The following is a 57,671-nucleotide window of genomic DNA, read 5'->3' on the forward strand; positions in this document are numbered from 1 at the left end:
AACCCAAGGTCATCAGCAGAGAAACCACATTTGACCGCGACCTGCATGCCGTTCATGACAGGGCGGTTTTGACAGATATTTTTACCGATCTCTGCACTCGCCTGGCGCGGGACTTAACAGTCAAGGGCTATCGCTGTAAAACCGTAGGTATCAAGATTCGCTACACCGATTTTCGTATCTCTACACGTGACATCACCATTCCTGTGGCGACAGCTGATCCCGCCATCATACGCAGGACGGCTGGTGAATGTCTGCGCAGAGTAGCCCTGGAAAACCGGTTTCGCTTGTTAGGTGTCAGGGCCAGTGCCCTGGTGAGAGAGGCGGATGTCAGCAATGAACGTCAGGTCAGCCAGGGTAGTTTGTTTGATGAAATCTAGCGGGCTGTCAGGGCTGGGCATTTTGCATTTGCTGGAAATACAGGTTTTCAATTTTCCTGAGATTGAGTTTCTCCAGGTAGGGATTGATGAGTTGCTGATATTTTAATCCACGCTCATTGCGCTGAAAGCAGATGTGCAGCGAAAAGTTGATGACTTCCCTGGGATGAAAAATTATGCTTTCCTGACTGCTCTTCAGACTGGGTTCTGTAATTAACAACTGTCGCAAGACATCCTTGCTGATGATGACCAGGTCGACACGCCCCGCCATCAGTTTGCGTAAATTGCTGATGTCTGAAGGTGCCACGTCAAGTTTCAATTGTTCTTTTTTAACCTGGGCATCAAATTCCTCGCCATTGGCATAATCTTGCACCACACCTATGGTCAGGCCCTTCAAGTCGGTATAATTTTTCCAGTCGAAATGCCGCTCTTTCAAGGCCGCCAGGCCTATGATGCTGTTACCCAAAGGCGCTGAAAAATAACAGGTTTTTTCCCTTTCCTTCAAATAAAAGGCAGGGAAGTATCCTGCATAGGATGGATCATTGAGCCCCAGCTGCACGGCGCGGCTCCAGGGCGTGTAACTGATATGCGTATCCATGCCCGCTTGCAGAGCTGCCGCTTTGACGATGACCGCAGTCAGCCCTTCGTCTGGCAGATGTGAACCCACATAGGGGGACCACTCCAGCGAGGCTAGTTGCATGACAGGTCGGTCAGCGGCAATAGACGATGCGCCTACCAGACTGGCAGCGAAGATAAACAGAAAACGGAACAACCGAATACTCATGGCATAGGGCTAGCTTTGATAAAAATTGAGTGTAGCGCAAGTATGTCGGGGCAATTTTAAGAGATAGTTACATGCTTGCTGCGTTCCAGTCGCTCACTGCCACCTGCTGCAATTGCTTCAAATGTATCGTCAAGCATGGTGAAAATATCCCAGTGATCAATCTGTTTTTGCAATGCGATGGCCTGGATAAGCGTTAATTCCAGTTCAGCTTCGCGCTTACCTTTCCATAATTTGTCGGCAGCAGCGACAGATAACTCTTCCAGGTTCAAGTCACCGTGTTGCCATTGTGCATGGCTGACACAGCACCGCGCGACTATCTTTTGTACCCCATGATCCAGTAGCATTTTTTCACCGACAGGCTCATGCAGGGAACCCGGGCCATCTAATTCATTGGGATGCAGGATTTTTCCGGCGTCATGGATGGCGACACCAAGGCGTATCAGATTTGCATCGAATTGCAAATCCATGTTTTCAAACTTTGAAATCAGTATTTCCGCTGCTTCGCCAACCAGTTTGACGTGAGTGAGCAGGCGTTCTGATGCGCCAAGTTGCGAAAGCAATTGGTAGGCTTCAGTAGTGGTGTTGAGCATCATGCGCGTTCGTGAAAACTAATAAAATAGGCTCGCACAGACTGATGTGCAAGCCTATTCCTTGTTGTATGACTATTTATTTGAAATCGCCAGCGAATACACGCAGGGTTTTTTCATAGCCCAGGTGTCTGGCCATGGCTTCTTTGACTTGCGCCACGGTTAGTGCCTGTATCTTTTTCTCTACTTCTGCACGGTATTGCATATTGCGGCCAAGGTAGAGATTGTTCGCCAGCGTTGGCGCCAATACGGCATCCTGACTGCGTTCCAGCTGATATTGCTGGATCAGGCTCTTTTTACCATCTTCCAGTTCTGCCTGTGTGAAACCTTCGGTCAGGGCGCGGGTAATTTCTTCGCGTATGCCGGTTTCCAGCTTGGCGCGGTTTTGCGGTGCATAAATAGCGCCTATGGAAAAATTGGCTACTTCATCCAGGGCAGAGGCATTGAAACCAGAACCACCACCATAGCTGATGCCGTCTTTTTGACGAATGCGGTTCAGTATGCGTGAGTTGGCGCTGCCACCCAGCAGGTAGTTACCCAAGACCAGCGCAGGGTAGTCAGGATGTTTGATACCCAACGGCAGTTGCATGCTGGCATAGAAGAAAGCGTTTGCCTTGTCCGGCGTGATGATTTTCTTGTCATCTGCCTTGGTGGCCTGGTAAGGGCGGGCAACACGGGTAAATTTTTTCTGCGTATTCCAGTCGCCAAAAGCAGCTTGTAATTCAGCTTTTACCTTGTTGACATCAAATTCACCCACCACAGCAATTTGTGCCTGGTCTGCCTGGTTGGCACCATAGAATTCTTTCCAGAATGCCTTGGCATCGGCCAGTTTGGCCGTTTTCAGGTAAGCAATTTGTTCATCGATGCTGCGGTAGTAGCGCGGGTCATCGCTGGAGTAAATGTTTTGGGCTTTTCTGCCAGCATCAACGGCGACTGATTGCGGTTCTTTGCGGGACTCTTCCAGTTGTGCAAGTTGTGAATTCAGCAGTTGTGTGAATTCAGCTTCATTGAAAGCAGGCTGGCGCAGGGAATCACGCACCAGTTCCAGTACACGTGGCAGATTGTCGCGTATGGTTTCTACCTGGATATTGGCCATCGTCGCATTACCATTGATTTGCAGCTTGGCTTTAAGCTTGTCGAGTTCTTCAGTAAATTGCTGATGGTTGAGTTTTTCTGTACCACGGCTGAGCATGGTCGCAGCCAGTTCGGCGGCACCGGCTTTGCCTTTCAAACTGTTTTCATCACCCAGGTTGATATGCATGGACAGCACGACAGTATTGCCACGCGTGGTCTTGGGCAACAGCGCATACTTCATGCCATTGCTGAGTGCACCTGACACAGTGCGTTTGTCGATGTTGTCGGCAGAGGCGACGAAGTTTTCTGCCTGAGCGATGGCCACGCCAGGTTTAAATTGCTTGATTTGCTCATCCACTGCAACTTTGGCAGGGGCCGGGCTACGGTCAGGTTTTTCAGTAGGGATAAAACTGCCCGAGGTGCGGTTGCTGGATTTCAGCCAGGTAGTGGCAACGCGTTGTACATCATCTACCTTGAGCGCCTTGACGCGGTCACGGAACAGGAAAAACAAACGCCAGTCACCAGAGGCGATGTTTTCAGACAGGGATACGGCAAATTTTTCCTGGTCATTGAAAACCTGGGCAATATCTGAATCGAGCTTGGCCTTGGCACGTGCCAGTTCCGCCTCGGTGACTGGTGATTTTTCAAAGTTTTCTATAGTGTCGAGCAATATCTTTTTAGCTTCCTGCAGGTTTTGCTCCGTACGCAAATTGGCACCCAGCATCAGGAAACCTGGTTCTTCGAGATTGGCGGCCCAGGGGAAGACATCGGCCACTTTTTTGGTTTCGACCAGGGCTTTATACAGGCGACCATTTGGTGTATCACCCAGTATCAATGCCAGTGCCTCAGTCGCGGCATAATCAGGGTGGGCAGCAGGCACGGTGTGATACAAGGCCGCGATGGCTTGCGAATCACCAACACGGCGCACGATCACGTCACGCTCACCATCTTGCACAGGGTCTAAAGTATACGTAGGGTCCAGTGTGCGTTTAGGTTTTGGGATTTTGCCAAACTGGGTGGCAATCAATTGCAGGGCCTGTTTAACATCAAACGCACCAGCCACGATCAGGGTGGCATTGTCAGGCTGGTAGTATTTACGCCAGAAGGCTTGCAGGTGCGGGATGTTGACGTTTTCCACGTCGGTGCGTGCGCCTATGGTGTCCTTGCCATAGTTATGCCATTGATGGGCACTCGACAGGATGCGCTGCATGAGGATGCCAGTACCGGAATTCTCATTTTTTTCCATCTCATTGCGCACGACAGAAAACTCCGTTTTCAAGTCTTCGCCAGAAATGCGGGAATTGACCATGCGGTCAGCTTCCATGCTGATGGCCCAGGCCAGGGTCTCAGGCTTGGCGGCAAAGGTTTCATAGTAATTGGTGCGGTCCAGCCAGGTTGTGCCATTGAATTGCACGCCACGTTGTGACATTTCTTCCCACAGGCGTGGGTGGGCTTTACTACCCTTGAACATCAGGTGTTCCAGCAAATGCGCCATGCCGGTTTCGCCATAGTTTTCGTGGCGGGAACCAACCCGGTAAGTGATATTTACTGTGGTGGTAGGTTTGCTGGCATCTTGTACCAGCAAAACGCGCATGCCATTTGCTAACTGATACTCATCTATACCTTCTATCTGACGCACAAACTGCATACCCGCAGGCAGCACAGCTTTGGCTGTCGTTGTGTTTTCCGCCGCGATGGCAGGCGGGAGATGGACCAGAGTAGTAAAAGCCAATGCCAGTGACAGACTTAAGCTGCTGAGTTGCATGCGCGAAGATTTCATGTAGCGACCTTTATGTAAGTAGTAAATACAAAACAATGTGTGCAAAATAGGGAATGGCAGTGCAGTAAACAATTGCAGATGCAGCCATGACACTGACCAGCAAAGTGAAGATCTGGTTCAAATGTAAAGCAGCCAAGCTTAGTATAAACGCAACAAAGAAAGCAACTAGTGCAAATAAAAATACCAATGCACACGAATGGGGGATGAGAGAACAATGGAGAACTTGGCGCGCCAGACACGAATCGAACGTGCGACCCCAGCCTTCGGAGGGCTGTACTCTATCCAACTGAGCTACTGGCGCGTGGGATTATGCATAGATATGCATAAGTCTTACAGAAGTAATGCAAGGGCAACATTTTAACTCAGTTTCCTGCGGAGCTTGCGCTAGAAAGCGAGGAATTTGTCGTTAATGCGGACAGATTTTCCTTATTCTTGGCCCGCGCAGCCCGCTTTTCATTCCAAACATGGCGCTTTCGCACTATAATCCCAAGCTTTGGCAATGCGATGATGAGTTGCCGAGCTGCACAGACTGAAGATTTCTGTACCTAAATTATTTGCATTGAGGAAACCATGAGCGACGCGCACGACGAACACGAATCAGCGATCAAGACCCCTAAGCAACTTATCATTGCAGTTCTCGCCGGATTCCTGGTCCCCATTATCGCCATTGTCTTGCTGGTACAGTATGTATCGAATGACAAAAAAGTCGGCGCAGGTTCTTCTGCCCTGACAGCTGAGGCAGTTGCTGCACGTATCAGCCCGGTTGCTGATCAGGGTTTCAATTTCAAGGATGCCAGCGGCCCTAAAACCTTGCAGTCTGGCGAAGCGGTTTATAAAACCATTTGCGCGGCTTGCCATGATAGTGGTGCAGCAGGCTCACCAAAGTTCGGCGATGCTGCCGCTTGGGGACCCCGTATTGCACAAGGCTATGACAAAGTAGTTGCGAATGCGATTGGCGGCTTGCGTGCCATGCCAGCTAAAGGTGGCAATCCTGATCTGGATGATATTGAAGTCGCCCGTGCTGTGGTTCACATGGCAAACGCCGGTGGTGCGAAATTCAAGGAACCTGAAGTCAAGGCCCAGGCAGCAGCGTCTGCAGAGGCATCTGCAAAATAAAGCACCTGATTAAGGTAAAAAAAACCCCGGTGCGCCGGGGTTTTTTTGTTTTATGCGCTCAGTTTTTATCGCAAGACATAGACCAGTCTTTACATCTTCAGCATAAATATGATTTGAGCAAGCGACTCTTCCATCAGCATTTGCACAAATTAAGTGCACTTTTTTGATAAAATCATTCCCCCGATAAAAATTATCAATAAAATAATATTCCTGAAAATAATAATTGTAGGAAATGTTTCTACAAAAAAATTTTTATTTTTAAGGAACCTTCTGCACGATCAATCAGTCTGAACAGCACGTATTGCTACGCGCCTACTCTGCCAAGAGGTAGATTTGTTGTTTTTTTACAGCACTTATTCTATCCATATTGACAATAGAATCTCTTCAATGTTTTCATGCTGCAGTGAATTATTTGAAATAAAATTTTCACAATTTACTGTCATAGGAAAATAAATTTTCATTATTTTTGGCGGTTCGGCAAAGACTCTTTGCCTGTTACAAATCTTGTTAAGAACATAAAAGTATTGGAGCGCATAGTGATAAAAGAGAAAAAGATTTCGAGATCAGTAAGACTGATCTGTTCTAGTGGCCTGTTGTTGAGCGTGGGTATGCTGGCCCAGCCAACTTTCGCCCAGGATGGTGTACAGAAGGTTGAAATTACCGGTTCCAGTATCAAGCGTACTGAAACTGAGGGTGTTGCAACGACCCAGGTTTTGAGCCGTAAAGACATAGAACAAACAGGCAAGACTTCCATCGCTGACGTAGTCCGCAGTATCTCTGCAGATAACAACGGTAGTATCAGTGGTTCTTCCACGAATGGTTTTGCTGGTAGTGCTTCTGGCGTTTCCCTGCGTGGCTTGAGCGTCAGCTCTACGCTGGTGCTGATCAATGGTCGCCGTACCGCACCTTATGGTTTTGGTGATGATGGTCAACGCAGCTTTGTTGATTTGAATTCCATTCCTCTGGATGCAGTTGATCGCATAGAAATCCTGAAAGATGGCGCATCAGCAATTTACGGTTCCGACGCTATCGCTGGCGTCGTTAACGTCATCTTGCGTCAAAACTATGTAGGCCAGTCTGTTTCTGCAAACATCGGCCAGTCTTCCCGTGGCGACGGTCGCGTTACCAGTGCTTCTGCAGCAATCGGTTTTGGTAATCTGCAACAAGACAAATACAATGTGTTTTTGACGATTGATGCCAAGAAACAAGAAGCAATCTGGTCCAAAGACCGTGATGACTATCTGGGCCAGGCTGATGCACGTCCGTGGGGTGGCCGTGATCAACGCGCTGGTTTCATCACTGGCGGAAATGTTGGCGGCACTAATTTCCTGGGCACAGTGCGTCCTGTAAGTGCTACAGGCGCAGCTATCCCGGGTCGTGGCATCCAGCAATTGAAGGGCACTTGCGATCCTAAAAACCTCGACCCTGCAGGTGGTAATAATCACGACAATGCAGGCGGCGGTTGCTTGTGGGATCCTATCCAGTATCAATCCGTACAACCAGAAACAGATAACCTCAATCTGTACGGCCGTGCCACGTTTGCTATCAATGACCAGACTACTGCATATACAGAACTGGGCTTGTTCAAAAACAGGGCGAAAACCCTGACAACGCCTTCTGCTTTAACAGGTACAGGTTTTGACCTCTTGCATTCCCGTGTCAACAATACTGGTACTGGTCCAGATCAGTTGCTGTTGCCTATTGGCCATCCTGACAATCCTTTTGCTGACGCCCGTGCGCGTCCACGTTGGGCAGATCCATCCCGTCCTCGTACTGCAGATCTGGAAACGACAGTGACCCGTTTCCTGGCTGGTGTGAAGGGTACAGTAGCTGAATGGGATTATGATGCTGGTTTCCTGTATGCAGAAAGCAAAACTGACAGGACACAAAATGGCTACTATCGCCAATCTGCTTTGAAAGCAGCAGCCGCCAATGGCAGTTTCCGTATTGGTCAGAACGTGGTGAACAAGCCAGAAGTGATGGCTCTGGTTTCTCCAACTTTGTATAACTCTGGCGTCACCAAGAGCTCATCGGTAGATTTCAAGGCTACCCGTGAATTGATGCAATTGCCTGGTGGCGCATTGGGTATTGCGATTGGTGCTGAGTACCGCAAAGAAGATACCAATAGTGAAGCTACTCCTTACACTATCGACAATGACATCGCTGGCCTGGGTTATTCTGCCGCCAAAGGTTCACGCAATGTCTCCGCGCTGTACACAGAGTTAGCTATTCCTGTGCTGAAATCTCTGGAATTCCAGGTAGCTGCACGTACCGACAAATACTCGGATTACGGCCGCTCCACTACACCTAAAGTCGGTTTCAAATTTACACCGAATAATGCGGTGGCGTTCCGTGGTACTTATGCCGAAGGTTTCCGTGCTCCTAGCGCGGCAGAGAATGGTGATAGTGCAGTAGCTGGCTTTACCAATATTGCTGGCGATCCGATTCGCTGCCCAGTAACAAAACTGGCTGCAGATTGTTCAACGCTGAGTGTTGGTGCTGTCACTGTTGGCAACAAAAACATCAAACCAGAAACTTCCAAGAGCTATAGTCTTGGCGTGGTTGTAGAACCTGTCAAGAATTTCAGTATCTCGCTGGACTGGTGGAAAATTGTCCGTGATGGCGAAATCAGCGGTTCTGACCCAGGTGCGATTGTCAACAATCCTGCTGGCTACCCAGATGCGCAAATCGTTCGTAACGAGCCAACAACCGATTTCCCTGGTTTGGCAGGTCCTATCTTGCTGGTGAAAGCACCTTATCTGAATGCAGGTAAGACGACTACTTCCGGTCTGGATCTGGACATGCGCTATAAATATGACCTGGGGGCAAATGGCAAGATCAATACTGGCCTGGTCGTGACTTACATAGACAAATTCACCAAGGTTGATGCTGCTGGTACTGTTTTTGAATACGCAGGTACACATGGCGATACCAACTTGTCTGCCAACGGCGGTACACCACGTACTAAAATCAGCTACAGCCTGGGTTGGGAACGTGGCCCTTGGACACTGAACGGCAATGTCAATTATGTATCCAGTATCAGTGACACCAATCAAATTGGTGGTGACTGCCTGGATAAGGATACTGATGGCAAAGCTTACCTTGGATGCCGTATTGCTGCCTTCACGACTGTAGATATCTTCGGAAAATGGAAAATGTCTAAAAACCTGGAGTTCACCGCATCGATCACTAATCTGTTCGACAAGATGGCACCACTTGATGTCCAGACCTATGGCCGCATCAATTACAACCCATCCTTGCATCAATCAGGAGCAGTTGGCCGTTACTTCAATCTTGGTGCACGCTACACATTCTAATGTGATGTTGTAATGGCAAAATCTGAAGAATTTGATGCAAGGAAACTATCGTCCCTGCCTCTGTGACTTCAGGATAGTTTGCAATTAAAAAAACCCGTAAGCATGCTTACGGGTTTTTTTTGTCTCATTTTTTGACCCAAATCAAATACCCAGCAACAGAAAAGGCATACGGCGCGTTGTCAGGAGGATTTCCCAGGATACATGAGCTTTGTCTCTTTAAAGATACAAAAAATCTCATGTTTAAAAAATTAAACAGGTTTTTCAAAAGCCGTGAATCCTGAAAAACGGCGCAAAACAGTCGAAAATTTTTTATGGAAAAATGCAATAAAAGCAAAATAATTAATTACAGGTATTAGTCATTCCTTATTTTTTTCCAAAAAAAACACAAATAATCATTCTTGCAACTGAAATACGCTGCTATAAAATTTTGCGAGAGCCAGTCTGGAGTGAATTAAATCGATAATTCCCGATTTTTATCGCGCCAATAAAAATTTAATGACGCGTCGAACTTAAGCTTCAAAAAGATTCTTTTATGAATTAATCTGGCTCAAAAAAATAACTGAAAATCGATTGAAAATATAAAAAAAACAATCTTGACTTCATTAATTGCAAATGGTTCCATGCAATACGAGTATTTTTTTGATAGGAAAATTTACATACTGTTTCAGTAAAAATTGCTCAAATTTTTTGCAATTTTCATGAAATCGGAATTCATTATGAAAATTTCTTCGGCAGGAAATATTTGTAAAGTGCATTAGCAATGGATAACAAAAATAGACTTGAGATTGATGGCTGACAGTGAAGTAAGAAGATGCCATCCCTCATTTCATTGCATCGCTAAGCCAGCAGGGAGAAGTGGCACGGGATAAGTGGGTTGAAGGCAAATTCCGTGTTGTGTTGCATTGGAATAATACTTAGGAAAACATATGTCAAAAAATAGTTTGGTATTTAAAAAGACACTGGTTGCCCGTGCGCTGATGCTCGCGTTTGGTGCCGGTGTAATGACAGTTGGCTATCAAGCCGACGTAATGGCGCAATCAAACACAACTGGTACGATTTCAGGCACAGTCACGATGAAGGCGAATACCAGCGTCTCCGTGGTCGGCGTTGACAATGGTGTCAAGCGCGTTATCACCCCTGACGCCAATGGTCAATTCCGTTTGACTTCAGTGCCTACCGGTAACTACAAAGTATCTCTGTTGGAAGGTAGTTCCGTGGTGGGTGTCCAGGACCTCGAGGTCCGTATCGGACAGGACAGTGTAGCGACTTTTGGTACACAGGTTGTGCAAATTACACAACGTGCCAAGGCTATTGATATTAAGAGCTCTAATTCGGGCTCTTCCTTCACTGCAAAAGAACTGGCGGTCATCCCTATCGCTCCTGCAGTTGCGAACATCGTTCAGTTGGCTGGTGGTACTACGCGTGGTGATTCACGTTTCGGCAATAACGCCGCCAGCTTTGGTGGTTCGAGCGCGGCAGAAAATGCAGCCTATATCAACGGTTTCCCTGTCACCAGCAGTCTGTATCAAGTTGGTTATTCTTCCCTGCCTTTCGGTTCTATCGCTGAAGCCCAGGTTATTACTGGTGGCTACGGAGCCGAATTTGGCCGTTCGACTGGTGGTGTGGTAAACATTACGACCAAGAGTGGAACAAACAACTGGGAAGTGGGTGTTGGTTTTACTTATGCGCCAAACAGTTTGCGCTCTAAAGCAAAAGACATCATGTACCCTAACACTGGTGCCGCCCGTAATGCAGGAACTGATGGTACGATATTCAACTACAAAGCTGGCGATAGCGTAGATGAAAAAGTCTACAACGTGTCGATTGGCGGTCCTATCATCAAAGACAAGTTGTTCATGTACTTTGCTGCTGAATCTACACAAAAAGATACGCAGACCGCCCGACTGTCGGCGGCCAATACCACCAATAACAAACTGGGCTGGCTGGAACAACATTCCGAAGTCCCACGTTATCTGGGTAAGCTGGACTGGAACATCACTGATGACCACCATCTGGAATACACCCGTATTGGCGATGAATCCAAAGTCGAAGACAGATACTATGGCTTTGATTACGCGACTAAACAACGTGGTTATACACAATATGGTGGCGCCACATTCAAGAACTATGCTTCCGGCTTGTTATTCCTTAACGCCAACGGCGCAGCCTTGCAGGCTCCACAAGGTGCCAACATCGATATCCTGAAATACACCGGATATCTGACAGATAATCTGACCGTCTTGGCATTGGTTGGTCAGTCCAAAGTTGACCATACACAAAGCCCATTTGGTTACATTCCAGGTGTGAAGCCTTTCACGGCAGGTGACGCGAATCGTGCTCCTGGGGTTAACTATAATGTGTCTGATCCACAGACATTTGCAGGCAGCTTACTGCGTGATAATGCTAGCGATACCAATAAAGGCTATCGTATCGATCTGGAATATAAAGCCGCTAAAGAGCATACAATCCGCGCTGGTCTGGATTACAACAAGATCAATTCGGTTGCTGGTAGCCAGGCTGCTGGTGGTGGTAACTGGACATATCTGCGTGCAACAGATCCGAATGCGGTGTTGTCCGGTCATCTTATTTCCCCGGCAGCAGGTGGCGGCTATGGTACACAAGGCTACTATGTTGATTTGAATTTGCAATCTACCGGTTCTACGCCTTCAGTCAAACAGTCTGCGCTGTATATCGAAGACCGTTATCAAGTGACTAAAGACGTTTTGGTGACCCTGGGTTTGCGTAGCGAAAGCTTCTCCAACCAAAACGAAGTTGGCACGACTTTTGTAGAACAAAAAAATCAGATCGCTCCACGCCTGGCAGCAGCATGGGACGTCAATGGTGATGGTTCATTGAAAGTATTTGGTACAGCTGGTCGTTACCACTTGCCATTGCCTACTAACCTGGCTGTACGTTTTGCCGGTGCTTCTCTGAATACGGATCAGTTCTTCACTTATACAGGAGTGGATCCTAAGACAGGTGCGCCTTTGGGCCTGAACAAGATCAGTAATGTGGTTTCTGCCAACTCTGAATTTGGTCAACCTAAAGTTGCCAATGAATTGGCTTCCACTAATTTGAAGGCTCACTATCAGGATGAGTTGAACATCGGCTTTGAGAAAGCACTGACTCCAGAATTAAATGGTGGTGTGAAATTTACTTATCGTAAATTGAAAAATACGATCGACGATTACTCTGATACACGGGCGATTCTGAAAAAACTGAGTGCTGCTGATGTGGCGACTTACAATGCCGCTGGTCTGGGCTGGAATGGTGCCTTGTTCAATCCTGGTCAAGATGCCACATTCGTCTTCCCGTTGGGTAATGGTCAGCAACGTGTTGTTTCTGTTACTGCTGCAGAAATGGGCTTCCAGGAAGGACCGAAGCGTGAATATACAGCTTTGGAATTCATGCTGGAACATCCAATGCGTAACAGCTGGTATGGTAAATTCAACTATACCTGGTCACGCAGCGAAGGTAACCAGGAAGGTCTGACCAAGTCTGACAATGCGCAGTCTGACGTTGGTAACAGCTCTCTGTGGGACTTCCCAGAAACCATGCTCAACAGCAGTGGCTTGTTGCCGAATGATCGTACACACCAGTTCAAGGCTTACGGTTTGTATGAAATCAATCAGGAATTTGCAATCGGTGGCAACGTGCTTGTAGCTTCTGGTCGTCCAAAATCCTTCACTTGCAATATTCCATCGGCATTGGATCAGCAAGGTCTGGGCTTGAATCAGTACGGTTCCATCTTCTATCTGTGCCCAGCCGGTGTTCCAAATGGTCGTGGTGCAGCTGGCCGCTTGCCATGGGATACTCGTCTGGATCTGAACTTCATGTATAAGCCAAGTATGGTAAAAGGCTTGTTACTGAAGATGGACATCCTGAACGTATTCAACCGTCAAGTAGTTCAGTCTATAGACGAAGGTTACAATGTCAGGTTGGCGGGCGATGCAATCAGCCCAACAGCTGGCCAGGAATTGTCTTACACAGCTCCACGTTCTATCCGTCTGTCAGTACAATACAATCATAAGTTCTGATTTGGTGTAGTTCAAAAAAACCCGCAAGCGCAAGCTTGCGGGTTTTTTTTGGTTTGCGTAGTCTTAGAGGGGTGTGAGGTGAATCTATAATTTTCAGTTCAGATAGCAAGCGATGCTCCAATCCGTTTTGCTTAGGGGCTAATTGGCTTTCAATTGTTTGAGAATTAAGAAATGGCAGCTGGACCAAATGAATCGCGATGTCGGCAACTACACGAGCATTGATTGATTATCAGTCGCAAGCCAAAATCATCAAAAACCTGACTATCACTGGTGGTGTCCGCAATCTGTTCAATGTTGATCCACCGTTCACTATCCGTAATACGGGGGGTAATTAGCCAGGTTACGATGGCCGTTATATCTATCTTCTCAGTCGTACCTCCTATTATCACTGCTGCCTGTAAATATTGATTTGCTGGATAGATACAGGTAGATAAGAGCCCGGACTTGTCCGGTTTTTTTCATTTTTCTTCAAATTAATCAGCAGCATTGAAAATTTTTTTTCTTATACTCAGCATAAGACCACTAGGTATTTTAGCAAGAGAGTCATTTGTCAATAAAATGATGTTGCCATGGAGAAATCGAGAAAAACGTGAACAAAATTTAGTCAGTTGACGAGACGGGCAAGTATAGTTTTCTGCATAAAAAATAAGCAAATTTCCAGCACTGTATAAATGCAAATAGTTTCTTTCCATTCTGGCTTTTTGGGAGCGGGGATACCAGTAAAAAGCACTTGCTACTGAGAAAATTTCGAGTATATTTCTAACTTTATCTTTTGCTTTTCCAACGAATAAGTCGCTTTTTTTCAATAAATGTCTGCTTCGTCATGCATTTGTAAAAATAAGTGTCCTGGCGGCAATTATGCGTGCAAGGATAAGCAATCAGGTTAGTATTTCGTAACACTTTTGTTCTCTTCTCCTTCAACCATTTTTCACACCAGTCAAGCAAATGAATTTATCAAAAATGACAGTAAGTAGGCGTTTGGGACTGGGCTTTGCTCTGGTTTTAACTTTATTAATTGCTGTGACCGTCGTCGGTATTTCCAGGATGGCACAAATTCAGGGGCGACTGGACAAGATAGTCAATGTCAGCAATGCCGAAACCCGTCTGGCACTGGATATGCGCGCTATCGTGTATGACCGCATGGTGTCGCTGCGCAACCTGACCTTGCTTAATGATGCAGGCGACATGGAGCCAGAGCTGAAAAAGATAGCCGAGCAATCCAAGCAATATGCTGCTGCAGATGAAAAATTGAGTAAACTGGCGACAGAAGAAGGTGCAGGCAATAGTGATAAAAAAACTTTGCTGGGTAAATTGAAGGAAGCTGAAACAGCGGCAGCGGCCTTGCCTGCCAAAGCGCAAGAACTGGGTCTGGCGAATAATGCCGAAGCAGCGACGATTACCCTCATCAAGAAATTGCGCCCAGTACAGAAAAAATGGCTGGACACTCTCGATGAGCTGGTGACACTGGAAGATAAACTGAATTCCCAGACTGCCGAAGAAGCTGGCTCTTCCTTCAAGGCAGCCACAAGCTTGATGGCGGTGCTGGGTGGCTTGGCATTGGTGGCAGGCATATTTGCTGCTTTCGCGATCAGCCGCAGCTTGTTAAAGCAATTGGGTGGAGAGCCTGATTATGCAGCTGAAATTGCTGGCCAGATTGCTGCCGGTGACCTGACGGCACCAATAGATCTGAAGTCTGGTGACACTGCCAGTCTGCTGTTTGAAATGAAGAACATGCGTGATAGCCTGGTCAACATCGTAGCCCAGGTACGCAATGGCACTGACACCATCGCCACTGCTTCCAGTGAAATCGCGACCGGTAACCTGGACTTGTCTTCCCGCACTGAACAACAAGCCAGCTCCCTTGAAAAAACCACCTCGTCCATGAAAGAATTGACGACCACGGTCAAGCAAAATGCCGACAATGCGCGCGAAGCCAATCAACTGGCAGCGTCTGCATCTGAAGTGGCACGCCAGGGTGGTGTTGTGGTGGCCCAGGTGGTTGATACCATGGGTTCCATCAATGAATCCTCCAAGAAAATTGTCGATATTATCAGCGTCATTGATGGCATCGCTTTCCAGACCAATATCCTGGCCTTGAATGCAGCGGTAGAAGCTGCCCGCGCTGGTGAGCAAGGTCGTGGCTTTGCCGTAGTTGCCGCTGAGGTGCGTAACCTGGCGCAGCGCAGTGCCGCAGCAGCCAAGGAAATCAAAACCCTGATCGGTACTTCGGTAGAGAAAGTCGAAATCGGCACCAAGCTGGTTGGTCAGGCAGGCGTTACGATAGACCAGGTAGTCTCCAGTGTGAAACATGTGACTGACATCATTGCTGAAATCAGTGCCGCGAGCCAGGAACAAAGCGTGGGTATTGAGCATGTCAATCACGCCATCATAGAAATGGATGGCGTGACCCAGCAAAATGCTGCCCTGGTGGAAGAAGCTGCTGCCGCAGCGCAAAGCTTGCAAGACCAGGCATCTGAACTGGCGAAAGTCGTCAGCGTGTTTAAATTGCATGCGGGTGAACGTGCCCAGCAAATTGCTGCGCCAGTTGCAAAGTTAGCACCGCGCCGTGTCGAACCGGTAGTGGCAATCAAGCCTAAAGCCAGAAACAATCAGGTAAAATCTTTACCAGTTGCCAGAGCACCAAGCAAAAAAACGGCGAGTGCCAGTAGTAGTGATGAGTGGGAAGAGTTCTGATCCATCATGTCTGAAATGATGGGTAGCGTATGCAAGATATCAAGATATGCTGCTTGCCTTGAAATCCCCGGGAAATTTTTTATACTGAATAAAACATGAATAAGAAGATCACTATGAAACCTCAACTGTCAATTCTCATTTCATCCTTGTTGCTGGCGGCCAGTGCTTCCGTCATGGCGGCAGAGACTTCTCCTGTCATGGATAGCAAATCCTGTGAGCCACCTAAATACCCGAAAGCCGCCTTGATGAATGAAGAAACCGGCACGGTTTCCATGGGTTTTCTGGTCGGTGCGGATGGCAAGGTGGTTGAATCCAAAGTCGAAAAATCCAGTGGTTCCAAGAGTCTGGACAAGGCTGCGCTGACAGCCCTGAGCCAATGCAAATTCAAACCAGGTACCAAGGATGGCAAGCCTGACCAGTTGTGGGCCAAGGTTGATTTTGTCTGGAAGCTGGAATAAGTTTTTTGCAAACAGAGCCATAAATGAGAAGAGGGAACAGTGATGTTCCCTCTTTTTTTACCACGCTTGTTCAGCGGCTACAATCCGCTGCTTATTGGCAGATTGATTATTCTGCTTTCAAGCCACGACGTATCAGCAAGGGATCGATCCTGGGTTCGCGACCACGGAAGTTGCGGAAAGAGAGTAGTGGATCCATGCTGCCACCCTTGGACAATAATTGCTGACGGAACCAGTCACCATTCTTGCGGTTCAGGCCACCGTTTTCCTTGAACCATTCCACGCTTTCTGCATCCAGTACTTCACTCCACAGATAGGCATAGTAACCGGCAGAATAGCCACCGCCAAAGATGTGTGAGAAATACGTGCTGCGATAACGCGGTGGTACCGGGGCAAAGTCGACACCTGCCTGTTTCAAGGCTGCTGCTTCAAAGGCCAGCGCATCTTTAGGAACCTGGGCTGGTGTCAGTTGATGCCAGCGCTGATCCAGCAAGGATGCTGCCAGATATTCTGTTGTCGCAAAACCCTGATTGAATTTATTCGCCGCCGTGATTTTATCGACCAGGCTTTGCGGTATCACTTCGCTATTTTGATAATGCCTGGCGTAGTTTTTCAATACTTCTGGCCAGGTCGCCCACATTTCATTGACTTGCGAAGGATATTCGACAAAATCACGTGGCACATTAGTGCCAGAAAAACGCGGGTATTTCACATTCGAAAACAGGCCGTGCAAGGCATGACCAAATTCATGGAAAGCCGTGCGCACTTCATCAAACGTCAACAGGGTAGGCTGGCCTGCCGGTGGTTGCGGGATATTGAGGTGATTGGCAATCACCGGGTGAGTGCCAAACAGACTGGATTGCTCCACATAGGCATTCATCCAGGCACCACCGCGTTTGGTATCGCGGGCATACATGTCGGCGATGAACAAGGCCATGCTCTTGCCATCTGCATCAAATATTTCATAGACCTTGACGCTGGGGTGGTAGACCGGCAAGTCAGTACGTTCTTTGAAAGTAATGCCATACAGCTTGGTGGCGGCAAAGAAGACACCGTTTTCCAGTACATTCTTCAATTCAAAATAAGGGCGCAACTGACTATCGTCAAAGCTGTATTTGCTCTTGCGTAATTGCTCGGTATAAAAGGCCCAGTCCCAGGCGGCCAGTTTGAAACCGCCTTGCTGAGCATCGATGATTTTCTGTAGCTCGGCGGCTTCTGCCCTGGCATTATTGACGGCTGCTGGTGCCAGTTCACCCAGCATTTTGTTGACGGCTGTCGTTGTCTTGGCCGTTTCATCTTCCAGGCCATAGGCTGCGTGGTTGGCATAACCCAGCAGCGTTGCCCTTTCGGCGCGCAGGCGTGCCAGGTCAATGGCGACCTGGCGATTATCAAATTCACCACCGTGGCTACCGCGGTTGACCGATGCTTCATGCAGGCGCTGGCGCAAGGCTCGGTTGGTCAGGCTGGCTTCAAAGGGTTGGCCCGTGGTGTTCACCAGTGGGATGACGAATTTATCTTTCAGGCCACGTGTCTTGGCAGCCTCGGCGGCGCTGGCAATTTCTTCTTCCGACAAGCCCTGCAATTCAGCCTTGCTGTCGACAATGATGGCCGAGGCATTGGTTTCTTTCAGCACATTCTGGCTGAACTGGGTGCCCAGGCTGGCCAACTGGGCATTCAGGCTTTTCAGTTTTTGCTTGTCCTTGTCGCTCAGTTTGGCACCGGCACGCACAAAGTCTGTGTAATAGCGTTCCAGCAAGCGAGCGGATTCTGCATCCAGTTGCAATGCCTGGCGCGCTTCATATAATTTGCTGATGCGTTGGAACAGGCGGGCATTCAAGAAAACCTGGTCTTGATGGGCCGCCAGTTTTGGGGCCAGTTCGCGCGACAGATTCTCCATCTCAGGATTGGTATTGGCCGCAGTCAGGCTGGAAAATACCGTGGAAACACGGTTCAGCATCTGGCCTGCGCGCTCCATGGCAATCACGGTATTTTCAAACGTAGGTGCCGCATGATTATTCGCAATCGCTACAATCTCCAGACCATGCAGACGCATACCTTCGCTAAAGGCTGGCGCATAATGCGCATTTTTTATTTGATCAAAGGCAGGATATTGGTAAGGCAGTTTGCTGGCGCTGGTAAAAGGATTGCCAGCCAGTTTACCAACATGCTTCTTTTGCAGGACCGTGCTGCCTGGTTCTGCAGTCGGGGTAGCGGTGGCCGTGGTGGCACTAGCGGCATGGCTGGCCGGGTTGGCCAATGCCGTGCCCAGCAAGATAAGCAGTAAATGTTTGTTCATGTAGTTTTACCAAAATCTTTGATCAAAAAGGGAACCCAGTGTAGCAGACCATACAGCAGAAATATCGTTCATCCCAGGCAAAAAAATAGCGCCGGACTGGCGCTATTTTTACTGCGGGGGGGGGGCGCACTCAGCACATCACAAAGCGGTTTGCCAGATCAAGTATGAAGGCCGGGCGCAGATAAGCCAGGAAAACCAGGGCCAGCACGCTCACCATGATGGCAGCCCAGAGCAGGCGCAACAGTTTTTTGGATGAGAGTAGTGACATAGCCAGGTCCTCAGGCTGCTGCCACACGGGCTATGGGTTTTTCACTGATAGGCAAATTCACCAGCGCCGCAAAAATACCCAGTGCCAGGACTATGCCCCATACCATATTGTAGCTGCCTGTCCTGGTGTAGATATAACCACCCAGCCAGACCCCGATGAAGCTACCGACCTGATGCGAAAAGAAGACAAAGCCCGACAGCATCGACAGATACCTGACCCCAAAAATCCCGGCAACCACGCCATTTGTCAGCGGTACGGTAGATAGCCATAGCAAGCCCAGCGCAGCTGCGAACAGATAAACGGAATACGGTGTCAGCGGTGCCAGCAAGAACAAACCGATGACCGCACTGCGGGCCAGATAGATCGCTGACAGCAGATAGGGTTTGGGGAACATGCCACCCAGTTTGCCTGCATAGTAAGAACCAAAGATATTGAACAAGCCTATCAGCGCCAGGGCATACACCGCCACACTGGGGTCCATGACACCCTTGTCCTTCAGGTAGGCAGGCATGTGCACGCCTATGAATACCAGCTGGAAACCGCAGACGAAATAGCCAGCCACCAGCAGCAAGAAAGGTTTATAGGCAAAGGCTTCGCGTGTCGCTTCCATGATGCTTTGCTGTGGTCCTGTGACTTGCTCCAGCGCCGGTTCGCGCAGCTTCCAGGCCATGGGCAGCATCAGCACCACGACCAGGGCGGCCAATACATAGAAAGCAGTTTGCCAGCCAGCATGGGCGATCAATTGCTGCTCTATAGGCATCATGATAAATTGACCAAAGGAACCTGCAGCAGAAGAGATACCAAAGGCCCAGGAGCGTTTTTCCAGCGGCGCTGTACGGCCTATGATGCCACTGACTGCACCAAACGAGGTACAGGCCAGCGCTGCCCCTATCAATATGCCAGTGCCAATGATGAACAGGCTGGAGTTATCTATCAGTGCCATCCACAGCAAGCCAGCGGCATACAGGAAGGCACCCAGCACCATCATCTTCATCGTACCCACCCTGTCTATCACCATGCCGGCGAGAGGGCCAAACACGCCCCACATCAGATTTTGCATGGCCATGGCCATGGAAAAAGTTTCCCTGGTCCAGCCATGTTCTTGTGAGATAGGTTGCATCCAGAAACCAAAGCCATGCCTGACGCCCATGGACAAGGTAATGACGATACCGCTGGCCAGCAGCACGGTTTTCAGGTCGGGGGCGCGTTGAGTAGTCATGGTAAATAAGTATAAGCAAACTCAGTTAGTGTATGCCAATCCTGAAAACCATGTGGACTGCCCAAAATACCATGACGGTATGGTGTCCGACAGCAGTCAACGCAGGGTTGGCAGAAACTCAGGGATTGAGTGGCAAGCTTAAACTAAAGCGCGTGCCCAGGCCGGGCGTACTATCGACCGTGATACTGCCTAGCATGATGGTGGTTACCAGGTTATGCACAATGCTGAGTCCCAGGCCACTGCCACCCTGACCCAGCTTGGTGGTGAAGAAGGGATCGAAAATGCGCCTTAAATCCTGTTCCTCTATGCCCATGCCATTGTCAGAGAAAATCAGTTGTACCTGATTGTCCGGTGTTTTATAAGCACGCAAGAGCATCTTGCCATTCTCGCGCTTGTCAAAGGCATGCAGCATGGCATTATTGATGAAATTGCTCAGGATTTGCCCATAGGGACCGGGAAAGCTGTTCAACTCTATATCGTCAGGTATATCAATTTCCAGCGTATGGCCGCGCTTGTGTATCAGGTTGTGCAAAGTGCGTATGACTTCCAGTGAAGTCTTGCGCAAATTAAAGATGCGGCGCTTCTGGCTGGTCTGGTCTACCGAGACTTGCTTGAAACTGCTGACCAGGTCGCTGGCACTCATGAGATTGCGCAGCAATAAGTCATTGGCATTATTGATACTTGCCGAAAATTGATTCAGGTCAGAACGCTTCAAACTATTGTCTGTCAGCTTGCGCAAGAATATCGCTGACTGTTCCTGCAAGGTGGTGGCTGTCAGCAGGCTGTTCCCTATAGGCGTATTCAATTCATGGGCTATGCCTGCCACCAGTGAACCCAGAGCCGCCAGTTTTTCTTGTGAGATCAGTATCTGCTGGGCTTTTAATAATTGTTGATAGGTTTCAGCATTTTCCACAGCGATGGCAGTATACGCCGCCAGCATCATGGCGATATCCAGGTGCATGCGCTGGAAGGCATTTTTTTGCGTGCTTTGTATGGCAATGACGCCTATGGTGCGCCCCTTGATCACCAGGGGCACGTAAATATGCGAGACCGGGATGATCTTTTCCAGATCGGCAAAATAGGCACTGTCCACAGTCAGTTTATGTAAACCGGCTTCACTGATATAGCCATGGTATTCAGTATAGATGTTGCCGATGAAAATCGCCTGCTGGTGGGTGACACACCAGACCGACAATAAGTCCTTGTCCTTGATATCGCGTATATACGGCAACATGCGATGTCCGCGCAAGATATTGCAGGGGAATTCTATGGTTTCCTGTTCTGGCCGGTAAATGCCAACTGCAAATACCTCAGCCCCCATCAAGTCATGTACATGGCGGTAGACGATTTCCATGATGGTATCGCGGTCCAGGCTGGAGGTTATTTCCCTGCCTATCTCGCTTAGCCGGTAAATATGCTGGTGCGCCTGCTGTAATTGCTCAGTCTGCAATTGCAGGCTGGCGGTGCGCTCTTGTACCCTGGCTTCGAGCTGCTTCTGGGTTTGTGCATGCTCGGCATGACTGAGTACTTGTTGTATCAGATTCGCCAGATGGCGGCCAAACAAGACATCTTCGCGCGACCAGTGCCTGATATTGCTGGTCTGGGCCAGGCATAGCAAGCCCATGCTTTTGCCATGCAGACGCAGGGGGATTTCCAGTACCGAATGCAGTTGCGGCTGACCCAGCAAAGCCTGCATCTCGCCAGCTACCACATGCAACCGCATATCATGGGCTACCAGCGGTACTTCATCTTGCTGCAATATGTGCATCAGCAGCGGCAAGTTCTGGCAAGGCATTTCTGTCTTGACCCTGGCGCAGGCGACACCAGCTTTGGCATGACAATGCAAGCCTACGCCATTGTCATCAAACAGGTGGATACTCACCAGCTCGGCATGCAGGATGCTCAGCGCAGTATCACAGATCAGTTGCAATACTTCCGTTGGCTGGCCTTCCTCCAGCAAACGGTTGGAGGAGAGTTCCAGCAGGATTTCTACCGGCGACTTGCGCGATAAATCATAGGCGCGTAATTCACGGAACTTGTCCACCGTGCCCAGTTCGCTAAGCTCGCTGGCGGTTTGCTGATGCAGGCGGGCAAAGTGCAGGGCAGCTTGCCAGTTTTCCTGCTGCTCATGCAATTCAGACAGCGCAGCCAGGCTGCGCACTTTCTGGCTGCGTGAACCAATTTTTTCTGCATAACTGAGCGCAGTGGCATAGGCCGTTAGGGCTTCTTCCATTTGCCCGGCAGCACGCAAGATGTCCGCCAGCGAATCCAGGGTTGCGGCTTCCAGCCAGACATAGTCACAGGCATGGGCCAGTTGCAATGCTGTCCGTATATGTGTTTCGGCTATCGCCAACTGCGCGTTACGGCTGGCAGCCAGACCCAGATACCAATAGGTTTCTGCCAGGTATTCATGGATGGCGTGTTCTTCGGCCAGCGCTTTTGCCCTCAGGAAGCAGTCTTCTGCTGCCTGCAATTCACCGGTATTGAGTTCATTAACACCCAGGTTGATGATTTGCTTGCACAGCAGATAAGGTTCATTCAATTGTCCCAGCAAGATGCCGGCATCAGTATGAAAGCGGGCCGCGGTCTTGCGGTCGCCGAGGGCATCGTAAATCTGCCCCAGCCCTATATGGGCTTCTACCAGCGTGACCTGATCGCGGTTGAACTTGCTGAGATCGACACAACGTGTCCAATACAGGATGGCATCACGGTAAGCTCCTTCGGTATAGCTGATGCGGCCCAACGCCAGCAACATCAGTCCGGCCGGGCGTGTCAATTGCTGTTGTTCAGCGATTTGCAAGCCTTGCTCCAGCTCATGGTGCATGGACTGCGCTTGCCCCAGCCTTTCCAGTATCAGGTAGCGCTGGTAACAAGCATCAAGCTGCAGGCCGGTTTGCCCGGCAGCTTGTGCCTGCAAACTCAATTGGCTGAGTAAACAAGTCGCCAGCCGCGGATGCCGACGGGCGGTCTTGACGATGCGATGCAAATTACGATTCAAATTCAGCGCCTGGCGCATGATTCCCGATTTGTTTGTCCGAAAATGGCTAGAAGAGTGACCAGCACTCGCGTATAAAGATTCCTGAAGATAGTAATGCAGATTGTATATTGGATACATGACTTTAACTATTTCAGAATTGATTACGCGAAAGAAAGTGGCGGCTATGGAACAGCAGATACGGACTACACCTGGTAAGCAACAGGCAATAGCGCAGCCAGATGCGACCAGCCTGATGCTGACAGAAGCCAGTGAGGGATTGACACAAAAGCAATGTTATTACCGTGCCCTGGCCGCCAAGGATAGCCGTTTCGATGGCGTGTTTTTTACCGGCGTGAAAACCACAGGCGTGTATTGTCGCCCGGTGTGTGGTGTCAAGACGCCGCGTGAATCTTCCTGCGAATTCTATAGCAGCGCTGCCGCAGCAGAAGCGGCTGGTTTTCGCCCCTGTCTGCGGTGCCGACCCGAACTGGCACCCTATGCGATACAGCAAAACCTGGCGCACGCCATCTGGCAAAAAATCGCGGATGGTGCCTTGAATGAAAAGGATATAGAAAGTTTTTCTGAGCAGGTGGGCTTGTCATCGCGCCAGTTACGCCGCGTCATGTTGCAGGAGTTTGGGGTGACACCGGTAGAACTGGCTCAGACCCAGCGTTTATTGTTTGCCAAAAAACTCTTGCAGGAAACCCAGCTGGGCATGGCCGAGATTGCTTTTGCCGCCGGTTTTGGCAGTGTCAGGCGCTTTAATGCCTTGTTCTCGGAACGCTATCAATTGGCCCCAGGGTCGATACGCCGTGCTGCCGATAGCGCAGGTGAAGGTGTCAGCCTGAAACTGGCTTACCGCCCGCCCTACGCCTGGGACGCAGTGATTACTTACCTTGCTGGCCGTGCCATGCCCGGCCTGGAAGCTGTCATTGAGGAAAAGGGCGGCAAGGCCTATGTGCGTAGTGTGCACATGGATGGCCTGGATGGCTGGCTCAAAGTCGCCCATCTGCCAGCCAAACAGCAACTCAGTCTGCAAGTCTCGCCTACTCTGGCGCCGGTACTCATGCCGCTGATGGCCAGGGTCAGGCAGCAATTTGACCTGGAAGCCAATCCCGCCATCATACAAAGTCATTTGCAAAGCGATGCCTTGCTGGCTGGACAAATCCTGCGCACGCCTGGTATGCGCGTGCCGGGTGCTTTTGACAGTTTCGAGCTGGCTATCCGCGCCGTGCTGGGCCAGCAAGTCAGTGTGGCTGGTGCCACCACGGTGGCTGGGCGCCTGGTAACCCGCTTTGGCCAGCCTGTGACGACACCGTTTGCGGCTGTCACCCATCATTTTCCCAGCCCGCAAACCATCGTTTCCCTTTCTATAGATGAACTGGCAGGCATAGGCATACCCGGTGCCCGCGCTGCCACACTACAGAATATTGCCCAGTTTGCGCTGGATGGTGGCTTGCAAAAGCAGTTGGCCGCCAGTTCAGATGAGATGGTGGCCAGGCTCAAGACTGTCAAAGGCATAGGTGAATGGACTGCGCAATATATCGCCATGCGCGCCCTGCGTTTCTCGGATGCTTTTCCGGCGGGCGACCTGGGTTTGCAAAAGGCCGCCGCCTTATTGGCTACCCCAGTGAGCGAGCGCCTGACTGAAAAGCAACTATTGAATATCGCCCAGCCCTGGGCTCCGTGGCGGGCTTATGCGGCTCTATTGCTATGGCAATCATTAAGTAAATAGGACTCACGCAAAACCGCCCCAGCTGCGTTGCAGCTCCTAGCCGTACTAAAGTACTGTCTTCGTCGCTACGCCTTGCTGGGACAATTTTGCGTAAGTCCTAGTACAGGATAAATAAGGATTAAAGGAAATATCATGAAATACATTAATTACAGCAGCCCGGTAGGGAATTTACTGTTAGCCGCCAGTGAACAGGGGCTCAGCGGCGTGTACTTTGAAAACCACAAGCACTTCAAGGGCAGCGCAGGCTGGCTGGAAGATGAGTCTGAGCCCATCCTAATACAGGCGCGCCAGCAACTGCAGGAATATTTTGCCGGGCTGCGTCAGGATTTTGATTTGCCGCTGGATTTATCGGCAGGGACAGATTTCCAGCAAGAAGTATGGTCAGCCTTGCGCCGCATCCCCTTTGCCCAGACCTGCAGCTATCTGGCGCTGGCGCAGGGCATAGCCAGGCCCAGGGCGGTGCGCGCAGTGGGCGCGGCAAATGGGCGCAATCCTCTATCCATCATTATTCCCTGCCACAGGGTAATCGCCAGCAATGGCGCACTGACAGGTTATGCAGGCGGCTTACAGAATAAGGAAGCACTCTTGATGCTGGAAAGGAAGTTTTCTAAATAGCAATTTGTGTGTGCTTAAATAATCAGCAGAACCGGCAATCCCAGGAAAAGCAGTTAGATATCTGAAAATATCATTTGGTTAATTTTGGTGCGACGCACAAAAAGTGCTTGACGTTTTAAATTCTGCGTGTAGAATCGTATTTGTTGCGGTGCACCATTCAAGAATTCATGGAAAGCGCTGCCGATTACCTAAAGCCACTTGATTCCATCTACCGGAGAATGCCATGACTACCAATACACCAGAACAATTTATCGCTACAACTAAAGCTAACCTGGAAGCGCAATTTGCTTCCCTGACTTCCCTGAACAAAAAAGCATTTGAAGGCCTGGAGCAGTTGTTTGCCCTGAACGTCAATGCTGCCAAGGCAAGTTTCGAAGAAGGTACTGCTACTGCCAAACAATTGTTGAGCGCCAAAGACCCACAAGAATTTTTCACTTTGTCTGCAGCGCAAGCTCAGCCAAACGCTGAAAAAGCACTGGCTTACGGCCGTCACCTCGCAAGCATCACTACAGCAACTCAGCAAGAATTCACTAAAGCAGTTGAAGCGCATATCGCTGAAACAAACACTAAAGTGATTTCCCTGATCGATGAAGTAACAAAAAATGCACCAGCTGGTTCCGAACAAGCTGTTACAGCCTTGAAATCTGTTGTTGGCAACATCAACGCAGGCTACGAACAACTGTCCAAAACAACCAAGCAAGCTGTACAAACTCTGGAAGAAAACCTGACCAAGGCTACCCAGCAGTTCACACAAGCGGCTGAAAAAGCAACTGCTAAAAAGAAATAATTTAGCAATTGCAGATTCAGACTCACTGCGGTGAGTTGCAGTAAAAAAATCCCCTGATGTTCGCATGAGGGGATTTTTTCATTTTCAGGAAAAATCAAGTCTGTGCTGGTGACGCTGGTGCCTTACCCAGTAAGTAAATCAAATACAGCAGCACACAGCTGCCGTCAAAAAAGGCGGCAATATGCAGACCCTGCAAGGCTGGCTCAGTCCAGTTAATTGCCAGCATGAGGACCAGACCCAGTTTCTCAACTGCTGCGGCCAGTAAAATCGCCCTTCTTGCCTGCACTTGTCTGACCGCATAGATAATCAGTGCGCCCACCACAAAAGCCATCAAACCCCAGTGCCGCGCAAAGAACAGGCCGGTGACATCGCCTACCTGCATGCCTGATGCCTGCAGGAACAGGGTGGGGGCAATAAACTGCAAGCCCGCCAGCATGGTGACAGTGCCACTGATGTACAGGATTTTGCTGATGATTTTTTCTTGCATGGTCTTCCTCCAGCTAGTTAGCTTTTTCTTTGTTGATATAAAAACGCAGGCCCTGGTAATTCCCTGCCAAGATCAGCACCTACTTCAGCAGTGATCAGTGTATTCAATCTCTGGTTCAAGTCCAGCAGCAAATCCTTGTGTTGCTCAGGGCTGGCTGCCAGATTGGTGATTTCATTCGGATCGGTTTGTGTATCATAAAGCTCAAGCTGGTTGCGTGTGCTCAGGTTTTGCCAGTCGTGTGGTTGGTGATGATCGGCAGGCTTGAAATAACGGGCAAATTTATAGCGGCCATCATGGATGCCGCGGAACAGGGCCGGGTTTTCCAGGCTGGGTAAAAACTGGCCACTTTCAAAACCGATCAAGAGCGCGCTCAGCTTGTTATATATCTTGCCGGTTTTTGCACCCTTGCGTGAAAATTCCGGATCCATATACAGGGGGACGCCGTAGTTGAACAAAATCCCCTTTTTATCCCGCGCAGTAGTTGTTCCAGCTGTGTTGATGGCGGCGCTGATATCCACCCCCTTCAGGTAGGGATATTTTTCTGCAAGCGCATGGGCATCTACGCCAGCCATACCAAGTATGGTGGGTACCAGGTCTATATGGGAACCCAGCACATTCGTTATCTTGCCACCCGCCACGTCAGGGTGGCGCACAATGAAGGGCAGGCGCATGTTTTCTTTATACATGAAGGGCCCCTTCTGGCGCAGCTTGTGGGCACCGGCCATTTCCCCATGGTCCGAGGTATAGATGACGATGGTGTCCTTATCCATGCCCAGCTTTTTCAAGGCCTGCAATACTGTCATGGCATGGCCGTCTACATCGCGCACGCAATTGAAGTAATAACTTTGATAGGTGCGCCAGGCCGCTTCATCATGTGGGTCTATGTGACCGTACAGCCAGTTGCACATCTCCATATAAGAGCTGGTGGCCCAGGGTTTGCCGCTCAGCGTATCCTGGTAATAACTGTCAGGTAAAGGCAAATCCCAGTTCTTGTCGTAAACCCCACCCACTGGTGGCGTGGACAAAGGCGATAGCATATGGCGCTGCTGCCTGCTGGCGACTTGCTTATCGCCAGTGCTGACATACATGACATCATGCGGATTGACAAAATTCACTGCCAAAAACCAGGGTTGCTTGCCGCGCATATCGCGCCCCTTGCTACCCAGCCATTGCACGGCATTGCTGGCGATTTGCCCATCATAGCGGTAGCCGGTCCAAGTCGAGCCATGGGGGTCGCCATCGGCGTTATAGTCAGAAAAACCATAGGGTTCCAGTGCATTTTCCGTGCTGGGATAAGGGCCGTATACCAGGCCGGGGTCGGCGCGCAAATGACTCAAATGCCATTTGCCCTTATAGGCAGTGTAGTAGCCTTGCGCCCTTAATAAATGCCCCAGGCTGGGTAAGCCATCCGCCAGTTGCGGGAAAGAAGGCGGCGCATCGACATTTGCCGTCATCAGGGTGTGCTGGGTATGCTGGCCAAAATACATATTCGAGCGTGAAGGTGAGCAGGGTGTGGTATTCGCATGAAAATTACTGAAGCCCATGCCTTGTTCCAGCAGCATCTCATGCGCCGACAAACCCAGGCCGGCGGGCAAGTCTTGCCAGTGGCGTAGCTGGTCATTGACGATCAGCAAGATATTCGGCCTGCGCTGGCGCAAACCCGTGGCTGACATGGCCGAGGGCACTGTCGGGATGATGCGTGGTCTGTGCTGTTTGTCGGCGGCACCTCCTATCGCGGTACTTAAGCCCACCCCGGCCATTGCGGTCAGCACTTTCCTGCGGCTGATATTGCCTGGCTGATGTGTCATAAAATTCCCCAACTCAGTATCTGATGGATATCAGTGTGCGACCTGTAGAAGCATACGTCCAATGCATTATAATCATGATCTCAATGCTAAATAGGTATGGTGTAGGTATGGTGCGATGATGAATCTGAACAAGCTGAAACACGCCGTCATCCTGGCCGAGCAAGGCAATTTTGCGCGGGCGGCAGACAAACTCAATCTCAGCCAACCGGCCCTGAGCCGCAGTATCTCTGGCCTGGAAGATGAACTGGGCATGCGTCTGTTTGACCGCGACCAGGCTGGTGCCACGGTCACGGCGGCTGGCCAGCAACTGGTGGGCAGGGCACGCGATTTGTTGTATGCCGCGGATAACCTCAGGCAAGAAATGGCACAGTTACGCGATTGCGAAAGTGGCCAGATCATCTTTGGTGCCGGGCCCTTCCCGGCGGCCAGTTTTTTACCTGCGGTGCTGACCGAGCTGGCGACCAGCTATCCGCGCATGCGCACTGTATTGGAAGTCAATAATAGCGATACCCTGATGGAACATCTGCTGGCTGAAAAACTGGAATTTTTCATCGCCGATACCCGCAGCCTGACAATCAACAAACATCTACATATCCAGCACCTGACGCGACAAACTGGTGGCCTGTATTGTCGCTGTGAGCACCCACTGACACTGAAGAGCTTGCTGGACAAGCATGATTTGCAAAGTGCCAGTTATGCCAGTGTGTACCTGGCTGACATTTTCCTGCCATCCTTGCGCAAGGCACTGGGGTTGGAAACCGGGCAGGACCTGCCCCTGGTCACCACTTGCGATAATATTTATGTCTTGAAGCAGGTGGTCATGCATAGCGATGCCATCCTTTTATGCACCCATGCGGCGGTGGCGGAAGAACTCAGGGCTGGCCGGTTGATAGAACTCAAGCTCGCAGGCTGGCAAGGCATGCAAGCAGAGATAGGCGTAGTCAGCCTGGCCAGGCGCAGCCTCTCCCCCATGGCGGCAAGGGTACTGGCTAAGATTGCCGAGCATGTGTAAAGCATGACAGCCATGTTACATGCCAAAACACCATCTTTTTTTGAGTGCCCTGGACTCATGCCATCGCCAGCAGTGGTAAGCTAGAGGATGTATCCTAAGAACCTGTTTACGATCTGTAGCGAGCGAGCGTCAGCGGGGTGAAGAGTAGCGCAAAAAGCGGAATGTACTTAAGTACATGAGCATTTTGAGCAACGCATGAGCCCCGATCACGCTTGCGCAGTAAGATCGTAAACAGGTTCTAAAGCAGCAAACATTTGACCATCTCACCCCCCCAGGGGTAAAACCAGGAGAATTCACATGCAAGACGTGGTAATCGTAGCTGCAGGTCGTACTGCAGTAGGCAAATTTGGTGGCTCTTTGGCAAAAACGGCTGCTTCCGATCTGGGCGCGCATGTCATCAAGGCCTTACTGGCAAAAGCCGGTCTCAGTGGCGATCTGATCAATGAAGTCATACTCGGTCAGGTGTTGACTGCAGGTGTAGGCCAGAATGCAGCACGCCAGGCCGTCATCAAAGCCGGTTTGCCCGACATGGTGCCAGCCTTCACCATCAACAAGGTATGCGGTAGCGGACTCAAAGCCACCCACCTGGCAGCGCAAGCCATCAAGGCTGGCGATGCTGACATCATCATCGCCGGTGGCCAGGAAAACATGAGTGCCTCCCCGCATGTATTGAATGGTTCACGCGATGGTTTCCGCATGGGCGATGCCAAACTGGTTGATACCATGATCGTTGATGGCTTGTGGGATGTCTACAACCAATACCATATGGGTATCACGGCAGAAAACGTCGCCAAGAAATATGGCGTGACCCGTGAAGAACAAGACTTGTTTGCCCTGGCTTCCCAAAACAAGGCAGAAGCCGCGCAAAAAGCAGGCAAGTTCAAGGATGAAATCATTCCTTTTGAACTGGTCAGCAAAAAAGGCACGACAGTATTTGACAGCGATGAATTCATCAAGCATGGCACCACGCTGGAATCATTGGCGGCACTGCGCCCTGCCTTTGACAAGAATGGTACAGTGACTGCCGGTAATGCTTCCGGCCTCAATGACGGTGCTGCTGCCGTCATCATGATGTCAGCCAAAAAAGCCGATGAGCTGGGTTTGCCAGTGCTGGCCCGCATCAAGGCTTATTCTTCTGCTGGTATTGATCCTACCATCATGGGCATGGGCCCGGTACCTGCCGCTCAACTCTGTCTGAAAAAAGCTGGCTGGAGCCATCAAGACCTGGACCTGATGGAAATCAATGAAGCTTTTGCTGCCCAGGCAATCGGCGTCAACAAGGAAATGGGCTGGGATACCAGCAAGATCAATGTCAATGGTGGTGCAATTGCGATAGGTCACCCAATCGGTGCATCCGGTGCCCGCATCCTGGTCAGCCTGATCCATGAAATGATACGTCGCGATGCCAAAAAAGGCCTGGCCAGTTTGTGCATAGGCGGCGGCATGGGCGTGGCGCTGGCGATAGAGCGTTGATTTCCCCCAGTCTTTTATCGAGTACCTGATCGGTAAAAAGATTCAACTCACATCAAAAAAACCCCTTTAGCGTCTGGCTACTGGGGTTTTGTTTTGTGGCAGTGAAAAACTCAAGGCCGCCTGCTACCAAAGTCTGTATGATTTGGACTGATTTCGCAGCATCCTCTGCAGCACAGCGAAATTCTTTACCATCGACCATCATGGCAATGACCGCCTTGATCTCCAGCAAATCTACTTTGCCCGCTCTTGCCGCATTTAAGTTTTTTATAAAATCTGCGACTGCCGCATTCGATGCCGCATATGACACAACTTTTGCTCCACTGGCAGTGGCTGTCACATTGGCCAGCGACAAACTGCGGGGCTTGGCTGCTTGCAGATTTTCTGCAGTGATAGCGTAGGGTTGGGCTGCAAAGCTGTTGGCTGCGAGCATTGCGCAGGCCAGGAAGTAGATTTTAGAGTTCATGATTGTCCAGTACTGATGAAAAGATGAGTGCCGACATGCTCAATCTTCGATCTGGCATTCAGTGCCGAATATACCTTGCTGAAATATAGAAATTAAATTGTGTGTGCATAAAACAGGCTTATTTTTGCGAGTGTTACTTTGATAATTTCATATTGATCAGTTGTGGAACAAGTTGCAAACCCAAGTAAAATGCGGCCTTTACTAAAAAGGTCGCGTGATGAAAAAACTAATTTGCTTGAGTATGCTGGGCATGCTGTTGACAGCATGTGGTGGTGGCGGCGGTTCAGCGCCAGCCAGTCCTGTTGTCGTCAATGATCCTGGCCTGAGCTTCAGCCCGGAATCCTTGAATGTCGCCGTCATCGAGGGACAAAACAAATCAGCGGTCATCAGAGCCAGCGCCAACAAGGTTTTTTCAGGAACGGTGAATGTCGGCATCATAGACACGAAAGGCGTCACTACCGGCGCTGTCAATATGACTGCGGTTTCCTCTTCTGCCTACGATGTTACTTTGCAGGTTTCAGGGAAGTTGCCCATAGGTGTCTATGACGGTGTTCTGGAAGTGCGCTTGTGCCAGGATAACCCTACCGTATGCAGCCAGCCGCACCCAGGTTCGCCCTGGAAATTGCCCTACCATATAGAAGTCAAAGCCCTGGCCAGCATCAGCAAGGTCAGCATAGATCAACTGGTATACAGAAAAGTTTCCAAGATTACCGTCACCGGTGAAAACCTGGGCTCTGCCAGTGTCAAAATGCCGTTTTGCCTGAGCTTGATAGAGGCGGGCAATGGTTCATCTACGCAAAGGAATTTTTCTTGCAAGATCATCGGTGTGGGCAGTTCTGAATTGACGGTACTCTCTGACAAGGGGAGCAAGCTGTATTCCATGCCCACCGTGGTCAACCTGGCGAATCCACCGCAAGTGACGATGAAGACCAATCTGGGCGATATGGTGGTGGAATTAAATCCAGCCAAAGCACCCATAACGGTGGATAACTTCCTCAGCTATACAGAGAATGGTTTTTATACGAACAAGATATTCCATCGCGTGATCAGTAATTTTGTGATCCAGGGTGGCGGCTATGACGCTGATCTGAAGCAAGCGGCGACGCTGGCACCGATCAAGCTGGAATCGCCCAATGATTTGAGCAATCTGCGTGGCACCATCGCCATGGCCCGTACCAGTGTGCCAGACAGCGCCACTTCGCAATTCTTTATCAATGTCGTTGACAATCCCGCGCTCGATTCTTGCAGTCAATTTTCTTGCGTCACGACACAAGGCTATGCTGTATTTGGCAAACTCGTCAGTGGGCTCGATATTATGGACAAGATACGTCAGGTGCCAACCAGGCAGGTGCAGGATATGAATGATGTGCCAGTCAATCCTGTCATTATTTATTCAGCGATACAGACGCAGTAATGCCCAGGGTTTGAACTTTGAAAAGGGAGCTGTACAGGCTCCCTTTTTTATGCGCAGTATTTATTCTGAACTTTAACCTGGATTGCTCTTTAAGCTAGTGTGTTGCAAGTATTATATTTGCTGTAAAGTGCCGCAGGTACTTGGGTGTCAGTCTGCACTCAGTTGCTCATTTCCTCCGAAGTCCACGATATACATCATTTCGAACTGGGTTTATTCACAATGAAAAAAATCTTTGTCCCTTTTGCTTGCCTGTCCTTATTGTGTTTGACCATGCAGGCAATGGCTGAAGATGCTGCCACGGTGGATGCGCTTAATGTACGCATAAGCCGTATAGAAAATGGCTTGTTACCGCAAACCGTCATCAAGGGCCGGCCTCTGCAGCCCATGCGCTTGGCAGAGCGCATGGCAGCACTCAAGGTCCCCGGCCTGAGTATCGCCATCATTCATCAAGGCAAGCTGGAATGGGCGCGTGGCTATGGCTATGCTGATGCGGTCAGCAAGCAGCCTGTCACTGTTGAAACCAGATTCCAGGCGGCCTCCATCAGTAAGCCGGTGACAGCCATGGCGGCACTGGCACTGGTCGAGCGCGGCAGCTTGAACCTGGATGGCGATGTCAACCAGCAATTGCTGTCATGGAAACTGCCTGGCAATGCTTTTACAGACAAACAAGTAGTCAGCCTGCGTGGGCTGTTAAATCATACGGCTGGTATCAATGTACATGGCTTCCCCGGTTATGCAGCCAGTCAGGATGTGCCATCCCTAGTCGATGTGCTGGAAGGTAAAAAGCCTGCCAATTCTGCCGCGGTCAGAGTCACAGCCTTACCGGGTAGCGCCTGGAGTTATTCAGGTGGCGGTTATTCCATCGTCCAGCTATTGATGACGGATGCCAGCCATGAAAGTTTTCCTGTCCTGATGAAAAAAACCGTGCTGGACAAACTGGGTATGGAGCATAGCAGTTTTGAATTGCCAGAAAACTGGCAGTCTATGGCAGCCTCGGGCCATCTTGCCAATGGCAAGCCTGTACCTGGTAAATGGCATCGCTATCCGGAAATGGCAGCTGCATCACTATGGACTACCCCATCGGACCTGGCACTTTTTGCGATTGAGATACAGCAGAGCAGCGTGGGTAAATCAAATAAAGTCTTGTCGCCAGAAATGGCCAGGAAAATGCTGACACCCAGCAAGTTAAAAGACTATGGTCTGGGCGTGTTTCTGAGTCCGGTTACTGACAAGCAGGCGGGTTTTGGTCACAGCGGCAGTAACGAAGGTTATCGCACCATGCTGACAACTTTCACCAGCACTGGCCAGGGCGCAGCACTGATGACCAATAGCGAGAATGGTAGTGAACTGATACAGGAAGTCTTGCGTGCCATTTCGATGGAATATGGCTGGACCGATTACAAGGTAGTGGAAAAAATTGCCAGGGCTGGCGACGCCAATGAATACAAGAGTTTGGCCGGTGAATATGTGCTAGCTGGCTATCCTGTCATCATCACTGCCGAAGCTGATCGCCTGTACGTCAAGGCGGCTCCCTTGGGCGGCGACCAGCAAGAGCTTTTTGCTGCTCTCGATGGCAGTTTCTTCATGCTCAATAACACGGTCTCACTGCGTTTCGAAAAAGATGCGAATGGCGACGTGAGCGCGCTGGTCGTCGAGAGAGGCGGCAAGTCCATTGGCAAGAAGATCAAATAACAGCACAGCCAAACGACATTGCTGGCGTGTTTTCAGTGAAGTGAATAAAAAAATCCCAGGTTGATCAGCCTGGGATTTTTTGCTTATGACAGTTTCAATATTTATTTCTTCAGGCATTTTTCCAGGAACTGATCCTGTTCCCACAGCAAATGCAGGATGCTTTCTTTGGCAGCATAGCCATGGCTTTCCTTGGGTAGTATCACCATGCGTACCGGTGCGCCCAGGCCTTTCAGGGCCTGGAAATAACGCTCGGTTTGCAGGGTGAAGGTGCCGGGATTATTGTCGGCCTCACCATGTACCAGCAAGAGTGGTGTCTTCATTTTGTCGGCACTCATGAAAGGCGACATCTTGTTGTAGACCTCAGGGCTTTCCCAGTAATTACGCTGTTCAGTCTGGAAACCGAAAGGCGTAAGTGTGCGGTTATAGGCACCGCTGCGTGCGATACCGCAGGCAAATAACTTGCTATGTGTCAGCAGGTTCGCAGTCATGAAAGCGCCATAGGAATGGCCACCTACGGCGACACGCTTGCGGTCCACATAACCCAGGGCATCGACAGCGTCTATCGCAGCCTCGGCATTGTCGACCAGTTGCGGGATGAAATTATCATTCGGCTCAGTCTTGCCTTCACCGATGATGGGAAAGGCAGCATCATCCAATACCGCATAGCCACGCGTCACCCAGTAAATGAAAGATGCATAGCTAGGGAAGGTAAATTGGTTAGGATTATGCGTGCTTTGACCGGCAGAATTTTTATCCTTGTATTCGGCTGGATAAGCCCAGATCAGCAAAGGCAGTTTTTCTTTCTTCTCTTTGTCGTAGGCTGCGGGCAGATACAGGGTACCCGACAATTCCACACCATCCTTGCGCTTGTATTTGATGACTTCTTTCGAGACATCCTTCAAGGCCATGAAGGGATTCTTGAATTGCGTCACAGGTGTCAGTTGGTTGCCGCTTTTGATATTACGGAAGTAGTAGTTTGGATATTCACTCTTCGATTGTATCTGTACCAGCACTTCGCCTTTTTTTGCATCTTCTATGGAAACGATGTTTTCTATCTTGTCAGTATAAGCAGATTGATACAGGCGATTCTTTTTCAGGCTGATGATATCCAATTCATCAATGAAGGGGAACTGGCCATTTTTAGTGTGACCTGCGCCCAGCAGATAAGCCTTGTTATCTTCTACCGCCAAAACACGTCGGTGATATTGATTGTATTTGGTTTCAAAGCGACCAGGATCGGCATACACATCCTGCATATTGCGCTCAGAAATCAGGCGTGGTGCCTCTGCCGGATTGGATGGATTAAAGAAATGGACTTTGACATTGCGGGTGTCATACCAGGCATCGGTAACCACGGCCAGATTGTCACTGCCCCAGGTAATGCCGACATAGCGCTGGCTGGTTTTTACCAGTGATACTGGCGCTTTGTCGAAAGGTGCATCCCAGGAAAATACCTCATCGCGAAAATCGACTTTATTGGCTGGGTCACCACCGTCCAGCGCTTCCACATAACTCAGGCTGGAGGCCTTGTCGGCACGCCAGAATACATAGCGCTTGCCAGTGGGGACGGCACTAAAGCCTTTCGGTATCACTTCATGCAAAGGTGTTTCACTGACTATTTTGATCTGCTTGCCAGCAGTATCCGTGACTACTATTTTTCCCGCGAAGCGCTCCAGCGGGACGATGTAAGAGAAGGGTTTTTGCAGAGCGTTCAATTGCAAGTACTTGCCATCCGGGGAAAAGTGGATGTCATCATACATTTCTGCTTTTCTGAAAAAACTGCTCTTGCCATTCAAGCTGACTTTATGCAGTTCTGAGGTCGTCAGGTTTTCAAAATTACTTTCATCATTCCGATTTTTCAGCAAATCGGCATAGGTGCGATTTTGTGAGGTGGCACCTGTAGAATTCGAGACGATGGGGCCGCTGGGCAAATTCTTGCTGGCATCCAGCAGTGGCTGGCGATTCTTGGGCAAGACTTTGATGAGCAGGTTTTCACTATCCCTGTACCAGTCAAACGGCGTGTCGAGATTGGCATTCAGATTGGCTTCTGTCAGTTTTTTTGCCGTAGCTGTCTCGACATCGATGACCCACAATTCCACACCCATGGCAGCGGTATGGGTGAAGGCAATTTTCTTCTCATTCGGCGACCAGCTGACATAGGCGATCAGCGGGTTTTCAGGCAGGCCCTTGACTTGTACTTCTTCCTTGGCATCGACTTTGCGCAATTTCAGGTTATTGACATAGGTCAGGGTGCTGGAAATATTTGTTACGGGATTGATGCGCAAACCAGCCAGACGCATTTCAGTCTGGCTCAGCTCGCTCAGTGTCTTATAGGTATTGCGATAGCTTAACAACAGGGTCTTTTTATGACTATCCATACTGACCGCGGGGGCACGTTGGAAGTCAGCCAGCTCCAGTATCGATTGCGGCGGCTTTTGGTAATTGAGATTTTCCTGTGCGCCGGCATTGGCACCCAGAGCTGCCAGTAAAAGCAGACCCAGTTTGTTTTTCATGCATATCCTTTGTTGATAATGTGTAGTTTTATATGATGCGCCTGCCAGCAAGGCATCCATGACTTTGTCCAGTCTGGATGGCAGCAGCACTTCATTCTAGCATTGCCATGCAAGGCAAAACCCAGTTTTATTTCACATAAGGATAGTCAATATGAAGCGTTTTCTAGGAAATCAGTTTCAGATTGAAGGCCCGTTCCATGAGCCAGATCAGGGCGATGAGTATGATCAGCACGGAACCCGCCTGCAAGACGAGCCGCTGGTATAGCAACTGACGACGCAGCAAAAAAGCCAGCGGCAGGAATACCGCGACGATGGCGAGCTGCCCGGTTTCCACTCCCAGGTTGAAGCCTACCAGGGCCAGCAATAATGCCGATTGTGGCAAGCCCAGATCAGCCAAGACGCTGGCAAAGCCAAAGCCATGGATGAGACCAAAAGCAAAGGCCACCAGCCAGCGCCTGCCTTGAAATAGCGGGAACAGATTGTTCAGTGCGGCCAGTACTACCGAGGCAGCAATCGCAGACTCCACCAGGCGCGAAGGCAGGGCCAGCACCCCCAGCGCTGCCAGACTCAGGGTGATGGAGTGGGCGAGGGTGAAGGCCGTGACGATCTTCAGGACATCGACAAAGGCGGCTTTAAAACCAGGGGCCGCCTGCCATCTACCCGCCTGCAAGACCAGGACGGCGGGTAATAACAGGGAGAGTAAAAACAGTATATGGTCGTAGCCTATCCAGATATGCCAGATGCCATGGATGATGTAATCGCTAAACTGCCGCCACTGGCTGACTTCTGCCAGCACGAATTGCTGGCTGGCCAGCTCAGGGCTGAAGATGGCAGTGGCGGTCACACCGTCCTTGTTGACCAGGCGTAGCAAACCCTTGTGCTGGGTATCAAGATCAAAAAATAATTGATACTGCACTTCGATTTTTTCGGCGTCGCAAGTGCTGTCGAACATCAAGACGGTATAGGCGCCGTCGCTGTGCTGGTCTATCAATTGCTGTCCGGCTTTGAGTGGACATTGCTGGTCGCCAGCTGTTATTTTCAGCCTTGCCAGGGCATAGGCGGCGATCTCGGCATGCTTGCTGCGTACCTCATCCCAGGTCAGCTCACCATTGCCATCTGCATCCAGGCCGATGGCAAAATCGAGGTCGCGCAAGGCGATATCCCATTGACCATGTATGCCACTTTGGTCCGCCCGCAAGATCAGGTAACTGTCGCTGGGTTTATGTGCATGGGCGGGCAGGCAGAACAGGCAAGATAACAGTGCCAGAAAAAAGCTGTGCACCAGCAAGCGCTGGGTGGCGAATATCATGAATTGTCTCCCAGTTTGGCAAGCACAGATTTTAGCGTCAGGTCTTGTAGCTTATTTTTCTTTAACCATGCCAGCGCCGGTGCTGCTGCCTGGGGCTTGTGCGCGGCGGCTGCTTCCAGCAGGATACGCAAGTCTGCGGTTTCTTTTTGTATGTCCCAGTTCGATTGCGCCAGTTTCAGGGCGACCGCTGGATGCTTTTTCAAATGCAATTCATAGCGCGCCTGCTCGCGCTGGTGCACAGTATCACCTCGCAGCACGGCTGCGTCAAAACGCTGATCCAGTAAGCTGATCTGTCCAGCCAGCAGAGGAGATTTTTGTGCTTGCAAGGCCAGTGCATAACGCAGCAGCAATGCATCGACCCTGGTCTTGTCTTTTAATAACTTGATGATTTCAGAAGGCCTTTGTTGATCCAGTAAAAAATCTGCATAAGAAGCTAGCAGATAGCTGTCCGGCGTTGCCAGCGCCAGGGCGGTCTGATACCAGCTGTCTGCTGCCCGGGCATCACCCAGCCTGGCGGCCATTTCTGCCAGCAAAGTGCTGACCCAGATTTTGCTGCCTGCATCATTGTCCGCATCCTGTTGATATTTCTTATAGGCAGTGCCTAGTGCCAGGTAGCTATTTGCTGCGTCGCCATTCAGGCTGCCTATATTGTGCAGGCAGGTCAGTGTGACCAGTTCGGGAGCAAGTGGATACAGGTGCATGCAACTCGCTTTGGCCTGGGCAAACTGGCCTTGTACTTGCAAGACTGTGGCACGCGTAAGCCAGGCCTGGGCATTATTCCTGTCCTGCTTCAATACGCTATTCAGATCAGCCAAAGCTTGTGGGAACTGATGGGTGCTTTGTAGTATGGTAGCGCGCAACACCAGCACGGTGACTGGTGGATTGGGCAAGCTCCACCAGGGTTTCAGGACGGCTTGCGCATAGCCGAGATAGCGTGGGTCGCCATCATTGCGGGCTGCATTGATATAAGCTTGTGTCAACTGTGCCGCAAGTAGTACATCACCAGGTTTTTCTGCCAGGCGCTTGCGTAGCTGCGCGAATTCCCTTTGTGCCGGATCTGTGCGGGCAGGGAGCTGTTCCAGCACCTGTTTGCCGCTGCCAGGTATGAAGGGTGTCGCCTGCGCATCAAGTGTTAGCAAGCCAGGCAAGATCAACAGGAGAGAAAACAGGCGGGACAGGGACATGATCGTCATCTTGGTTTTTGAAAATTCACTGATGGGCTCAAGGCAACTACTGACTAAGCCTTGAGCCCGTGGGTACGGCGATTGTTAAAGCTATTTACTATTTGATGGTGACGGGTTCCGAGCCCTCTGGTGCTGTCACCATGGCGGCATCGATGAGCTGTGGTTCTGCCGTATCTGCATTGGCACCAAATAAGTTCAGTACGTATTGGGTGAAAGTATCAATGCTGGAGGTGACCGTTGTTGTACCAGTATCTGGACTAGTGGTGCTGGCTGCGGAGCTGGAACTACCTCCACAGCCTGCCAGCGTGAGCGCCAGTGCAGAGCCGGCGACCAGTGTATAAACTCTTGCTCTCATGATTTTTCCTTGAGTATGATAGGCAAATTGACGAAAACGCTTAGCGTTTCAGTGCACCGGCTACCGGGGTTTTCAGGTAAGGAAAGGCATTGTCGAAGAAAGTACTGTCGAGATAGGCACCGTCGGTGAAATCAAGGCCGCCAGCTGGTGCATCAGCTGGTACGCAGCCTATGTTGAGTGTGCACAACCTGCCCATGACCACACGCAAGGCAATATCGACTACGTCATCACCAGGGCGACGGCCATTGGGGAAGCCGGCGCTATCACCACCTATGACACCCAGGCGATTTTGGGTAGCACTGACAGGTGTTGTGGTATTCAGACGCAGCATTTCCGATGGTGTGACAGCAGCAGGCTGATTGACACCCTTGATACCGGTCAGGAAAGTCGCGACCAGATCATTGCGCGGGAAGTTCGTCGGTGCTTTTGCGCCGGCACTGCCAAAGAAGACTTCGACCAGCGCAGGCAGGGTCGGATTTGTCACATAGTTCAGGAACTGCGCATCACCACTAGGTTTGCTATGGTTGAACTGATCCTTGTCCTTGAGGCCTATGACAACTTCATTCACCAATGGCATGCCGAGACGCGATACTTGTGTCCATGCGCCACCTTCCTTGGATGCGGCACCAGTGCTGCTTGGTGTAGGATTGATCGCGCGCCCCTGACGCAAGCTGGCGGTGGTCCAGCCACCGATGACTGCTTCTTTGCCATTGGTCAGGCAAGTCGTTGGCACTTCCATTTCTATGGCCGTGATGTTCTTCATCGCCAGGTCATCATGCCCGGATTTTTCTGCATTAGGATCAAATGCTGTGGCTGGTGCCTTGATATTGATAAGATCAAAGGTTTCACCCAGATTCACTACGAAGGGATCCTTACGTTGGCCGACAAAAACCTTGCCCGGCGTCGCGCAGCCGGGGATATTGATGGCAAACACGTGCTTGGCTGCATAGCCTGCATAGTCAGGGATGGATTTGTTACCGATGTAATCAATAGGTTTGTCGAAGGTAGTCGAGCCTGTGGTGGCATTGGTGACAGCCTGGCGGGTACCGGTACGACGGTCACCTGTCACCATGGTGACAGTATAGGTTTCACGCACGTTCAAGCCTGCTGCATTGACGCCATCAATCGCACCGCCATTAATCACCAGTGGCACAGAGACTTTCTTGCCGCCTACCGTGAACTGGGCATCATTATTAGTATTGGTAAAGCGGAACTGGAAGGTCAGATGCTCTTTGCCATCACCGACATTGTCGATATGGATTTCATACAAGGCATCCGGGTCCATGGAAAAATAATTCGGGCCACCATAGGCATCTTGCAAGGGAGAGTAATCGGCGATCAGCGTAGTAAAGGCACTGCGGTTCGCCTCATAGCTGCGGAACATGTAAAAATCTGCTGCATCCACCTTGGGGTGACGAGTGATAAAGGGCGCTTCGCGGTGGCTGGAAGCCTGGGCCGGCAGACTGGCAAGACCGCTCAGACTTCCTGCTGTCACCAGGGTAAGTAGAATTTTTTGATGTAAGCTTGATGTGACTTGTCTCATGACTAACTCCTGTAGTGTAGGAAAAAATGCCTCTTGTTATCGAAAAAACGCGAGGGGCATTCCTGATACGTGGGTTATTGAGGTTTGGATGCAGGTTTTTTAAAGAAATTACACAAATCTTTTGCCGCAACATTTTTTCGCCCATCATCACCTCATCTCTAAGATGGATTTGCATATCAGACAAATTTGGATATACTTGTTGCTCTCCCTCTTGGCGCTGCTGCTAGAGGTACAAATGCCCCCGAATCGCCGGAGGCGCACCTGTACTTCAAATTTTGGTAGCAGCTATGACTTCTATTTCTCGACTACAAATGGCCCTGCAAAGACAGGGCATACGCGTTGAACATGCCAATGGCATATTTCAACTCCGCAATGAACATGCGCAGGCGACAGTCTTATTGCCTGATAGTCTTCCGCTGGAAGAAAAGGCTGTAAAACAATTGATGGCGTTTGCTGCTGTCAAATCGCCGGACGGGCATCATGCGGTGTGCAAGGCCTGTGCCACGCCTGACTTTCATCCTGGCAGCATTGCGCCAGTAGGTTCCATCGTTGCCACCGATGCCGGTTTTGTGATTCCCGCAGCCATAGGCACCGACATCAATTGCGGCATGCGTTTATTGACCACGGGCTTTAATTTGTCCCAGATCAGCCAGCACAAGTCTGCATTGATACGCCAACTGCAGCGCGTATTGCTGGAAAATGGCAGGGACGTGCCTGCCCATGGTCAAGCCTTTGCCGCACTCAGTGATGCCGGTCCTTCTGCTTTCCTGGACAGCTTGCCCGACAGTGGCATCTGGGCAAGCGCTGACCGCGACCGCCTGCAACAAGAGCTTGCAGCCTGCATAGGCTTGCAAGAATTTGGCGGTAAGCGTCGCTATGCGCCTGAGGCCTGGTTTAATCGTGACGGCATCGTGCGCGACCCTGGCCTGGGTACACCAGGTGGCGGCAATCACTTTGTCGAATTGCAAATCGTCGATGCGGTGTTTGATCGCCACCTGGCTTATCGCGCCGGGCTGGCCAAGGACGACATCGTCGTCATGATACATAGCGGTTCGCGCGATGTAGGTTTCTATGTGGGGCAACGCTGGATGGACAGAGCCAGGGCAGAATGGCCAGCAGGTCTGAAACATCCCGATACTGCCTTGTATGGCCTTAGTGGTGAACTGGCCGAAGAATACCTGCAAGCCATGGGCGTGGCAGCCCGCTATGCCTGGGCCAACCGCATGGTATTGGCCGAGCTGGTCAGGCAGCAATTGCAGGCAGTGCTGGGCGATGCCAGATCATCTTTGATTGTCGACGTGCCTCACAATGTCATCTTGCGTGAGCATGGCATGAATATCCACAGGAAAGGTGCAACCCCTGCGCGGGAAGGTGACCTGGCCTTGATACCCGGTTCCATGGGCGATGCCAGTTACCTGGTAGAAGGATTGGGTAGTCCGGACTGGTTATGGTCGTGCAGCCATGGTGCGGGTCGGCGGGTACGCAGGCAGGATGTGCGGCGTCTGCGCCATGACAACAGCGATGCCAACTGGCAATGCGTGACATTGCGGGAAGAACGCAAGCTAGAAGAAGCACCACAGGCTTATAAACCCATAGGTCCGGTGATAGAAGCGCAGGAAACCGCAGGCTTGATCAGGGCTGTGGTCAGGCTGAAACCCTGGGTGACCTTCAAGGCATAAAAAAAAACCCCGCGCTATATTCATAGGGCGGGGATTTTTTCATATGAACAGCAGTTTAATGGATGCCGTGCATTTTCTTTTCCATCCACTTGTTCAACATCATCAAGACCAGACCAGCAGCAATCGGTATCAAGGTGAAGATCAGGAAGAACACTGACAAGGAATAGGTTTCGGAAATATGGTCGATATAACTACCGGAGAAACCAGCCAGTTTGTTGGCAATCGCAGTATTGAGGAACCATACACCAAACATCAGACCCAGCAAACGCGGCGGAGCCAGTTTACTGATATAAGACAGGCCTACCGGGGAGATGCACAATTCACCCATGGTATGGAAGAAGTAAGCCGCAATCAGGAAGACCATGCCTACACTGGCGGTTTTGGCACCAGCCGGGATGCTGGATGCGCCATAAGACAAGGCGGCAAAGCCCAGACCCAGCAAGATCAGACCCACACCAAATTTGACCGGGCCACTCGGGTTCCAGTATTTTTCCCACATTTTGGAAAACATTGGTGCCAGGATGACCAGAAAGAAGGAGTTCAATACACCAAACCAGGTCGCTGGTACGCTGGATTGATCGAGAGCAAACTCACGTTGCAACATCCAAATGACTAATGCCCAAATCAAGCCTATGCACAGTACCAGCAAGGCATTCGACAAGAGATAGCGCTTGGCAGTACCAGCAAACAACTTGATCAGCAGCCAGGACAGGATAATCGTAGGAATGACCGTCATCAGGCTATTCACGATCTTGAACAGCATGCCGCTGGTGCCAACCAGGGCACGGTCAGTATAGTCGGAAGCAAAAATTGTCATCGAACCACCGGCTTGTTCAAACGCAAACCAGAAGAAGATAGTGAAGAAAGAGAAGACGCAAATTGCTTTCAGGCGGTCGGCAACGATATGCGGTGCAGCTTCTTCTTCAGCAACAACGGTTCCGCTTTGCTGAGACTTGGCCAGACCTATTTCACCAAAGATACCCTGGCCAAAATAGAACTGTATCGCACCCAGGATCATGAAAGCACCCGCCAGGCCGAAGCCCATGGGCCAGGAGATTTTTTCGCCGATATAACCGCATAACAAAATACCGAAGAAAGCTCCCGAGTTCACACCCATGTAGAACAGGGTGTAACCACCGTCACGGCCACCTTCATTGTCTTTGGTATATAACTGACCAACAATGGCAGAAATGTTTGGTTTGAACAAACCAGTACCGGCAACCACCAGGCCCAGGCCGGTATAGAACATGGCTGGAGTATCAAACAACAGGCATGCATGGCCGGCAGCGATGATGAAACCACCCAGGACGACGGAGCGGCGGCTGCCCAGTATCTTGTCGGCAATATAGCCTCCGAGGATAGGGGTCAGATAGACCAGGCCGGTGTACCAGCCATACAAGGCCGTTGCATCAGCACGGCTCCAGCCCCAGCCGCCTTTGGCTGCGGTGGTGACCAGGAATAGCACCAGCAAGGCGCGCATGCCGTAGTAAGAAAACCGTTCCCACATTTCAGTAAAGAACAGGACGAACAAGCTATCCGGGTGTCCCAGAATAGTGTGTGCACCTGGCGTTTGAATTTTGTTCAAAGTGCTCTCCAATAATTATTTTGTATAAAAGTCGCAGCTGGCCGCAAAATATTTTTCAATGCGTACCTTGAAATGATGTGAATTGAGTCAATTCGGCGCGTAGCTTACCACGACAAAAACCTCATATAAAAAGACATATGCTGCGACGCAGCAATTTTTACAGTACAAAAATTGACTATGACAAGCTGATCGCGCTGACTTGTCCATCTTCCCGAGCATAGGCTTGACTTACAGAATTATTAGTACTTAAGCAAATTTACTGCTTTAGTATGGTGTACAAGTAAATTCAAATTATCTATAGTTAATGACATTGTTTTGTGAAAAAACAAATATTCTATGGCAATATGCTTATTGCAAAATAAATGATTGCTGTGGATAGTAGATGGTAGATGGCGATCTGGATGACCGTGTTTTAAAACCAAGTAAATGACAGGATGGCAAATACTTGGTTGCAGTCACTTCCCATCCCTTTATTAATCAGGAGACTTTCAATGTTTAAATCAACAACAAAAAAATTAATTGCCCTTGCATTAGCCATTGGTTGTAGCGCTGCGTTTGCTTATCCACCACCCTACTTTTTCTGCAACAAGGAATGCCTCAAAGAAGCACCACGTGGTTCAGCTCAATACAATCAATGCATGGCAGATTGCCTCGATGTATGGCCAGATTAATTCGTGATACCGCTGAATGGCAGTGAGCCTGCCATGTCCTTAGACAAGTCCTTGTGCAAAAGCTGACTTGTTGAGGGGGGGCGTGACCATCAGCGCAAAGCTGGTGGTCATTGGTTCAAGCACAAGCCTCATCATCAAAGTTAATCATCAAGGATGCCGCATGAAAGTAGCAAAAACGATTTTTACTTATACTTTGATCATCACAATAGGATTGTTGATTGGCTATGTCGCGCCGCGCCTTCCTATGCTGCTGAAGCCCGCCTATCAGGAAGGCGACTACTCCGCACACTTCCAGAATACCAAGACAAAAGTCCTTATGTATGGGACAGCCAGTTGTGCATTTTGTAAAAAGACCCGTGCGTATTTTGCTGAAAATAAAATTGACTATATCGATATGGATGTACAGAAATCACCTGCTGCTGCCGCCAAACATGCCGAGTTGGGGGCCGAGGCTGTACCAGTGATTCTGATAGGAAAACGCATGATACGAGGCTATCAGCCTGAAGCCTTTGCTGAGGCTTTACAGGCCCTGGAAAAGACACAAACGGCTGCGAAATAAGCGCCTCGCTGTAACACTAAAAGGCTACAACATTAAAAAAATCCGGTGTGTCATGGACAACATGCTGGCTTTGGCTATTGGTACTAGTGCAGCTTTTGCTTATCCTCCACAATCTTATTTCTGCCATAAGATCTGCATCCAGGATGGCCCCGTAGGTTCACCAGCCTATCAAGAATGCATGGATGCCTGCATGTAATTCTTTCCTGCAGACAGCACGGCCGTAGCGGCCAAAGTTAAAAAAAATGGCCATCAAATCCGGGTTTGATGGCCATTTTTTATTCTGCAGAAATACCTTGGAATGTAAGTCAGTTAACCTTGAATACCAACAAGGCCTGCCATAATTTTTGTGCTTCTTCTTTCAGCGATGCAGCCGCTGCCGCAGACTCTTCCACCAGTGCCGCATTTTGCTGAGTGGTCTGGTCCATCAGGCCTATCTCGGTGGTGATCTGGGCAATGCCATGGCTTTGCTCAGTCGAAGCGCTGGAGATTTCATTGAGTATGGTGGACAAACCTTCTACCGACGCCAGGATCTCAGTCATGGTCTTGCCAGCATGAGATACTACTTCTGAACCCACATCGACTTTGGCGATCGAGGTTTCTATCAGGGACTTGATCTCTTTGGAGGCGATCGCGCTACGCTGGGCCAGATTGCGTACCTCTGATGCCACCACGGCAAAGCCGCGGCCTTGCTCACCAGCACGGGCGGCCTCAACGGCAGCATTCAGGGCCAGGATATTGGTCTGGAAGGCGATGCCTTCTATGGCAGCAATAATATCGAACATCTTTTTCGACTCTGCCGAGATGTCGGCCATGGTATGTACCACTTTGTCGACCTGGGTACTGCCGCGCTGCGCAGTCTGGGCGGCAGAAACGGCCAATTGCCGGGCTTGTTCTGCATTGCCGGCATTTTGCCTGACGGTCTGGTTCAGGCTTTCCACGCTATTGGCAGTTTCCGCCAGGGATGAAGCCTGGTTCTCGGTTCTTTCAGAAAGGTCGATATTGCCCATGGCAATTTCACCCGATGCATTCGAGACAAACTCGCTGCTGTCGCGTATATGCGTGACCATGCTGGTCAATTGCTGTTGCATGCCATGCAGGGCATACAGCATGCTGCTGCGGTCACCTTGCTTGAGTGTCACTACCGTGGTCAAATCCCCTTCGGCCACGCTCCTGGCGATGTTGACAGCCACGTCAGGCTCACCACCTAGCGGGGCAATCACCAGTTTGTTGATGACGAAAGTGAGGATGGCAGATACCACCAGCACGCTCAGGACACCTATCATGATGGCGGTATTACGAAGGTAATTGACATCGGCCAGGATCTTGTTTTCCGGCACGCTGATGACAAACGACCAGGGCGTCGTGGTCGCACCTATCTGCACAGGCACGTAGATGCGTTTTACTGTGGTCTGCATTTCGCTGTGCTCTATGGTATCGCTATAGGTCTGGCCTGCCTTGATGGCGGCCTTGGCTGTCTTGGCCTCCGCGCTGTCACCTATGCTCTGGCCGACATTCCCGGCATTCACATCACCGATGTAGATACCGTTATTCGAGATCAGGCTGGCATAGCCAGTTTCATAAGGGCGTATCTTACTGACATCTTCCTGGAAGCCTGCTACCGGCAAGTCCACCGTCACTGCACCAACAAACTGGCCCTTGGCCTTGATGGGCACAGTCACCGTGGTCATGAAGACATCCTTGCCGGCTATCTTGTACATATAGGGTTCGAGCAAGACTTCATTGCCGCTTTTTTTGGCCAGCAGATAATAATCGCCTGCGCCTTCCTTCTCATAGTCAGTCAGGGCTTCAACCTGGGTCTTGCCACTGCCGCGATTCCAATATGGCAGGTAGCGGCCAGTCGCATCATGGCCTTCCTTGCCTGTGTATTCGCTATCCTTGCCATCAAAGGCATTGGCTTCCCAGATTGTGCCTACACCGGTAAATTCAGGATGGCCTTCCAGTACGCTTTTCAACAAGAGATCGGCATTGGCGCGCTCTGCCTTGCCATTGGCTTGCATGGCAGCCAGTTCGAAGGCCAGACTACGCGCTGCATGCAGGGCCAGGTTGATGCGCTCCGCCACCTTACCGGCATTATTGATGGCCAGCTGTCTGGCATATTGCTGGGCCGAGTCTTGCTGCATGTTGCCCGCCTGGCGGGTCAGCAGGCTGATGGTCACGGTAAAACCGGCCAATACCATGGCTAGCACGGCAAAAAGCATTTTGGCACGCAAACCAAAGCGTGCAGGGGAGATAGGTGTTGATGTCATGGTCGTATTCGCCTTGCGTATTTTCTGGGCAGAAATGTCTGCACTATATGGATGATATGCCGGATTAGCAGATTCTTGCCGTGGCGAATAAATTACAGGGGATAATCGTGACAATTTGCAACGATTTCGCTTGCCAGGATGACAAATTCAGGTATAGATTCAGCAATTTTCATGACAAATAGCCAGCCTTGGTCTTTTCTTTCCACATGCTGGACCAGCCTTGTTAAAAGACCTGCAATCAAGAATTACTTAAGTTACCTGAGGGAGAGATGCAATGAAGTGGAAAAACCTGGTCACCGCTGGTGGCCTTTGTCTGAGTGTCATGGGCGCAGCAGTGACAGCGCAGGCCGTGACGGTAGAGCAGGTGAAAAGCTTTACCCTGCCAAATGGCATGAAATTCCTGGTGCTGGAAAACAGTACGATACCCAATGCGAATATGTACACCTACTGGAAAGTCGGTTCGCGTAATGAAGTACCAGGCATCACCGGCCTCTCACACTTCTTTGAGCACATGATGTTCAATGGCTCGAAGAAATTCGGCCCCAAGCAATTTGACCGCACCATGGAAGCCAATGGCGGTGCCAATAATGCCTATACCAGCAATGACCTGACGGTTTACCAGGACTGGTTCCCGGCCACTGCGCTGCCTACTATTTTTGATCTCGAGAGCGATCGTATCGCCAATCTCAGCATAGACCCAAAAATGGTCGAGAGCGAGCGCGGCGTGGTCTTGTCTGAGCGCAGTACTGGTCTGGAAAACTCCAATCTGCGCGCCCTGTGGGGTGAAGTCTATGCATCTGCATTCCGTGCACATCCCTATTCAATTCCAACTATAGGCCATGAATCCGATATCAAGGCCTGGACGCAGGAAGATTTACAGCGGTATTTCAATATCTATTATTCCCCGAATAATGCGGTGGCTGTCATCGTCGGTGATGTCAAGGCTGCAGAAGTGAAACGCTTGGCAGAGCAATATTTTGCCAATGTCCCGCAACGTGCCTTGCCACCTGTCGTGCGTACGATTGAGCCTGAACAAAAAGGCGAGCGCCGGGTATTCGTGCGCAAGGAGTCTGCCACTGCTGCCAATCTCATGGTGTCGTACAAGATGCCAGCGAGCAGCCATCCTGATTACTATGCGCTCAATGTCATCGCCAGCATACTCACCGATGGCAAGACTTCGCGCATGTATCAGGCTTTGGTGGATCAACGCCTGGCAACCCAGGTCGGTGCCGATCATGGCAAGAATTTTGACCCCGGCCTGTTCAACTTCTTTGCGGTTGCTGCCAACCAGGTGCCAGCCGCCAAAGTCGAAGCCGCCTTGCTGGCCGAGATAGACAGGCTGGTCAAGGATGGCGTCACCGCAGATGAATTGCAAAAAGTGAAAAACCAGAAGCTCCTGAATTTCTACCGTGCCCAGGAAACCATTAATGGCAAGGCTGCCCAGTTGGGTGAGTATGAAATGTTTTTTGGCGACTACAAAAAACTGTTCGACGCCCCGGATGCCTACCGCAAACTGACGCCAGCCGATATCCAGAAAGTCGCTGCCAAGTACTTTAAAAAATCACAAAGAACTGTAGGCGTGCTCGCCGCCGTGGAGGAATAAGAAGATGATCAGTATGAAAATAAACAATAAAAAAATGCTCGCCCTTAGCCTGGCCAGCCTGAGTTTGCTGGCTGCCAGCAGCCAGGCTGCTGAATTCCGCCTGCCAGCTTTTGAAACCAGCAAGCTGCCTAACGGCGTGACCGTGTATCTGATGGAACGCCATGACGTACCCCTGATTGCCGTGCGTGCCGTCGTCAAGGCTGGTGCCGTCAGTGATGTTGGCAATGCTGGTTTGGCCAACCTGACAGGTGATGCCTTGTTATTGGGGAGCAGTAAGTTTGATAAAAAGACCCTGGATCAGAGCTTTGATTTTCGTGGCGGCCGTATAGGCAGTGCAACCAGCACAGAAGCGACTTCCCTGAATGCTGATTTTGCCAGCGCCGATGTGGATGTACTCTTGCCCATCCTTGCAGATGCCATGTTACACCCGGTGTTCGACACAGAAGAATTTGGCAAGCTGCGTTCGCGTACCGTAGATGAATTGAAGCAAGCCAAGGAAAGTCCGCGTAATGTCGTACAGACCTATTACCGCAGCATGTTGTTTGCAAATGGTGCCTATGCCAATCCGGTGATGGGTACGGTCAATAGCGTGGCTGCCTTGCAGTCTCAGGATGTCAAAAAATTCCATGAAGCTTACTACCGCCCTGAAAACGCCGCCCTGGTCGTGGTCGGCGACTTTAAGCCCACAGTCATGCGCGCCCAGCTAGCCAAGTTGTTTGGCACATGGAAAGCCAGCGCTGCTCTGCCCGCAACTGTCGCGAATGGCAAAGTAGTAGCAGACAAGGCAAGAGTCTGGCTGGTGAATAAATCAGATGCAGTAGAAACCACTTTTGTCTTTGGTGGCAAGGGCATCGCCCGTAATGACCCTGACTATGTGCCTTTGCAAGTCATCAATACCATTTTAGGCGGGCGTTTTACTTCCTGGCTTAATGATGAATTGCGTGTCAATTCTGGTTTGACCTATGGTGCTGGCAGCAGCTTCGCTGCACTGGCGGAAACAGGCAGCTTTGCCGTTTCCAGTTTCACTGCCACCCCCAAGACTGAGGCAGCGCTGGCATTGGCAACCAAGACCTATCAACGCCTGTGGGACAAAGGCATAGATGCGGCTACCCTGGAATCGGCCAAGGCCTATGTCAAGGGGCAATTCCCACCGCGTTTTGAAACCAATCAACAGCTCGCTGGTTTGCTGGGTGAAATGTTTGTTGCCAAAGTAGGTCGTGAACAAATTGATCATTTCATGCGCGATGTCGATGGACTTGACGTAGAGAAAGCCAAACAATTGGTGGACAAACATTTCCCTCGCGACAAGCTGCAAATGCTCTTGATTGGCAGGGCAGAAGCCATACGCGGTATCGCCGCTAATTATGGAGAAATTACCGAATTGGAGATTACTGCCAATGGTTTTGCACCGGGTGCAAAATGAGTGATGTCATCATGAGCTCGTAACTAAGCTGTAAAAAGCCTGTAAAGCGCTTACAATGCAATAAAAACTCCGCCCCATCTTGGGGCGGTAGTTTTTTATAGGGCATAAAAAATTATCAAATTAGCCCTGAAATTATTGTCAAGCTGTAGTTAAGCTGTAGATCAGGATGCTCTGTTAATGATACGTATCAAACCCTTGTTCGTCGCCGCTACCCTCGCTTTGTTAGCCTCGACTGGTAGCCAGATCCGGGCTGGCAATGTACCGGAATCTGGCTACCAGCTGCCACCGGCAGAATTGCAAGCCGTCGTCGATGCCCCCAGAGGCCCGCTATTTCGCCTGGGGCCGCAACGCAAGACGGCAGTGTTGCTGAACCTGCCTGGCCTGCCCGGTATTGCCGATGTTTCCCAGCCAGAATTACGCCTGGCGGGTTTGCGCATTAATCCACGTACCCGTGCTGCCAGCCATTTCGATTTTGGCAATGGCATGAGTTTGCTTGATATCAGCACAGCCAAGGTAAGAGAAGTGACGGGTTTGCCTGCCAGACTCAAGATTGCAGAAACAGCCTGGTCGCCAGATGAACAATGGCTGGCTTTTAGCCTGTGGGTAGATGGCGGTGTTGAGCTATGGCTGGTGGATGTCAAAAGGGGTGCAGCCCGCCGTCTGATGGCTGACAAGCTCAATGCAATTACCGGCCCTGGCTTTTCCTGGATAGAAGGTTCAGAAAAATTATTGGTCAGGCTGACGCCTTTGCGCCAGAAGGAATTGCCAGCAGCTTCCATGTTACCAGCCGGACCGAATATGCAGGAAAGTAAAGGGGGTAAGACCTCGCAAAACCGTACCTATCCCGATATGCTGAGGACGGCCAGGGATAGTGATACCCTGGACTGGTATTTGCAGACACAACTAGGCATTGTCAACCTGAAGGGGGAATTGCATCGTATAGCCCGCCCCATGACCCTGATCAAATCCCTGGCTTCGCCGGATGGCAAACTGATTTTGACGACGCAATTGCGCCGTCCTTATTCCACCATGTTGCCGGTGGACCGTTTTGCCCAGCTTATAGAGTTGTGGGATATCCAGGGCAAGAAAATCAAGACCGTGGCTGAACGCCCCATGCGTGAACGCCTGCCCACAGGCAATGATGCTGTGCAGGCAGGTCCGCGTGATTTTGGCTGGCGCAGCGACAAGCCTGCCACCCTGTACTGGCTGGAAGCCCAGGCAGGTGGCGATCCTGAAGTCAATAGCAAAGTCCATGATGCCCTGTTCCAGCAAGCCTCGCCGTTTGATACACCAGCACAAAAAATCATGGACATGGCCTGGCGTTTTGGCAATGTGCAATGGGGCAATGACTATCTTGCCATCGTTACCGAGAACTGGGTAAAGACCCGCGACACCCGCAGCTGGCGCATACAGCCAGGAGTACCGGATAGCAAGCCGGAACTGATGTTTTCCCGTAAATCAGAAGACCAGTACAGCAATCCTGGTAACCCGGTGATGACCCAGAATGCCCAGGGCCGTCTGGTCTTGCGCATCAGCCCGGATGGCCGTGCCATTTTCCTGACCGGGACGGGCGCCAGCCCAGAAGGCGACCGGCCTTTCCTCGATAAATACGATTTGACCAACAAGCAAACCACGCGCCTGTGGCGCTCGCAAGCACCTTATTATGAAGAAGTGCTCGCCTTGTTGAATGACAAGGGCAGCAGTTTCATCACCAGCCGTGAGTCGGTTGAAGAAAGACCCAACTTCTATTTGCATGATTTATTGCAGGGTGCTGCACCGCGGGTACTGACGCAATTTCCGCATCCCATGCCGCAATTCAAAGGGATCAAAAAGCAGCAAATCCGCTACGAACGCGACGATGGTGTTGACCTGACAGCTACCCTGTATCTGCCACCTGGTTATGATCCCAAGCGTGATGGGCCGCGCCCTGTGCTGATGTGGGCTTATCCGCGTGAATTCAAAACCGCAGAAGCAGCCGGGCAAGTCATAGGCTCTGCCTACAAGTTCAACCGCATGTCTTACAATGGCCCGCTACCCATGCTGGCGCGTGGTTATGTCGTGCTTGATGGCCCCACCATGCCCATCATAGGTGAGGGCAAGAAAGAGCCGAATGACAATTATCTTGAGCAATTAAAGATGAATGCCGAGGCAGCAGTGGAAGAAGTAGTGCGCCTGGGCGTGGGAGACCGCCACCGCATTGCCATAGGTGGCCATAGCTATGGCGCTTTCATGACGGCAAATTTGCTGGCGCATACGCGCTTGTTCCGTGCCGGTATTGCCCGTTCTGGTGCCTATAACCGCAGCCTGACACCTTTCGGTTTCCAGTCTGAAGACAGGAATTACTGGAAAGCCAACAAAGTCTATCAAGACATGTCTCCGTTTAATTTCGCCAATCAGTTCAAGGACCCGATTTTGTTCATTCATGGTGAACAAGACAATAATCCTGGTACTTTCCCCATGCAAAGTGAACGCATGTACCAGGCCATACAAGGCCTGGGCGGGGTGGCCAGATTGTCCATGTTGCCAAATGAGAGCCATAGCTACCGCGCCCGCGAATCCATCCTGCATATGCTGTGGGAGCAGGACCGCTGGCTGGAGACTTATGTGAAAAACGCTAAGCCCGATAGCAGCCGGGACTGATATATAGTAAAAATAATATGGAAGGGCGGCAGATACGACAGATCTGCCGCCTTTTTTACATGAACTTAAAGTTTTGCATTAATATGCAAATTGAATCTTTTTCTACATTTAGACATGCTAAAAGCCGTCATCCTGGATGCGAATGCCGTTGCCCGCAATTTGCTGGCTTCTGTTCTGCTGAACGGCGGCCACGACGTGGTGGGGGATGCGAATCTGACGCCAGCCAGCCTGGCCCGTGTGATCAAGCTGAAACCGCAAATAGTCTGTGTCGATATAGGGGAAGCGGATGAAGAGGGCCTGGCCTTGCTCGACAAGATCAAGGCTGAGCTACCCAAGGCCTTGCTATTCATGGTGTCTTCAAAAATCGATGCAAACATTCTGCAGCAAGCCCAGCAGCGCGGGGTGCAGGGCTTCATTGTGAAACCCTTTAATTCAGTGGCGGTCTTGACCTCCATACGCAATACCATCATACGTATTGCCAAACAGCAAAGAGCTTCCATGACTGAGCTAGCGCCCGAGGGAGGAGTCGAAGCGGGAGGCGAAGCCCCCAGTGAATAATCTGTCGCCTTAAAAACGCATTTCATCGACTGACAGCAAGTTTTATCGCATTCTTCCTATTCCACCCCTGCAATCCTTAGACTGGCACTCATCAATGAAATGAGTTACTGGCATAACATCATAAGGATTTGCCATGTCTGCTACTACCCGTATGCGTACAGCTTTACACACCTCAGAACAATTATTGCCGGCCGAAGTGGCTGCCAAGAGCGAAACCTGGCTGACCAGGGCGCGTAGCTATCCGGTTTTTTCTCGCACCTGGTTCCGCTATCGGGCGCAGGCATGGCTGGGTTTGTTTGCCATTGTTGACTTGCTGGTAGTGCTGATCAGCTTGCTGATTGGTGCGGATCTGAGCAAGGCCGCGGTTGTTTTCGTCCCTTTGACATTAGGTGGTACTGCCCTGCACTTGATAGGGCCTGCCATCGCAGTCTGGGTAAGAAAACAGGCATATGCCAGCAAGAAGGAAGCTGTCTTGCTGACATTGGCCCTGCTGCTGGGGGGACTGCTCAGCTATGGCATATTTTCGGGAAGTAATTATCTGACCAAATATCTGGTAGTTGGTGGCAAGGATGTCTCGTTTGCTGTCGGTGGCACTATCAGCGCCACTGACAAGTCTGAACCAAAGAAAGTGGGGACCTCGCCCGGTGTCTCAGTACGCCCTGCCCAGGCCAGCGAACAAGACCAGGAAGTCAAAAAGATAGAACAATCACCGGCTTTGAAAATAATCATGCAGGGGTTTTCCATGCTGTTTATAGGTGGTGTCATCACATATACTGCAGGTGCCGTTGATCTCTGGTATTTCTTCCGTCAAAAAAAGCGCCTTATAGAAGCTGTGCGTCAGCAAGAACTCAAGGCCGCACAAGAAGCCCGCCGCGAAGCCGAATTGCGTCTCTCGGTATTAGCGGCCCAGGTTGAGCCGCATTTTTTGTTCAATACCCTGGCAGGCGTGCGTTCAGCCATACTGACAGAACCACACAGGGCGACGGCCATCGTCGATCATCTGGTTGATTATCTGCGTGCCACCATACCGCAAATGCGTAGCGATGGCAGCTCAGCACAGGGCAGGCTCAAACAGCAACTGGAAGCGGCCGCTGCCTACCTGGGCCTGATGCAGGCACGCATACCGCGCCTGAGCTACAGTGTGGACAGTGAAGTAAGCGACGCCGCACTACCACCGCTGATGTTGATTTCGCTGGTAGAAAATGCTGTCAAACACGGTGTGGAACCCAAAGTTGGTGCGGTACATATCGCTGTTCAGGCAAAAAAAATACAGCAGGATAGCGTGGACATGCTGGAGCTAACCGTGGCCGACAATGGCGTTGGTTTTGCTGCCGCCAGTTCTGGCACCGGCATAGGCCTGGCGAATATCCACGAGCGGCTGGCATCCATGTATGGTGCGCGTGCCAGCCTGGTATTGAAAGCCAGGGCCGATGGCGGTGTTGCTGCAACTATCCTGCTTCCTCTGGAAGCCTGAACCGAATTAAGGAACTGTTTCATGACGACTGCCATCATTGCTGACGATGAAGATTTGCCCCGCAAGGAATTGCGCCGCATGCTCAACAAAGCCTGGCCAGAATTGGAGATACTGGCCGAATGTGAACATGGTGCCGAAGCACTGGAAGCCATACACCAGGAGGAACCGGATATTGCCTTCCTCGATATCCGTATGCCCGGCATGACAGGCCTAGACGTGGCGCATGCCATCAAAGGACGTTGTCATGCTGTTTTCACCACGGCTTACGATAGCCATGCACTGGACGCATTTGCCGCTGGAGCTGTAGATTATTTGCTCAAGCCAATTTCCGAAACCAGATTGCAGGAAGCCGTGGCCAGATTGAAGGAGCGTATCGCCAGCAAGCAGCCCGCAGCCGATGTCAGCCTGCTCATGTTCGAACTCGACAAGCGCTTAAAAAATACGACCGCAGAACGGATACGCTGGATCAGTGCCAGTGTGGGTGACACTATCAAGATGTTTCCGGTAGAAAAAATCCTGTTCTTCAGCTCGGATGAAAAATATACCCGTGTGGTGTGCGCTGATGATGAGGCCCATGTACGCAAGCCTTTGAAAGAAATCATGGATGGTCTTGATCCCGATGTTTTCTGGCAAGTGCACCGGGGTGTCGTGGTAAGGGCCGACGCTATTACTCGTGCGCACAGGGATGAGATGGGCAAGTACACGGTAGAGCTTAGGGGCTTGCAAGAAAAACTGAAAGTCAGCCAGGCATATGCATGGCGCTTCAAGCCTATGTGATCGGTTTGAATTTACAACAGGGTTGGCTGAAACGCTTGATATTTTCATTTAATTCGCATTAAGATGGCGCTGGCGTTGCAATCAGCGTCATCTTTTTAAAAATAAGATTTGGATCTATCCAGACTATCCTTTGCAGTTTCTGCTTCTGTATACCCTCAGCTTTAGTGTTGAGCGGCCGGTAGTCCAAATAATAAAAACAACAGGAAATTTATACCATGCTACAAAAACCTACACTGATAGATATCGGTGCGAATCTCAGCAACCATCGTTTTCATGCCGACCTTGAGGCTGTCATCACCAGAGCCAAAGAGGCTGGCGTGGAACACATCGTCGTCACTGGAACATCCGAGAAGGCCAGTCGCGATGCCCATGCATTGACTCAAAATTATCCAGGCTACCTGAGTTCCACTGCAGGTGTGCATCCGCATGAAGCCAAGAACTGGAATGCGCAATGTGCCAGGACCATAGAAAAACTGGCGACCAGCGACACTGTCGTGGCTGTTGGTGAATGCGGCCTCGACTATAACCGCATGTTCTCTACAGAAGTGCAACAACGTGCCTGCTTTGAAGCGCAATTGCAATTGGCAGTACGCTTGCAAAAACCAGTGTTCTTGCATGAGCGTGACGCGCATGAGGATTTTTTTGCTCTGCTCAGACAATACCGGCCGCAATTGAAGGGTGCGGTAGTGCACTGCTTTACTGGTAACACCGAAGAATTGCGTGCCTACCTGGACCTCGACTGCCACATAGGCATCACCGGCTGGATCTGTGATGAAAGACGCGGCGATGACCTACGTAAGGCTGTCAAGTTTTTACCCAAGGACAAATTGATGATAGAAACCGATGCGCCATTTCTATTGCCGCGCAATCTGCCTGTGCGCCCTGATGATGGCCGCAACGAGCCCATGTATTTGCCTGTCGTATTGCAGGCGGTGGCGACTATCTTGCGGGTTTCACCAGTGACTTTGGCACAGCAGGTGCGTAGCAATACCGAGCAGTTTTTTGGCTTATCCTTATCTAAGGCAGCTTAGCGCATTGTTGAATAAGCCCTGATCTCACTCAGGCCT

At 50.5% G+C, this 57,671-nt stretch carries 43 protein-coding genes and 1 tRNA gene (2 of these 44 only partly in view); 24 read left to right on the plus strand and 20 right to left on the minus strand.

Annotated elements, in window-relative coordinates; translation table 11 throughout:
* Positions 1-377, plus strand: the final stretch of a protein-coding gene (gene dinB, locus ACO0LC_RS01535; protein WP_422999930.1) for a DNA polymerase IV. Its footprint begins 781 nt before the window's first position; the window shows 377 of its 1,158 coding nt (coding positions 782-1,158); the start codon falls outside the window, past its left edge; its stop codon occupies positions 375-377.
* 7 nt (positions 378-384) lie between these two features.
* On the opposite strand, the gene ACO0LC_RS01540 is transcribed toward dinB, so the two are convergent.
* The 4 genes from ACO0LC_RS01540 to ACO0LC_RS01555 all read right to left on the minus strand — a co-directional run bounded on the left by ACO0LC_RS01540 (position 385) and on the right by ACO0LC_RS01555 (position 4,900).
* Positions 385-1,158 carry a substrate-binding periplasmic protein gene (locus ACO0LC_RS01540; protein WP_422999932.1) on the minus strand — a complete coding sequence of 258 codons (774 nt, stop codon included), beginning with the start codon at positions 1,156-1,158 and terminating at the stop codon, positions 385-387.
* Positions 1,159-1,214: 56 nt separating this feature from the next.
* The gene (locus tag ACO0LC_RS01545) at positions 1,215-1,751 is read right to left on the minus strand and encodes an HD domain-containing protein (RefSeq protein ID WP_422999934.1); all 537 of its coding nucleotides are present in this window, start codon (positions 1,749-1,751) and stop codon (positions 1,215-1,217) included.
* A 73-nt stretch (positions 1,752-1,824) separates the two neighbouring features.
* Complete coding sequence (locus ACO0LC_RS01550; protein WP_422999936.1) at positions 1,825-4,599, minus strand: M16 family metallopeptidase; 2,775 nt, start codon at positions 4,597-4,599, stop codon at positions 1,825-1,827.
* Positions 4,600-4,823: 224 nt separating this feature from the next.
* Positions 4,824-4,900 (minus strand) — tRNA-Arg (locus ACO0LC_RS01555).
* A gap of 269 nt (positions 4,901-5,169) precedes the next feature.
* Between ACO0LC_RS01555 and ACO0LC_RS01560 the strand changes: the two genes are divergently transcribed.
* The 4 genes from ACO0LC_RS01560 (at position 5,170) to ACO0LC_RS01575 (ending at position 13,404) form a co-directional block, all read left to right on the plus strand.
* Positions 5,170-5,715, plus strand: a complete 546-nt coding sequence (locus ACO0LC_RS01560; protein ID WP_422999938.1) for a c-type cytochrome — start codon at positions 5,170-5,172, stop codon at positions 5,713-5,715.
* Positions 5,716-6,251: 536 nt separating this feature from the next.
* On the plus strand, positions 6,252-9,032 hold the full coding sequence (locus tag ACO0LC_RS01565) for a TonB-dependent receptor (protein ID WP_422999940.1): 2,781 nt from the start codon (positions 6,252-6,254) through the stop codon (positions 9,030-9,032).
* A gap of 926 nt (positions 9,033-9,958) precedes the next feature.
* Positions 9,959-13,069, plus strand: coding sequence for a TonB-dependent receptor (locus ACO0LC_RS01570; protein WP_422999942.1), 3,111 nt, complete (start codon positions 9,959-9,961; stop codon positions 13,067-13,069).
* A 197-nt stretch (positions 13,070-13,266) separates the two neighbouring features.
* Positions 13,267-13,404, plus strand: a complete 138-nt coding sequence (locus tag ACO0LC_RS01575; RefSeq protein WP_422999944.1) for a hypothetical protein — start codon at positions 13,267-13,269, stop codon at positions 13,402-13,404.
* Positions 13,405-13,542: 138 nt separating this feature from the next.
* Here the strand turns inward: ACO0LC_RS01575 and ACO0LC_RS01580 are convergent, their stop codons facing one another.
* Positions 13,543-13,875: a hypothetical protein gene (locus ACO0LC_RS01580; RefSeq protein WP_422999946.1), complete on the minus strand. Its 333-nt coding sequence runs from the start codon at positions 13,873-13,875 to the stop codon at positions 13,543-13,545.
* Between the two features lie 154 nt (positions 13,876-14,029).
* Here ACO0LC_RS01580 and ACO0LC_RS01585 point away from each other — a divergent pair, with 154 nt between their 5' ends.
* Both ACO0LC_RS01585 and ACO0LC_RS01590 read left to right on the plus strand, forming a co-directional pair.
* Positions 14,030-15,763, plus strand: a complete 1,734-nt coding sequence (locus ACO0LC_RS01585; RefSeq protein ID WP_422999948.1) for a methyl-accepting chemotaxis protein — start codon at positions 14,030-14,032, stop codon at positions 15,761-15,763.
* A gap of 173 nt (positions 15,764-15,936) precedes the next feature.
* On the plus strand, positions 15,937-16,221 hold the full coding sequence (locus tag ACO0LC_RS01590) for an energy transducer TonB (RefSeq protein ID WP_423000203.1): 285 nt from the start codon (positions 15,937-15,939) through the stop codon (positions 16,219-16,221).
* Positions 16,222-16,327: 106 nt separating this feature from the next.
* Here the strand turns inward: ACO0LC_RS01590 and ACO0LC_RS01595 are convergent, their stop codons facing one another.
* The 4 genes from ACO0LC_RS01595 to ACO0LC_RS01610 all read right to left on the minus strand — a co-directional run bounded on the left by ACO0LC_RS01595 (position 16,328) and on the right by ACO0LC_RS01610 (position 23,017).
* Positions 16,328-18,514 (minus strand): M3 family metallopeptidase, encoded by a 2,187-nt coding sequence (locus ACO0LC_RS01595; protein ID WP_422999950.1) that lies wholly within the window; start codon positions 18,512-18,514, stop codon positions 16,328-16,330.
* 130 nt (positions 18,515-18,644) lie between these two features.
* Positions 18,645-18,782 carry a hypothetical protein gene (locus ACO0LC_RS01600; RefSeq protein ID WP_422999952.1) on the minus strand — a complete coding sequence of 46 codons (138 nt, stop codon included), beginning with the start codon at positions 18,780-18,782 and terminating at the stop codon, positions 18,645-18,647.
* A 10-nt stretch (positions 18,783-18,792) separates the two neighbouring features.
* Entirely contained in the window at positions 18,793-20,001 is a 1,209-nt protein-coding gene (locus ACO0LC_RS01605) for an MFS transporter (protein WP_422999954.1), read from the minus strand.
* 118 nt (positions 20,002-20,119) lie between these two features.
* On the minus strand, positions 20,120-23,017 hold the full coding sequence (locus tag ACO0LC_RS01610) for an ATP-binding protein (RefSeq protein WP_422999956.1): 2,898 nt from the start codon (positions 23,015-23,017) through the stop codon (positions 20,120-20,122).
* 97 nt (positions 23,018-23,114) lie between these two features.
* Between ACO0LC_RS01610 and ACO0LC_RS01615 the strand changes: the two genes are divergently transcribed.
* The 3 genes from ACO0LC_RS01615 to ACO0LC_RS01625 all read left to right on the plus strand — a co-directional run bounded on the left by ACO0LC_RS01615 (position 23,115) and on the right by ACO0LC_RS01625 (position 26,115).
* Entirely contained in the window at positions 23,115-24,713 is a 1,599-nt protein-coding gene (locus ACO0LC_RS01615; RefSeq protein ID WP_422999958.1) for an AlkA N-terminal domain-containing protein, read from the plus strand.
* Between the two features lie 132 nt (positions 24,714-24,845).
* Entirely contained in the window at positions 24,846-25,328 is a 483-nt protein-coding gene (locus ACO0LC_RS01620) for a methylated-DNA--[protein]-cysteine S-methyltransferase (RefSeq protein ID WP_422999960.1), read from the plus strand.
* 223 nt (positions 25,329-25,551) lie between these two features.
* Positions 25,552-26,115, plus strand: coding sequence for a phasin family protein (locus ACO0LC_RS01625; protein WP_422952543.1), 564 nt, complete (start codon positions 25,552-25,554; stop codon positions 26,113-26,115).
* A gap of 94 nt (positions 26,116-26,209) precedes the next feature.
* On the opposite strand, the gene ACO0LC_RS01630 is transcribed toward ACO0LC_RS01625, so the two are convergent.
* Both ACO0LC_RS01630 and ACO0LC_RS01635 read right to left on the minus strand, forming a co-directional pair.
* Positions 26,210-26,602, minus strand: a complete 393-nt coding sequence (locus tag ACO0LC_RS01630; RefSeq protein WP_422999962.1) for a hypothetical protein — start codon at positions 26,600-26,602, stop codon at positions 26,210-26,212.
* A gap of 17 nt (positions 26,603-26,619) precedes the next feature.
* Positions 26,620-28,410, minus strand: coding sequence for a sulfatase-like hydrolase/transferase (locus tag ACO0LC_RS01635; protein WP_422999964.1), 1,791 nt, complete (start codon positions 28,408-28,410; stop codon positions 26,620-26,622).
* 115 nt (positions 28,411-28,525) lie between these two features.
* On the opposite strand from ACO0LC_RS01635, the gene ACO0LC_RS01640 reads away from it, so the two are divergent.
* Together ACO0LC_RS01640 and ACO0LC_RS01645 are read left to right on the plus strand one after the other, a co-directional pair.
* On the plus strand, positions 28,526-29,422 hold the full coding sequence (locus tag ACO0LC_RS01640; RefSeq protein ID WP_422999966.1) for a LysR family transcriptional regulator: 897 nt from the start codon (positions 28,526-28,528) through the stop codon (positions 29,420-29,422).
* Positions 29,423-29,719: 297 nt separating this feature from the next.
* The gene (locus tag ACO0LC_RS01645; RefSeq protein ID WP_422999968.1) at positions 29,720-30,895 is read left to right on the plus strand and encodes an acetyl-CoA C-acetyltransferase; all 1,176 of its coding nucleotides are present in this window, start codon (positions 29,720-29,722) and stop codon (positions 30,893-30,895) included.
* 52 nt (positions 30,896-30,947) lie between these two features.
* On the opposite strand, the gene ACO0LC_RS01650 is transcribed toward ACO0LC_RS01645, so the two are convergent.
* A complete protein-coding gene (locus ACO0LC_RS01650) occupies positions 30,948-31,358 on the minus strand; it encodes a hypothetical protein (RefSeq protein ID WP_422999970.1) in 411 nt (136 codons plus the stop codon).
* 217 nt (positions 31,359-31,575) lie between these two features.
* Here ACO0LC_RS01650 and ACO0LC_RS01655 point away from each other — a divergent pair, with 217 nt between their 5' ends.
* Positions 31,576-32,772, plus strand: coding sequence for a peptidylprolyl isomerase (locus tag ACO0LC_RS01655; protein ID WP_422999972.1), 1,197 nt, complete (start codon positions 31,576-31,578; stop codon positions 32,770-32,772).
* A gap of 219 nt (positions 32,773-32,991) precedes the next feature.
* Positions 32,992-34,464: a serine hydrolase gene (locus tag ACO0LC_RS01660; RefSeq protein ID WP_422999974.1), complete on the plus strand. Its 1,473-nt coding sequence runs from the start codon at positions 32,992-32,994 to the stop codon at positions 34,462-34,464.
* A 101-nt stretch (positions 34,465-34,565) separates the two neighbouring features.
* Here ACO0LC_RS01660 and ACO0LC_RS01665 read toward each other — a convergent pair whose 3' ends face one another.
* The 5 genes from ACO0LC_RS01665 to ACO0LC_RS01685 all read right to left on the minus strand — a co-directional run bounded on the left by ACO0LC_RS01665 (position 34,566) and on the right by ACO0LC_RS01685 (position 41,368).
* On the minus strand, positions 34,566-36,977 hold the full coding sequence (locus ACO0LC_RS01665; RefSeq protein ID WP_422999976.1) for a prolyl oligopeptidase family serine peptidase: 2,412 nt from the start codon (positions 36,975-36,977) through the stop codon (positions 34,566-34,568).
* Between the two features lie 163 nt (positions 36,978-37,140).
* Positions 37,141-38,286 carry a HupE/UreJ family protein gene (locus ACO0LC_RS01670; protein ID WP_422999978.1) on the minus strand — a complete coding sequence of 382 codons (1,146 nt, stop codon included), beginning with the start codon at positions 38,284-38,286 and terminating at the stop codon, positions 37,141-37,143.
* Positions 38,283-39,470 carry a hypothetical protein gene (locus ACO0LC_RS01675; RefSeq protein WP_422999980.1) on the minus strand — a complete coding sequence of 396 codons (1,188 nt, stop codon included), beginning with the start codon at positions 39,468-39,470 and terminating at the stop codon, positions 38,283-38,285. Before ACO0LC_RS01675 ends, ACO0LC_RS01670 begins: the two co-directional genes overlap by 4 nt.
* 97 nt (positions 39,471-39,567) lie before the next feature.
* Entirely contained in the window at positions 39,568-39,825 is a 258-nt protein-coding gene (locus ACO0LC_RS01680; RefSeq protein WP_422999982.1) for a hypothetical protein, read from the minus strand.
* A 40-nt stretch (positions 39,826-39,865) separates the two neighbouring features.
* Positions 39,866-41,368 carry a DUF4331 domain-containing protein gene (locus ACO0LC_RS01685; RefSeq protein WP_422999984.1) on the minus strand — a complete coding sequence of 501 codons (1,503 nt, stop codon included), beginning with the start codon at positions 41,366-41,368 and terminating at the stop codon, positions 39,866-39,868.
* A 287-nt stretch (positions 41,369-41,655) separates the two neighbouring features.
* Here ACO0LC_RS01685 and ACO0LC_RS01690 point away from each other — a divergent pair, with 287 nt between their 5' ends.
* Positions 41,656-43,047: an RtcB family protein gene (locus ACO0LC_RS01690; RefSeq protein ID WP_422999986.1), complete on the plus strand. Its 1,392-nt coding sequence runs from the start codon at positions 41,656-41,658 to the stop codon at positions 43,045-43,047.
* A 55-nt stretch (positions 43,048-43,102) separates the two neighbouring features.
* Here the strand turns inward: ACO0LC_RS01690 and ACO0LC_RS01695 are convergent, their stop codons facing one another.
* On the minus strand, positions 43,103-44,632 hold the full coding sequence (locus tag ACO0LC_RS01695) for a peptide MFS transporter (RefSeq protein ID WP_422999988.1): 1,530 nt from the start codon (positions 44,630-44,632) through the stop codon (positions 43,103-43,105).
* Between the two features lie 491 nt (positions 44,633-45,123).
* On the opposite strand from ACO0LC_RS01695, the gene ACO0LC_RS01700 reads away from it, so the two are divergent.
* Together ACO0LC_RS01700 and ACO0LC_RS01705 are read left to right on the plus strand one after the other, a co-directional pair.
* Complete coding sequence (locus ACO0LC_RS01700) at positions 45,124-45,303, plus strand: hypothetical protein (protein ID WP_422999990.1); 180 nt, start codon at positions 45,124-45,126, stop codon at positions 45,301-45,303.
* Between the two features lie 82 nt (positions 45,304-45,385).
* Positions 45,386-45,862 carry a glutaredoxin family protein gene (locus ACO0LC_RS01705; RefSeq protein WP_422999992.1) on the plus strand — a complete coding sequence of 159 codons (477 nt, stop codon included), beginning with the start codon at positions 45,386-45,388 and terminating at the stop codon, positions 45,860-45,862.
* Between the two features lie 305 nt (positions 45,863-46,167).
* On the opposite strand, the gene ACO0LC_RS01710 is transcribed toward ACO0LC_RS01705, so the two are convergent.
* Positions 46,168-48,129: a methyl-accepting chemotaxis protein gene (locus tag ACO0LC_RS01710; protein WP_422999994.1), complete on the minus strand. Its 1,962-nt coding sequence runs from the start codon at positions 48,127-48,129 to the stop codon at positions 46,168-46,170.
* A gap of 274 nt (positions 48,130-48,403) precedes the next feature.
* On the opposite strand from ACO0LC_RS01710, the gene ACO0LC_RS01715 reads away from it, so the two are divergent.
* The 7 genes from ACO0LC_RS01715 to ACO0LC_RS01745 all read left to right on the plus strand — a co-directional run bounded on the left by ACO0LC_RS01715 (position 48,404) and on the right by ACO0LC_RS01745 (position 57,635).
* On the plus strand, positions 48,404-49,732 hold the full coding sequence (locus ACO0LC_RS01715) for a M16 family metallopeptidase (protein ID WP_422999996.1): 1,329 nt from the start codon (positions 48,404-48,406) through the stop codon (positions 49,730-49,732).
* A 13-nt stretch (positions 49,733-49,745) separates the two neighbouring features.
* Positions 49,746-51,155: a M16 family metallopeptidase gene (locus ACO0LC_RS01720; RefSeq protein WP_422999998.1), complete on the plus strand. Its 1,410-nt coding sequence runs from the start codon at positions 49,746-49,748 to the stop codon at positions 51,153-51,155.
* 177 nt (positions 51,156-51,332) lie between these two features.
* Positions 51,333-53,795 carry a S9 family peptidase gene (locus tag ACO0LC_RS01725; protein ID WP_423000000.1) on the plus strand — a complete coding sequence of 821 codons (2,463 nt, stop codon included), beginning with the start codon at positions 51,333-51,335 and terminating at the stop codon, positions 53,793-53,795.
* Positions 53,796-53,909: 114 nt separating this feature from the next.
* Positions 53,910-54,353, plus strand: coding sequence for an ANTAR domain-containing response regulator (locus ACO0LC_RS01730; RefSeq protein WP_423000002.1), 444 nt, complete (start codon positions 53,910-53,912; stop codon positions 54,351-54,353).
* Between the two features lie 133 nt (positions 54,354-54,486).
* Positions 54,487-55,827: a sensor histidine kinase gene (locus ACO0LC_RS01735; protein ID WP_423000004.1), complete on the plus strand. Its 1,341-nt coding sequence runs from the start codon at positions 54,487-54,489 to the stop codon at positions 55,825-55,827.
* 21 nt (positions 55,828-55,848) lie between these two features.
* A complete protein-coding gene (locus tag ACO0LC_RS01740) occupies positions 55,849-56,604 on the plus strand; it encodes a LytR/AlgR family response regulator transcription factor (RefSeq protein ID WP_423000006.1) in 756 nt (251 codons plus the stop codon).
* Between the two features lie 215 nt (positions 56,605-56,819).
* On the plus strand, positions 56,820-57,635 hold the full coding sequence (locus ACO0LC_RS01745; RefSeq protein WP_423000008.1) for a TatD family hydrolase: 816 nt from the start codon (positions 56,820-56,822) through the stop codon (positions 57,633-57,635).
* A 28-nt stretch (positions 57,636-57,663) separates the two neighbouring features.
* Here ACO0LC_RS01745 and ACO0LC_RS01750 read toward each other — a convergent pair whose 3' ends face one another.
* Positions 57,664-57,671, minus strand: partial view of a hypothetical protein gene (locus ACO0LC_RS01750; RefSeq protein ID WP_423000010.1) — the 3' end only. It continues 565 nt past the right edge of the window; the window shows 8 of its 573 coding nt (coding positions 566-573); its start codon lies beyond the right edge, outside the window; the stop codon is at positions 57,664-57,666.

It is taken from the genome of Undibacterium sp. JH2W (assembly GCF_049340425.1).
GTDB lineage: Bacteria > Pseudomonadota > Gammaproteobacteria > Burkholderiales > Burkholderiaceae_D > Undibacterium.

Bases quoted from the DNA above. Each gene is read 5' to 3' on its own strand.
- ACO0LC_RS01540 (WP_422999932.1), bottom strand. From the start codon at position 1,158: ATGAGTATTCGGTTGTTCCGTTTTCTGTTTATCTTCGCTGCCAGTCTG.
- ACO0LC_RS01545 (WP_422999934.1), bottom strand. From the start codon at position 1,751: ATGATGCTCAACACCACTACTGAAGCCTACCAATTGCTTTCGCAACTT.
- ACO0LC_RS01550 (WP_422999936.1), bottom strand. From the start codon at position 4,599: ATGAAATCTTCGCGCATGCAACTCAGCAGCTTAAGTCTGTCACTGGCA.
- ACO0LC_RS01560 (WP_422999938.1), top strand. From the start codon at position 5,170: ATGAGCGACGCGCACGACGAACACGAATCAGCGATCAAGACCCCTAAG.
- ACO0LC_RS01570 (WP_422999942.1), top strand. From the start codon at position 9,959: ATGTCAAAAAATAGTTTGGTATTTAAAAAGACACTGGTTGCCCGTGCG.
- ACO0LC_RS01575 (WP_422999944.1), top strand. From the start codon at position 13,267: ATGTCGGCAACTACACGAGCATTGATTGATTATCAGTCGCAAGCCAAA.
- ACO0LC_RS01585 (WP_422999948.1), top strand. From the start codon at position 14,030: ATGACAGTAAGTAGGCGTTTGGGACTGGGCTTTGCTCTGGTTTTAACT.
- ACO0LC_RS01590 (WP_423000203.1), top strand. From the start codon at position 15,937: ATGGCGGCAGAGACTTCTCCTGTCATGGATAGCAAATCCTGTGAGCCA.
- ACO0LC_RS01595 (WP_422999950.1), bottom strand. From the start codon at position 18,514: ATGAACAAACATTTACTGCTTATCTTGCTGGGCACGGCATTGGCCAAC.
- ACO0LC_RS01600 (WP_422999952.1), bottom strand. From the start codon at position 18,782: ATGTCACTACTCTCATCCAAAAAACTGTTGCGCCTGCTCTGGGCTGCC.
- ACO0LC_RS01605 (WP_422999954.1), bottom strand. From the start codon at position 20,001: ATGACTACTCAACGCGCCCCCGACCTGAAAACCGTGCTGCTGGCCAGC.
- ACO0LC_RS01610 (WP_422999956.1), bottom strand. From the start codon at position 23,017: ATGCGCCAGGCGCTGAATTTGAATCGTAATTTGCATCGCATCGTCAAG.
- ACO0LC_RS01615 (WP_422999958.1), top strand. From the start codon at position 23,115: ATGACTTTAACTATTTCAGAATTGATTACGCGAAAGAAAGTGGCGGCT.
- ACO0LC_RS01620 (WP_422999960.1), top strand. From the start codon at position 24,846: ATGAAATACATTAATTACAGCAGCCCGGTAGGGAATTTACTGTTAGCC.
- ACO0LC_RS01625 (WP_422952543.1), top strand. From the start codon at position 25,552: ATGACTACCAATACACCAGAACAATTTATCGCTACAACTAAAGCTAAC.
- ACO0LC_RS01630 (WP_422999962.1), bottom strand. From the start codon at position 26,602: ATGCAAGAAAAAATCATCAGCAAAATCCTGTACATCAGTGGCACTGTC.
- ACO0LC_RS01635 (WP_422999964.1), bottom strand. From the start codon at position 28,410: ATGACACATCAGCCAGGCAATATCAGCCGCAGGAAAGTGCTGACCGCA.
- ACO0LC_RS01640 (WP_422999966.1), top strand. From the start codon at position 28,526: ATGATGAATCTGAACAAGCTGAAACACGCCGTCATCCTGGCCGAGCAA.
- ACO0LC_RS01645 (WP_422999968.1), top strand. From the start codon at position 29,720: ATGCAAGACGTGGTAATCGTAGCTGCAGGTCGTACTGCAGTAGGCAAA.
- ACO0LC_RS01650 (WP_422999970.1), bottom strand. From the start codon at position 31,358: ATGAACTCTAAAATCTACTTCCTGGCCTGCGCAATGCTCGCAGCCAAC.
- ACO0LC_RS01655 (WP_422999972.1), top strand. From the start codon at position 31,576: ATGAAAAAACTAATTTGCTTGAGTATGCTGGGCATGCTGTTGACAGCA.
- ACO0LC_RS01660 (WP_422999974.1), top strand. From the start codon at position 32,992: ATGAAAAAAATCTTTGTCCCTTTTGCTTGCCTGTCCTTATTGTGTTTG.
- ACO0LC_RS01665 (WP_422999976.1), bottom strand. From the start codon at position 36,977: ATGAAAAACAAACTGGGTCTGCTTTTACTGGCAGCTCTGGGTGCCAAT.
- ACO0LC_RS01670 (WP_422999978.1), bottom strand. From the start codon at position 38,286: ATGATATTCGCCACCCAGCGCTTGCTGGTGCACAGCTTTTTTCTGGCA.
- ACO0LC_RS01675 (WP_422999980.1), bottom strand. From the start codon at position 39,470: ATGTCCCTGTCCCGCCTGTTTTCTCTCCTGTTGATCTTGCCTGGCTTG.
- ACO0LC_RS01680 (WP_422999982.1), bottom strand. From the start codon at position 39,825: ATGAGAGCAAGAGTTTATACACTGGTCGCCGGCTCTGCACTGGCGCTC.
- ACO0LC_RS01685 (WP_422999984.1), bottom strand. From the start codon at position 41,368: ATGAGACAAGTCACATCAAGCTTACATCAAAAAATTCTACTTACCCTG.
- ACO0LC_RS01690 (WP_422999986.1), top strand. From the start codon at position 41,656: ATGACTTCTATTTCTCGACTACAAATGGCCCTGCAAAGACAGGGCATA.
- ACO0LC_RS01700 (WP_422999990.1), top strand. From the start codon at position 45,124: ATGTTTAAATCAACAACAAAAAAATTAATTGCCCTTGCATTAGCCATT.
- ACO0LC_RS01710 (WP_422999994.1), bottom strand. From the start codon at position 48,129: ATGACATCAACACCTATCTCCCCTGCACGCTTTGGTTTGCGTGCCAAA.
- ACO0LC_RS01715 (WP_422999996.1), top strand. From the start codon at position 48,404: ATGAAGTGGAAAAACCTGGTCACCGCTGGTGGCCTTTGTCTGAGTGTC.
- ACO0LC_RS01720 (WP_422999998.1), top strand. From the start codon at position 49,746: ATGAAAATAAACAATAAAAAAATGCTCGCCCTTAGCCTGGCCAGCCTG.
- ACO0LC_RS01725 (WP_423000000.1), top strand. From the start codon at position 51,333: ATGATACGTATCAAACCCTTGTTCGTCGCCGCTACCCTCGCTTTGTTA.
- ACO0LC_RS01730 (WP_423000002.1), top strand. From the start codon at position 53,910: ATGCTAAAAGCCGTCATCCTGGATGCGAATGCCGTTGCCCGCAATTTG.
- ACO0LC_RS01735 (WP_423000004.1), top strand. From the start codon at position 54,487: ATGTCTGCTACTACCCGTATGCGTACAGCTTTACACACCTCAGAACAA.
- ACO0LC_RS01740 (WP_423000006.1), top strand. From the start codon at position 55,849: ATGACGACTGCCATCATTGCTGACGATGAAGATTTGCCCCGCAAGGAA.
- ACO0LC_RS01745 (WP_423000008.1), top strand. From the start codon at position 56,820: ATGCTACAAAAACCTACACTGATAGATATCGGTGCGAATCTCAGCAAC.